We start from the raw sequence: 56787 nt of genomic DNA, 5'->3' as shown, positions 1-56787 counted from the left end.
GCTGTCGAAACCACGGCGGTTACGCCACGGCCCGTGCCATCCCCAGGCGTTGAGCGACACGTCTATCAGACCGGGAGAGAGCTGCTGTCGGGTTTCGGCATCAAAACCCAGGGCTTCCAGAGCATCCACCCGGTAGCCATGCACCAGCACATCGGCATCGGCGAGCAGGGCCTTGAACCGCTCTCTGCCTTCGGCAGATCTGAGGTCGAGCCTCGCGCATTTTTTCCCGAGAGTAACTTCCTCAACCAGCGTCGGCTCTTCCCATTCAGGGGGATCAAGGCGCAGCACCTGCGCCCCAAGACCGGCCAAAAATCGGGTGGCAACCGGGCCAGCAATAATACGAGTGAGATCCAGCACGCGGAGGCCTGCCAGCGGGCGGGCTGGTGGCAATGCTAATGCAGGGCGAGGGGCTTCGGCATGGCGTTGCTGCCAGAACAATGGCTCTGCCGCAACGGTTTTCCCATGAGGATGCTTCAGCCATTCGTCGTGGCTTAACATCGCTGCCGCGCATCCACCTGCGGCAACGATCGCCGCTTCAAGCTCAGTTTTTCCCCACGCGGTAACTCGCTGGGCGAGCGCAGATTTATCCTTGCTCACACCCAGGATGCTTTCCATTGCCTGGCGATGATGCGGCGCGTTGGTATGCAGGCGGATCCAGCCGTCCCGAGTGGCATAATCCCCGGCAAATTCATCCCACAGCGCGGCAGGAGCGCGGTTCACGGGGAAATGGCTGCTTGAAAACCAGTATGAGGCCAGCCGCTGGTCTATATAAAGCGGCGCATCCGGGCGAGCAAGCAGCGCTCTCAGGGCACAACCCGCCGTCGCCAGGCTGGCGGTGGCGAATTCGGTCACAGGAAAACGGGAACTGAGCTCACCTTTACCCGTCACGGCCACTGACGACTGAGCGATTTCCAGCCCCAGATCCCGGACCATTGATCCGAAGAGGAGGGAAAACGAAGATTTAACCATACAGAGCTCCAGTAAATTTTTCCTGACATATGTAAAAACCGAAGAATTATGGCGGAAAAACCATAAATCACATTAATTAGTTTAATAAATGTGTTAGCTTATTACATTCTATTAATGAAATACTTTTTAGCGCCAGGAGAGACGCCAGATATAATGCTGGAACGTAACTTTTTTAGCTGGCGACGGGAAGCGCTCGAACTTTTCCTGTCAATTACTGAAGCCAGCGAATTACAAACTTTAGTTCAACAACAAACTCAGCGCCTCGAGTTTGATTATTTTTCGCTGTGTGTTCGGCACCCGGTGCCTTTTACGCGGCCTAAATTATCATTGCAGAGTTCTTATCCGCAAAAATGGCTGGAGTGGTACGTGACTGAAAACTATTTTGCCATTGACCCGGTATTGAAACAGTCTAATTTCATGCGGGGTGAAATAATCTGGAGCGATGCCCTGTTTGCTGAATCTCGTGAGCTTTGGGATGCCGCGCGCGATCACGGTCTGGCGACCGGGCGCACACATTGCGTGATGGCCCCTAATCGTACGGCGGGTTTTCTCTCTGTTTCACGCTCTGGCGTTCGCAAGGAACTTGTGTCGGAAGATGAACTTGGGCTGCGGCTGAGCTACCTTGCCGAGCTGAGTATGGCGACGTTAAATCGGCTGGACGATCCGTCGGTCGAGATGATTGACATGAAGCTCAGCAAGCGCGAAAGAGAGATTCTTCAGTGGACCGGCGAAGGGAAAACGTCGGCAGAAATTGCGATTATCCTGTCCATTTCTGAGAACACGGTGAACTTCCATCAGAAGAATATGCAGAAGAAATTCAACGCGCCAAACAAGACGCAGATAGCCTGCTATGCGGCGGCGATGGGGATTATCTGAACCTGGAGGGCAAGTGTTGCGTCAGGTGCTGACGGCTGGCGAACCCGGATTCTGCCAGCCGCCCCGGCTTATTGACGGTAAGCCTGTTTAATTTGCTTAACGGTATTGCTGAATACTTCAGCCTGAGTTGGGTCTTCCAGTTGAGCGATCTGCTTTTCCATTTTCAGGATAACGCGGCCCGCATCGGCCTGGCCCATAGCCTGCAGCATCAGGGTTAACAGCGTCTTCAGACAGGTGACTTCTTGTGCCAGTTCACGGGTGTTTTCGGCGGTGGAAAAATCTGGAGTGCTCATTTACTTTCCTCAATGCTTAGTTTGTACGCTGCCATTATGCACAGTGATATTCATAAGGCGGCGGAGTATACCATAACATTCATCAGAATTATTCATGTTCGACGAATGAGAATGCATCTGAATGTTTATGGTAATAAACAACCCTTGCTCAGGGTTATTCCCGCAGGAAGCGATGAGAATTAAAAAAAATTGTTTCGCTCTCGTTTAACTAACGTTAAATAAAGAGAGAGAAGAAGGATTTTATTCTTGATGATGGTCGCATTTTGATAATTAGCTGTTTTTTAATCAGAGAATAATCGCCTGAACACGGTGTTTAGAATGTTGAGGTGTGCCGCAGAAACAGATCTGAAAGTAAAGATATATTCTTCTTAAGTGTTAACAGAATGTGCTGACCGCAATTTGGATTTTAATGTTGCCGGAAAAACGTTAATATATGGCCAATTAGCTATCAGCAGCGTTATCCCTTTCTGGAGAATAGCCCTTTGATCAACGTTCTTCTTGTTGATGACCACGAACTGGTGCGCGCAGGGATACGACGCATTCTGGAAGAGATTAAAGGCATCAAAGTCTCGGGTGAAGTGAACTGCGGTGAGGATGCCATCAAATGGTGCCGCAGTAACCCGGTCGATGTCGTGTTAATGGATATGAATATGCCGGGGATAGGTGGCCTGGAAGCCACCCGTAAAATTGCCCGCTACTCTTCAGATATCAAAGTTATCATGTTGACTATCCACACTGAGAACCCGCTGCCTGCCAAAGTCATGCAGGCCGGTGCAGCAGGGTATCTAAGTAAAGGCGCAGCGCCTCAGGACGTGGTAAATGCCATTCGTTCCGTTAATGCGGGCCAGCGTTACATCGCCTCCGACATTGCCCAACAGATGGCCTTAAGCCAGATTGCACCCGAGGCAGAATCCCCCTTTGCCAGTTTGTCTGAGCGTGAATTACAGATTATGCTGATGATCACCAAAGGCCAGAAGGTCAATGAGATCTCTGAGCAGCTTAATCTCAGCCCTAAAACGGTGAACAGTTACCGCTACCGCATGTTTAATAAACTGAATATCAGCGGAGATGTAGAGCTGACGCACCTGGCGATTCGCCACGGGTTATTCAATGCGGAGACGTTAATCAGCAGTGAGTGAACCTTTTGATTCCCGGGCTTTTCTCAAGACGGTAACCAGCCAGCCCGGCGTCTACCGCATGTACGATGCCGGCGGCACGGTTATCTATGTCGGCAAAGCTAAAGACCTGAAGAAACGCCTCTCCAGCTATTTCCGCACGAATCTTGCCAGCCGTAAAACTGAGGCGCTGGTGGCGTTGATCCAGCACATTGATGTCACGGTGACCCACACGGAAACCGAGGCTTTGCTGCTGGAGCACAACTACATCAAGCTCTATCAGCCGCGCTACAACGTGCTGCTGCGAGACGATAAATCCTATCCCTTTATCTTCCTGAGCGCCGACAGCCATCCGCGGCTGGCGATGCACCGCGGCGCGAAGCACGCGAAGGGAGAATACTTTGGCCCGTTTCCTAACGGCTATGCGGTGCGGGAAACGCTGGCGCTGCTGCAAAAAGTCTTTCCGGTTCGCCAGTGTGAAAACAGCGTGTACCGTAACCGCTCGCGGCCTTGCCTTCAGTATCAAATCGGCCGCTGTCTTGGCCCCTGTGTTTCAGGCCTGGTCACAGAAGAAGACTATGCCCGGCAGGTGGACTATGTTCGCCTGTTTTTAGCCGGGAAGGACGACCAGGTGCTGACGCAGCTTATTTCCCGCATGGAAGCGGCGAGCAAAAATCTTGAATTTGAAGAGGCCGCGAGGATCCGCGATCAGATTCAGGCGGTCCGACGTATTACCGAAAAACAGTTTGTCTCCAACACCGGCGACGATCTGGACGTGATTGGTGTCTCCTTTGATGCGGGTATGGCCTGCGTGCACGTCTTGTTCATTCGCCAGGGCAAAGTATTGGGCAGCCGCAGCTACTTCCCGAAAGTCCCGGCAGGCACCGAACTTAGCGAAGTGGTGGAGACGTTTGTCGGGCAGTTCTATCTCCAGGGTAGCCAGATGCGCACGCTGCCGTCTGAAATCCTGCTCGACTTCGCGCTGGCGGACAAATCTCTGCTGGCGGATTCGTTGAGCGAACTGGCCGGGCGTAAAGTGAATGTGCAGACTAAACCTCGCGGCGATCGGGCGCGTTACCTGAAGCTTGCCCGCACCAACGCGGCAACGGCGCTGGTGACAAAACTTTCTCAGCAATCCACCATCCAGCAGCGCCTGAAAGCGCTGGCCGAAGTGCTAAAACTTCCTGAAGTGAAGCGGATGGAGTGTTTTGATATCAGCCATACGATGGGGGAGCAAACCGTCGCTTCCTGCGTGGTGTTCGACAGTAACGGCCCGCTTCGGGCGGAATACCGCCGCTACAATATTACCGGTATTACGCCGGGGGACGACTACGCCGCCATGAATCAGGTGCTGCGCCGCCGCTACGGTAAAGCAATAGAAGAGAGCAAAATCCCGGACGTGATCCTGATCGACGGCGGGAAGGGGCAGTTGGGGCAGGCGAAGGCGGTGTTTGCCGAGCTGAACGTGCCCTGGGATAAACACCATCCTTTGTTGTTGGGCGTGGCCAAAGGCAGCGACCGCAAAACCGGGCTGGAAACATTATTCTTTGAGCCCGAAGGTGAGGGGTTCTCCTTACCGCCGGATTCTCCGGCGCTGCACGTGATCCAACACATTCGCGATGATTCACACGATCATGCGATCTCCGGCCACCGTAAAAAACGAGCGAAGGTGAAAAGCACCAGTTCGCTGGAGACGATTGAAGGCATCGGGCCAAAGCGCCGTCAGATGCTGCTGAAGTATATGGGCGGATTGCAACCGTTAATCAACGCCTCCATCGAGGAGATAGCAAAAGTGCCGGGCATCTCGCAGGCATTGGCAGAAAAGATCTACTACTCGTTGAAACATTAAGGGCTCTGTAGCAACATAGAGACAATTTCCACTTATGACAGATAGTTAACTGGCACTATGCGATTCAATATCCCAACACTGCTCACGCTGTTTCGTGTCATCCTTATCCCGTTCTTTGTGCTGGCGTTTTATCTGCCGTTCAACTGGGCACCTTTCCTTTGCGCTTTCATTTTTTGGCTGGCGGCCATCACCGATTGGTTTGACGGTTTTCTCGCGCGTCGCTGGAACCAAAGCACCCGCTTCGGCGCATTCCTCGATCCCGTTGCCGATAAGGTGATGGTGGTGGTGGCGCTGGTGCTGGTGGTAGAGCATTATCACGCCTGGTGGGTGACCTTGCCTGCGGCCACGATGATCGCCCGCGAGATCATTATTTCCGCGCTGCGTGAATGGATGGCGGAGATTGGTAAGCGCAGCCGTGTGGCGGTTTCCTGGATCGGTAAAACCAAAACAATGGCGCAAATGTTGGCGCTGATTGGCATGCTTTGGCGGCCAAACATGTGGATTGAGTACACCGGTATCGCGCTTTTCTTCGTTGCGGCGGTGCTAACGTTCTGGTCAATGTTCCAATATTTGGCCGCGGCACGCGGTGATTTGCTCGAACCGTGATCTATCCGGCGCAAAATTCAGCAAACGATTCGTGGTGTTAGAAAATTTCATTGACTCATTGCGTCAGGTAAGTAGAATGCAACGCATCGAAAGGCAGCAAGGTTTGCCGGAAGATAATAAAATCAAGTGATTAGCTTAATAGCCACCAACAGTCACTTGTACAAAAAGCGGGAATAGCTCAGTTGGTAGAGCACGACCTTGCCAAGGTCGGGGTCGCGAGTTCGAGTCTCGTTTCCCGCTCCAAATTCAGGTAATAGACTTTCTGTTGCCGCCTGCAAAGGCAAAAGATTTTGGCGCGTTAGCAAAGCGGTTATGTAGCGGATTGCAAATCCGTCTAGTCCGGTTCGACTCCGGAACGCGCCTCCAATTTCTTCCCGAGCCCGGATGGTGAAATCGGTAGACACAAGGGATTTAAAATCCCTCGGCTTATGGCTGTGCGGGTTCAAGTCCCGCTCCGGGTACCATGGGAATAAAAAGAATAAAATCAATGATAAGCAGTGTCGTGTAAACCACCTTCGGGTGGTTTTTTATTGCCTGCGATTTGCCATTCTGAAAATTATCCTGCCTGTTCCGCTAAAAGCATGCCATGCTAAACCCTTCCCTGGCATTCCATCTGGTAACGATGAACATTTTCTCCCGACACCCATTTGATGTCGCTTTCCAGGGCCGCGCGCTCAAGGCTGACAGCATTTTCGCCAGTAAAGGCCACGTCCTGATGATCCACGGAGGTTCAAAAGACCGCGAGGCGAGCCTTCGGTACCGGCACTTAATGGCTGAGCTGGGTTTTGGCAGCACGGCTTTTGATTGTATCGGGCATGGGGAAACTGGCGGCGATCTCTCTCAATCTTCTTTAATCAGCCGCACAGACCAGGCCCTTGCGGTTGCCGAACATTTAGGTTCTCAACTGACCGGCTGCATGGGCGTCAGCATGGGGGCGTACAACGCTTTGCAACTGAGCCAATCCGTGTCTCTGCGTTCCCTTATCCTGATGGTGCCGGGCGTGTATCACCCTTCGGCTTACCGGATTAACTTCGGGCCTGAATTTTCCGCCATTATCCGCCAGCCGCGAAGCTGGGCCGACAGTGACGCCTGGAAGGCCGTGACTGAGTTTGGCGGTAATATTCTGGTCATCGCCGCGGCTGAAGATCGGGTGATCCCGGCGGAGATCCCGCCCCGGCTTTATGATTCGACGTCGGGGCAGGGCAAACATGCTTTGTTGACCGTGCCGGGCGCCGACCACAACAGCGTCTGGCAGGCGCTGCAGCACACGCCCTCGCTCTACGACAAAACCTGTCAATTATTGGTGGAATGCCTGACGAAAGCGGAATGAAAATGACTCGTCGCGCGTAGAACGGGTACACTACGCCAAATTTTATTCAAAACGCGAGACGAGGAAGCCAAAAATGACCCAGGGCCCGCTGAACGAAGACGAAATTATCTGGCTGGATGACATTCTGCTGAAGTACGGCACCGCACATTCGGTGATTGATGTAGCCGAGCTGGATGGGCTGCTCACGGCGCTGCTGTCAGGTCCAACTGTGACCGAACCTGCTACCGTGCTGAGGGCGGTATGGGGCGGCGATGTCGAGCCGGAATGGGAAAGCAAAGAAGAGCTGACGCGCTTTAGCGTACTGGTGTTCCAGCATATGAACGACATTGCCGAACGCCTGGCGGAGTATCCGGGGCAGTTTGAGCCTCTGTTTGGTACCAGCGAAGTGGATAACCGCGAAATCACCATCGTGGAAGAGTGGTGCTACGGCTACATGCGCGGTGTGTCACTGGAAAGCTGGCCTGCGCTGCCGGCAGAACTTCAGCCAGAGCTGGAGGCGATTGCCCTGCATGGGCTGGAAGAGAATGAAGCGAAGTTTGAAAGCCTGACGCCGGAAGCATTTCTGGCGAGCATTGAGGCGATTAAACCTGCGGCACTGGCGTTATACGGATACTGGCACAGCCAGCGAAACGGCGGGGCGCTGCACTAAAATGAAAATAGCAGGCCGCAATGGCCTGCTACTTAACGGCAATTAAGCCTGAGCGTCCAGCGTGGCCAGCTCTTTATCGACAAAGTAAAGGCCTTCGCCGCTTTTGCCCACCAGGCTGAGTTTATCCAGCACGGATTTAAACAGTTTCTCTTCTTCATGCTGCTCGGCAACATACCACTGCAGGAAATTAAAGGTTGGATAATCCTGAGAGGTCATTGCGGAATGGACCAGAGCATTAATCTGACGCGTAATTAACTGCTCGTGCTCGTAGGTCGCTTTAAATAATTCGTCCAGTGAAGCGTATTCTAAATACGGGGACTGAATGGCGTTAATACGCGGCATGCTCCCGGTATCACTTAAATATGCAAACAGACGCTGCATGTGCTCCATCTCTTCCTGAGCGTGGCGGCGCAGGAACGCGGCAGCCCCTTCGAAGCTGTGATAGCTGCACCAGGCGCTCATCTGCTTGTAAAGCAGGGAGGAGTAGAGTTCAAGGTTCATCTGCTCGTTCAGTTTTTCAATCATTTCCGTCTTCAGCATCACAGGCTCCATATTTTTTGAGGGGCGTTAATATGGCGCTACTTTAATTATTAATTTTCCATAATGCAAAGAAATTGTTAATTATATTAGTGTAATGAGAATGGTTGTTACTATTATTTTATTTGTGACAAAATGAATTAATAATGAGAATTAATCCTGTTCCGCTTCGCTATTTTATTGCCAAATAACGTGTCATGAATTAGTCATATTTAGCCTCGCAAAATGGTAACCATGCTAAGAGTAAGCCTATGTTGTCATTGGAAAATCTTATGGCTAAATATTCTTATGCCCGCCATTTACCTGACGCGGGAGCTGTGGCTAAATACGTTTCTTTCAAAATTAGACTGCACATGAATATTCTTCATTTTCTTCTCGCACTTTTTGTCATCATGGGACTGGCGTGGCTGGTGAGCTTCGATCGTAAAACCATCCGCATCCGCTATTTGTTACAACTTGTCGTCATTGAAGGCCTGCTGGCGTTCTTCTTCCTGCACTCCGACAGCGGCTTGTGGGTGATTAACGGCGTGTCCGGTTTCTTTGGCCACCTTCTGACCTTCGCCGGGCAGGGTAGCGACTTCGTCTTTGGCGGCATGAGCAAAGCGGGCCTGGCCTTTATCTTCCTCGGCGTGCTGTGCCCGATTATCTTTATCTCGGCGCTGATCGGGATCCTGCAGCACTTCCGCATTCTGCCTATTATTATTCGCATTGTCGGTACGCTGCTTTCTAAAGTGAACGGCATGGGCAAGCTGGAATCATTCAACGCCGTGAGCTCGCTGATTCTGGGACAGTCCGAAAACTTCATCGCCTACAAAGGCGTACTGGGCGATCTTAGCTCTCGCCGCCTGTTCACCATGGCCGCAACGGCGATGTCCACGGTTTCGCTGTCCATCGTCGGGGCCTACATGACGATGCTGGAGCCGAAGTATGTGGTTGCGGCGCTGATCCTGAATATGTTCAGCACGTTCATTATCCTGTCGATCATTAACCCGACCCGCCCGGGCGCTGAGCCAGAAATCAAGCTTGAGAAGCTGCACGAATCCCAAAGCTTCTTTGAAATGCTGGGGGAATACATCCTCGCAGGTTTCAAAGTGGCGATGATTATTCTGGCGATGCTGATTGGTTTTATCGCGCTTATCAGCGCCATTAATGCGCTGTTCGCGACCGTCTTCGGTCTGAGCTTCCAGCAAATTCTGGGCTACGTTTTCTATCCGTTTGCCTGGCTGGTGGGTATTCCTCAGGCGGATGCGCTGAAAGCGGCCGGCATTATGGCGACCAAGCTGGTGGCGAACGAATTTGTGGCGATGATTGAGCTGCAGAAGATCATGGCGACGCTGTCGCCGCGCGGGCTGGGGATCCTGTCGGTCTTCCTGGTGTCCTTCGCTAACTTTGCTTCCATCGGGATTGTGGCCGGGGCTATTAAAGGGCTGAACGAAAAGCAGGGGAACGTGGTGTCTCGCTTTGGCCTGCGCCTGGTGTACGGCGCGACGCTGGTCAGCCTGCTGTCCGCGGCGTTTGCCGGGCTGGTTCTGTAAAAATAAAAACGGCGGGTTTCCCCGCCGTTTCTTTAACGCAAAATCATCAGAACGCGGCGCAGACCGGCTGGTCAACGCGCATCACGGATTCCTGCGCAAAGCGAGTTTTATAGATAGAGCGCAGTTCGTCTACCTTTTTGCTGCTCTCCGCATCGCTGCCGCGAATCAGCATGATCGCCTTGCTCGGTTCGTGGGTCACTTCACCCTTAGCATTCAGCCACTGGCCTTTGGCGTCATATTCGGTCAGCCCTTCGCGGAAGCGCGGGGTCACGTCTTTATCCACGAAGCTGCGCCATTCATTGGCGGTAATTTCCGCGCCGGATGGGCGGCTGATGCCGAAATAGAGCGTGGTTTGCGTCATCTGATCGCCTGCCTGGCACTGTTTAGCCGGGGCGGTAACCGCCGATGTGGTTTTCGCTGGCGTGACGCAGCCCGTCAGAGCCAGAGCTAATGCCCCGGCCAGTGTTGCTTTATAAAATACCATTATCCACCTGTCTTGCTGTCATCATCATTATTAAAATTAAATGCGGAATGATTCCGCCGCGATATAAAATTACAATTCCGCACTTTTCGCAAGTCGCCGAGCATCAATAGGGCAATAATAATCCCGCAGATGCCGCTGCCGGGCAGCACCCACTGCGCCGGGAAGTATCCGGCAATCGTTCCCGTGACCAGCGGGACGACTAACGTAATGCCGAGCTGCAGTCGCCAGGTTGCCGCCATAGCGGCGCCAACCTGCGGGCCAGGGAAACTGTCCATCACGTTGAGCGTGGCGACCAGATAGAACCAGTTACTGAACAAATGAGCGATAACGATCAGCGGCACCGCCAGCCACAAAGTGCCCGAGTAACCCACGGCGAAATAACACAAAGTAAAAAGCAGCAGCGCCAGCATTAGCGGGAAGCTTTTACCCGCCCGGTTGCGCACCTGTTTTTCGCTGAGCAGGAGCGGGGCGAGCAGTTGCCCAGCGCTACGGGCAAACAGCAGCACCAGGCCATTGGCCGCGTTATCACCCGGCAACGCAGGAGCCAGCGCCGGGAGCAAAGCCATCACGGGGGCGCCGACCAGCGCAAGGCTGGGCAACAGCAACAGGCTGCGCTTTTGCTCCGGGGTAACGTTCTGCCAGCTAAACTCCTCGCTTTCGTCTGGGGCGCTGTCTTCTTTTGCCTTCATAACAAAGGCCGCCGAGGCGTACCAGAGCAGCCCTATGGCAACGATGAAACTGATTGCATCCAGCAGCAGCATCAGCCAGAGGCTGACGTGGCCATATAATAATGTCCCAAGCCCCACGCCGAAGATAACGTTGGCGGCAAACACCAGCGTTTCAACGCCTGCGGCGGCGGGCATTAGCGCTTTAGATAAACCTTGTTTGAAAAGCTGACTTAAGGCCGGCACCGTCAGGCCGGTGCTAAAAGCGGCGGCGGCCTGGCTTAACAACAGCAAGCCTGGGTGTTCATTCCACAGCGCAAGGCACGGCAGAAGCAGCCCTGTAAGACCGAAAACTTCGCCGAGAAGCAGCACAGAAAACGCCGGCCAGCGCCTTAATAACCACACGCCAGCAAAGCTGGCAGGTAAGCCGGGCGCAAGTGAGAGGACGTAAGCAAGAGAAAGCCAGGCGGGGGTAGCGTGACTGTTTAACAGCTGACTGAAGACCAGAACGTAAGTCAGGCCGTTACCCACAGAAGAAAACAGCAGCGCCAGTCCGAGCAGCGTGAACCAGCGGTGCTGGCGCAGGGCGCGTAGCAATAGAAGAAGCATGTTAAGTTCCTGATGAAAAAATAGAGTCAAGCCGCCGTGGGAAAACGGCAGCGCGAGATATTTATCGTCAGGAACGGGTTACATTGGCGTCAGGCTTCTCTTTGTACAGTTGTCTCTAAAAATAGGGGAGTACTGGTAAATTACCAGTTGCTGGTGACGCCCGCATACTGTGGGCCGGTCACGCCGCGGCACTGGTATTCCAGCACCACCTGGGTGTTCAGGCAAAGGGTGCCGCTGTAGGTGGTACAGGTCTTGATATCGCTGCCGTAAGGGAGTGCGCTGGCATAGCCCCATTGCTGGCACTGACGCGATGCCGTGGACTGGGCGAGGAATTTATCCACTTTGGCCGTTTGCAGCGGCGGCAGGCTATAGGCGAGGCGAACAACACCGGCAGGCTCATTGGCATTGAGCGGAACAGGTGTTTTGCTTACGGTGCATCCGCTCAGTAACAGGGCGGTAACGGCCAGATAAATGCGCTTCATCGTTGATTCATACCTCATACTTAACCGCCTTCATGGTAGCACGCGTGGCGGGCAGAAAAGCCTGTTCGATTAGGCGGGCCGTAAATTCCATAAATTTCGAATTTTAAATAACCCTTAATTCAAATTACGAAATAAAAACTTTTTACCTAACGTAAATTCCCCACAAAATACGCGGCGATTTTTTGATCAAAAACGCGTCAAGTTTTGCTGAACCGTGCCGACAATAGCGCTACGGCGCGATTTAATTTCACTTATGCAGGTATACGAGGGAATAAATCAGGACGCGCGTCGCTAAAGCCGCACAGGAAGTGCATTTTATTTTTTACCGGGGAACCAAAAAATGAACATTGTTCGCAATATTAAAATTCGCGCGATGGTGGTGCTGATACAAATCTTTTCCACGCTGGCATGGATCTGCGTGGCGGGCGCGACGCTATGGCTATTACATAACCTCAAGCAACAGCTTGCGCTGAGCCCGGATCAGCTCACGTGGATTAACACGGCCCAACGGATGCTGATTATCTCCATTGCTATCAGCATTGCGATCGTCATTTTTACAGAACGCTACCTGTGGTTTTGCCTGGTAAAGCCGGTTAATACGATCCGCCACCACATGCACGTCCTGGCGCAGGGAGAACTGGCTGCCACGCTGCCGGATTTGGGGCGCAACTGTATTGGCCTGATGGTGCCGCCGATTCAAAAAATGCAGGAAAACTGGCAAAGGGCGGTGAGCCGCATCCGGGACAGCGCCGAGGCTATTCGCACCAACGCCACCGAAGTGTCCGGGGTTAACACTGACCTGTCATCCCGTTCGGAGCAACAGGCCGCCGCGCTGGAGCAGACCAGCGCCAGCATGGCGCAGCTGAACAGCACGGTGAAGCTGAACGCCGACAATGCAAATCACGCCAGCCACCTCGCGCAGAATGCCACCAACACTGCGGTAAACGGCGGGGATTCGGTGAAGCAGGTAGTGAAGACCATGGATGTGATTGCCAGCAGCGCGAACAAAATTGTCGATATCACCACGGTGATTAACAGCATTGCGTTCCAGACCAACATTCTGGCGCTAAATGCCGCGGTGGAGGCGGCAAGAGCGGGAGAGCAGGGCAAAGGCTTTGCGGTCGTCGCCAGCGAGGTACGTAATCTGGCCAGCAGAAGCGCCGGGGCCGCAAAAGAGATTGAAACCCTGCTCAACGATTCGGTCAGTAATATTCACACCGGGTCGCAGCAGGTGCGTAAAGCGGGGGAGGCAATGGATGAGATCCTCCGCGCCGTGAAGCAGGTGAATGACATCATGGGGGAGATTGCCAGCGCGTCCCTCGAGCAAAGTCAGGGCATCGGACAGGTCGGGATCGCCGTTCGGGAAATGGACAGCGTGACGCAGCAGAACGTGAATCTGGTCCAGAAGTCGGTGCTCTCTTCCGTTGAACTGGAGAAACAGGCGCACCACCTGCATGACGCGGTGGCAATGTTCCGGCTTAACGCAGTCTGAGAACCACGCATGTGACAAAGCAGCCTCCGGGCTGCTTTTTTTACGTCTTAAACAGGCGCGGAAACAAAAATATGTGACGCAGATGGGGGAAATAATATTCCCCGCAGGCATTGGCGTCAGGCACCGTGCGGATAGTTAAAAATCGGCTAAGCTTATGCTTTTTAGGAACATTTACAAGCGATCGCGAGTGTCGCACTATGCGGGCTCTTATTGAGCAAGGAGTTTCTGAAGCAATGCGTAAACCTCTGGTATTGTCGGCGCTGGTCGCCGCGCTGGCCCTGGCCTTAAGCGGCTGTGATGACGCTAAAAAAGAGACCGCGGCGGCCCCCGCCCCGGCAAAAGAAGCGCAGCAGGGCGGCAGCCTGATAATCGGCATCACCTCCGGCGATCCGCTGGCCATGAACCCGCTGTACGCCAGCGATCGGACTACGTTAACCATCATACAGGCGCTTTACTCGCCGCTGTACAGCTACAACGGCGACAAGATCGAATGGGGCCTGGCGGAAAGCCTGACGCCGTCAGCCGACAACCTCACCTGGACGCTGAAACTCAAGCCTGACCTGAAATGGCAGGATGGGCAGCCGATTACCGCCGATGACGTGGTGTTCACCTTTAATAAACTGCTGGATGAAAAGCAGCATAGCTTCTTCCGCAGCATGTTTGTTTATGGCAACCAGCCCCTGAGCGTGAGCAAAGTGGATCCGCTCACGGTTAAATTTACGCTGCCTCAGGTCAGCGCCGCCTTTGCCGGTACGCTGGTGCAAATCTTCCCGATCCCACAGCATATCTTCGGCAGCGAAGCAGGCGATCTGGAAAAGAGCACCCGCAATGATGCGCCCGTCGGCTCCGGTCCGTTCAAGTTCAAAGAGTACCGGGCGGGTCAGTACTACGCCCTGACGCGGTTTGATGATTACTGGAACGGTAAACCGAAACTCGACTCGGTCACCTACCGCTTTGCAAAGGACGCTAACTCTGCCAACCTCGCGCTGCAGAACGGTGAGATCAATCTCAAGATGGTCGATCCGCAGGATGTTTCGCGCCTGAAAGCCACCGGCAAGTTTGATTTTGTTATTTACCCGGAAGGCCGCCTGGCCTACATGACTTTCAACCAGAACGTTGACAGCATGAAGAGCAAAGATCTTCGTCAGGCCATCGCCTACGCGCTGAATAAAGATGACCTTGTGCAAACGGCGTTCACCTCTCTCGATTACGCCAAACCTGCGGCTTCTATTCTGACCCCGGATACCCTCTACCAGACCAGCGATGTGGAACCGTACAAGTTCGATCTCGATAAAGCCAAAGCGTTGTTCAAAGCGTCCGGGCAGCCGGAGGGCGTGAAGCTGCGCCTGGCCTACATCAACAGCAATAAAACCCAGGAAAGCATGGGGCTGTACATTCAGCAGCAGCTGAAGGCGATAGGCATCAACGTTGAACTGCTGCCGCTGGATGCGAACGCGATGTCCCAGCGCAGTCAGGACATGAAAAACACGACCTATGAACTAAGCCTGGGCGGTTACATCATGGGCGCTGAGCCGGACGGCTATAAGTCGCTGTATATGAGCAACGAAGCCTATAACTACGCGCACTATAAAAACCCGGCGTTTGATGCGCTGTGGGAGCAGGGCGCAACGGAAACGGATGCGGCGAAGCGCGCGGCTATCTACAAGCAGATCCAGCAAACCGTCGCCAGCGATATGGCCTGGTACCCGATTGCCTACACCAACGCGGTTGTGGCGGTGGACAAACGTTTTGGCGGCACGCAAGAAGCCGAGCCTAAGCCCGTGTATATGTTCCAGGATCTGTCGAAAATTTATCAACAATAACAATGAGTGATCCTCCGCCCGGCCGGTTTGTGCCGGGCGGGCGGAGGAAGGCGAAACTATGAATAACCTTCTTTTCCGGCGCTTACTGCAGCTGCTCCCGATGCTGCTTTTTATCTCGCTGGTCTCTTTTTTACTGGTGAAGCTGGCCCCCGGCGATCCTGTGCAGGCGTATATCACCCCGCGCATGAGCCCGGAGGATATCGAACGCATCCGCCAGAGCATGGGGCTGGATAAGCCGCTGCCAGTGCAGTACCTGCTGTGGCTGAAAAATCTGCTGCAGGGCGATCTCGGCTACTCCCTGATTTACCACCGTCCGGTGCTGACGATGATCGGTGAGCGTATCCCGGCCACGCTTGGCCTGATGGGCGCGTCCTTGTTGTTAGCTATCCTGCTGGCGATCCCGCTGGGGCTACTGGCGGGGGCGTACAAACACCGCTGGCTCGACCATGTTCTGAACCTGTTCGCTTACGTCGGGATCTCGGTGCCGATCTTCTGGTTTGGCATCCTGCTGATTACCGTGTTTTCGGTGCAGCTGAACTGGCTGCCGAGCATGGGGATGCGAACCATCGGCGCGGAGGACTCCTGGCTCGATGTGATTCGTCACGGCATTCTGCCCTGCATCGCGCTGACGTTTTACAACCTCTCCAGCTATGTGCGCTACATCCGCTCGAACACCATTAGCCAGCTGTCCGCCGACTATGTGCAAACCCAGCTGGCCTACGGGGCAACCCGGCGTACTGTTCTGTTCCGGCATGTGCTGAAGAACGTGCTGCTGCCGGTGATCACGCTGTTTGGCCTCTCTTTTGGCGAGCTGGTGGTGGGCGCCTACGTGACGGAAAGCGTCTTTTCCTGGCCGGGTATGGGGCTGCTGGGGATCCAGGCCATCACCTCCCTCGACTACCCGCTGATCATGGCCATTATTCTGCTCTCAGCGTTGATGCTGATTGTGGGGAATCTGCTGGCCGATCTTCTGTATCGGGTGGCGGACCCGCGCATTAAGGCGCTGAGGTAACCATGAGCAGAAGATGGAATCAGGTTAAACAGGGCCTGAAACGCAGCCGCCCCGCGCAGCTTTCTCTGGCGGTACTGGTGATTTTTGCGCTGGCTTCATTATCGGCTTTTTTAAGTCCGTGGGACCCTAATCAAATGTCGCTTCAGGGAAGGATGCTGCCGCCGGATGTCAGCCACTGGTTTGGCACGGATGAATATGGCCGGGACTACTTCACCCGCGCACTTTATGGCGGGCAAATCTCCCTGATGGTCGGGTTTTTAGCCATGCTGTTTTCCACGCTGATGGGCACGCTGGTGGGCACCGTCAGCGGCTACTTTGGCGGCAAAATTGATAACTTGCTGATGAGACTGGTGGACATTTTAATGGCGATCCCGGCTTTTTTCCTGCTGCTGGTGCTCAATGCTTACCTGAAGCCCGGCATCGCTAACATCATTCTGATTATCAGCGCGCTGACCTGGATGAATATGTCGCGACTGGTGCGGGCAGAAACGTTGACGCTGAAAGAACGGGAATACGTGATTTATGCCCGAGCCTCCGGGGAGCATCCGTTGAGGATTATCGCCCGGCACATTATTCCGAATATTTTGCCGACGATTATTGTGGCAGCCACTTTGAATATCGCCTCGGCGATTTTAATGGAGTCAACATTGAGTTTTCTTGGTCTCGGCGTGCAGCAGCCGGATGCCTCCTGGGGCAGCATGCTGAATAACGCTCAGTCCTACATCGGCGAAGCCTCCTGGCTTGCCATGTTCCCGGGAGTGCTGATCCTGCTGACGGTGCTGAGTTTTAACGTGCTCGGCGATGTGTTCCGTACCGCTTTCGAGCCGGGGGCAAATCGCGATGCGTAATTTGCTGGAAATTGAAAACCTGAAAACCTCTTTCTTTACCCGAGAGGGTGAAGTACAGGCGGTACGCGGCGTCACCTTCAGCGTGCAGCGGGGGGAAGTGGTGGGTATTGTGGGCGAGTCCGGCTGCGGCAAAAGCGTTACCTGTAAATCGGTGATCAATTTGCTGGGCAGCCATGGCAAGGTGGTGGGAGGCCATATCCGTTTTCAGGGAGAAGACCTGGCGCGTAAAACGGCGGAGCAAATGCGCCACCTGCGCGGCAGCGAAATCGCGATGATTTTCCAGGATCCGATGACGGCGTTAAATCCGGTGCTGAGCATCGGGCGACAAATGAGCGAGATCCTTATTCGCCACCAGAGTTTGAGTAAGAAGGCAGCGAAAGAGAAGGCCATAGCGATGCTAGGGCAGGTGGGCATCAGCCAGCCGGAAAAACGCTATGACCAGTATCCACACGAGTTTAGCGGCGGAATGCGCCAGCGGGTGATGATCGCGATCGCGCTGTCGTGCCATCCGTCATTGCTGATTGCCGACGAGCCGACGACCGCGCTGGACGTGACCATTCAGGCGCAAATTCTGCGCCTGCTGAAACACCTTCAGCAGCAGACGGACACCGCTATCTTACTGATCACTCACGACCTGGGCGTGGTGGCGCAAGTCTGTTCCCGGGTGGTGGTGATGTACGGCGGGCTGGTGATGGAGCAGGGCAGCGTTGAGGCGATTTTTTATCGGCCCGCCCATCCCTACACGCGTGGTTTGCTGGCTTCGTTGCCTCGCCCTGACGGCAGCGAAGCGCGCTTGTCCCCGATTGAGGGTAGCCCGCCGGGTCTGCTCAATCCGCCGCCCGGCTGTCCTTTCGCCGCTCGTTGCCCGCAGCGCATGGCCATTTGCGACACGGCAGTACCCAAACACACGCTCGCCGACGGCCATGAAGTCAACTGCTGGCTGTGGAAAAAAGAGGCCGCTCATGCCTGACATCACTCCTTTGATTCGCGTGCGTAATCTGCACAAACATTTCACCGCTAATCGGGGCTGGTTCGGGCCGGGGACCACGGTAAAAGCCGTGGATGGCGTGAGCTTCGATGTTTTTCCGGGGGAAACTTATGGCCTGGTGGGGGAGTCCGGCTGCGGGAAGTCGACGCTAGGGCGAAGCTTATTGCGGCTGTTCGAGGTGACCGACGGCGAAATTGAGTTCGACGGGCAAAATATTGCGGCGCTTAACGAACGTCAGCTAAAGCCTATCCGCCGCCGGATGCAGGCCGTTTTCCAGGATCCCTATTCGTCGCTAAACCCCGGCATGACGGTGGCGCAGCTGATCGCTGAGCCAATGCGTATTCACGGTTATGATGCGGCACGGCGGAAAGCCCGCACTCTGGAGCTGCTCGGGCAGGTGGGATTAAATCAGGAGCACCTGGACCGCTTTCCCCATGAGTTCAGCGGCGGCCAGCGGCAGCGAATCAGCATTGCCCGGGCGCTGGCGGTGAATCCCGAATTTATTCTTTGCGATGAGCCGCTGTCGGCCCTCGATGTCTCTGTGCAGGCACAGGTGGTGAATATTTTGCAGGATCTGCAGCAGACATTTGGGCTGACGTATTTGTTTATCGCCCACGATTTGTCTATGGTTCGCCACATTTCTGACCGCATTGGGGTGATGTATCTTGGTTCTCTGGTGGAGGAGGCGCCTGCGGAAACGCTGTATGGCCAGCCCGCTCATCCCTACACTCGCGCGCTGCTCGCGTCTATTCCCATTGCCGACCCGCATGTTCAGATGCTGGAACAGGGTGGACTAAAAGGCGAAATCGGCGGTGATACAGGGGAAAGCGTTGGCTGCAAGTTTGCCAGCCGCTGCCCGCGAGCAATGGGCCAATGTCACCAGCAACCTCCCCGAATGCAGGAGATCTCGCCGGGTCACCGCGTGGCCTGCTGGCAGTTCGAAAAATGAGTCGGGAGGGGCATTTTTGCGCCCGCTTCACCGCTCTTCCAGCGAATGGGCTGTTGCCTCGTGCAGAGGCGCGCAGGTAGACTGTCGCGCAAATAAAACAGGAGATTAAAATGGCCGAACAACTCTCTGCCGATCAGGAACTGGTTTCCGACGTCGTGGCGTGCCAGTTAGTGATTAAACAAATTCTCGACGTGATTGATGTGATTGCGCCCGTTGAAGTCCGCGACAAGATGGCGGAACAGCTGAAAACCATCGATTTTACTACCCATCCTGCGGCCGTTGATCCGGTCACGCGCCGGGCGATTCAAAAAGCCATCGCACTGATTGAGCTGAAATTTACGCAGCAAAAAGAAGCGCACTGAAGTTTTTATCCGCTGCCAGAAAGCAAAAGCACCGCCCAGTTGCGGTGCTTTTTATCTGAGTCGGGGCTGCTCAGTGATAGTCTCGTTCGACAAAACTGAGTACGCGCCTGTCGGTCTGGCTCATGCACAGGCCTGCCTTGTTGGCATCCCGCACCTCTTCGAGAATCGTTTTCAGCCGCTCTCCCTCCCGATCCTGTTCTAAGCCTAGCGCCATTAAAAAACTGACGACTCTACCGGCATTGACGGCTTTAGCTTCTTCCTTAAGCGCGGTCAGCGTTTCATGCCGGAGATGGTAATCATCCAGCGTTTGTTGAAAAAGCTCTTCCAGCGTCAGGCAGTGGCAGTCAGGCGGGGACATAGTGCCGACGCTGGGCATACCGCCGGACTGCTTCATAAAATTGAAGACCCGCATCATGTGGGTCACATTGTTTTGTGCCTGGCTACGTAAAAAATTCGCACTTCCCGTCAGGCTGTGTTTGGCGCACCAGGCGCTCAGGTGCAGACACAGATGGGAGGCATAGAATTCACGATTAATTTGCGCATTAAGTTTCTGGATCATGCTGGCAGTGGGCATATAAATATCCTTATTTCATGAGCACTTTTATGAAGAGGTGAAATAAACATACGCCGCTATCACGGATGAGAAAAGTCCTAATTCAGGCTATTTTTATTTTTTTTGATTTTCTTTAAGATAAAAAGATCATGAAGTTATCCATCTTTTGATTTTTCGTAACATACTGTATTTCATATAAAATATATTTATCGGTTTTTTCTTTTTATCCCTGTTTTGCTTTATATCAGAAATGAGGTTTGTTCAGTCCGTGAATTGTTTTTAATGTGTATCATTTTTGATTTTTGGGGTGGTTTTAATGTTGTCTGTTTGTATGTGTTGAGGTCATGTTTGCGGTTTCTGTCCCCTGGGTGGGAATGTTGTCATCTGGGTTTAAAACAAAATTTGCGCTCGCAGAGTTCGAGAGGCGTTCTGTGAGCCAGGCCGCTGTTGTGCAAGAAAAACACTTCGGTATAAAAAATAATCAAATCCAGGAGGGGAAATGCAGCAGGATCCGCTGATACGGCTAATGAATTGATTTTTTTACCTGACGCCGCCAAAGATGGCGCTGTTGGCAATAATGTACGGTTAACAGCCATCTGCATCCTTCCGTTGAGGCATCTCCAGCCAGAAACCACGCAGCCGCAGATCCGGCGCAATCCAAAAATCCTGCCGCGCGCATGAGCGTCTTCCTTGTTAATGAAGGCAGTCGCTAAAATGCAGGATAAAAAGTTAATTTTTCAGAAAAAAGCGTGATTAGTCGCTATGGAATAATCAAAACGGTGGTTGAGTTGAGGCCGAAAAAGCGGAGCTGGCTCCGCTTTCTGTCGGGGGAGGCGATTAAAGCGGGACCAGCAGTACATCAACCTGGCTTGACGCCACCACGGCCTTGGCTGAGCACATAACCTTGCCAAAGAAACTCTGATTGTGATTACCGCAAAGCACCAAATCAACGTCCTGTTTTTCACAAATATCCAGAATGTGCTCGCTTAGTTCCCCTGTGGAAATAATTACCTTTTCAACAGGATATTGCGCTTTCTCTTTCAGCTCAGCGAGAAAAAGATGGGTTTCTTCCAGCATCAGATCGCGGAGGTTTTCCAGCATTGGGGCGGCAAGCTGGTTATACAGTTCGGGATCGGACGCGAGCGTGACCAGCGTAATTTTGCCGTTGACGGGTTTGACGATGGAGACGGCCTTTTGCACCAGACGATGGCTTTCAGGCGTGATAGCAACGGCAACCAGCACATGACGATAGCTCATATAACCCCTCCACATTTAGTGTGAATTGTTAACATTTTCTTACACCACTTGTGACTCAGGCGCAACGCGTACAGGGGTACGAAATGTGAAGCCACTCATAGAAATTGTTTAGTTATTCTTATGAAACGAATTTGCAACATTGTTTCGTAGACGAAATGTGAAAATTTTCCATCAGACGAACGGATTAATTTGAGAACCTGGATCGAGTGATAACTTTCGGTAGCTGACGCTTTTGAAATCATAACGCTCGATTAAAATGCCGTTATAATTTCACTTAAGTCTATGAATAACAGCAGATTACTCTTAACGGCTTTCATAAAGTGTGATCGCTCAGGCATTCCTGGCCGCCAGTATCAGATAAAAAGCAATGACAACTCATGGAGTTGTGATCTTTCAGTGTCACTATTCGTCTGCCGGCTTCGGTAAAATTCTTAATCAGATGAAAAAGTAAGCAAATGAAAAGCGATTCTGATGCTTTTCACTCCGAAGGATGATGTATTTATGTGATCTGCGTCACATAAATTCCAAAATCGCAGGTGGCCGCATTGTATGTGCCAGGGGCTGCGAGTAGAGTTTGCCCGAATTAGGAAAAATCTTAGTTTTTTGTAATAAAATGATGAACGACAACAGGCGTTCGGGCTCTGTCAGGGAAATGGCTTCTACGTGGGATGCGGAGGGGCTGAGTCAGGGCTGAAGATTTATCCGTGCATTTTGGCCGTAACGATTGTTTTAATTTAACCGGGGCAACCCGGCGACATCGCGGGGTGCGGTAACAACCCCCTAATAGTTCAGAAAACAGTAATGGCGCGACAGATGCGCTTCGGCTTCTTACAACCGTAAGTTTCTGGAGAATTTACTCGCGCTGACACGTTACTGTCATCCGACATATTTAGGCTGGGCCGCATACAATAATAGTTGGTTATTCGGGATGGAAAAAATGCATACTTCCGAGTTGCTAAAACATATTTACGACATCAATTTGTCGTACTTATTGCTTGCACAGCGTCTTATTAGTCAGGACAAAGCTTCGGCTATGTTTCGCTTAGGTATCGCTGAAGATATGGCAAATACGTTAGGGGAACTCACGTTGCCCCAGATGGTGAAATTGGCAGAAACTAACCAATTAGTTTGTCAGTTCCGTTTTAGCGAAAGTCAGGCAATTACTCGCTTAACACAAGACTCCCGTATGGATGATTTACAGCAAATTCATACCGGTATTTTGTTATCGACCCGTTTATTGAGTGAGGTGTCGTCGCCTGCCGAGGCACCTAAGAAAAAAAGGGCATAACAAATGAGCGAGAAAAGTATTGTCCAGGAAGCTCGCGACATTCAGCTCGCTATGGAGCTGATAACACTGGGTGCCCGATTGCAAATGCTGGAAAGCGAAACGCAGTTGAGCCGTGGTCGCCTGATCAAACTCTACAAAGAACTCCGTGGAAGTCCTCCTCCAAAAGGGATGCTGCCTTTCTCTACTGATTGGTTTATGACCTGGGAGCAAAATATTCATGCTTCCATGTTCTGTAATGCCTGGCAGTTTTTACTTCGTAGTGGGCTCTGCACCGGCGTTGATGCGGTGATTAAGGCCTATCGGCTCTACCTTGAACAATGTCCTTCCCAGTCAGACGGCCCGCTATTGGCGCTGACTCGCGCCTGGACGCTGGTGCGTTTTGTTGAGAGCGGCATGCTCCAGCTGAGCCAGTGCAACTGCTGTGGGGGCAATTTTATTACCCACGCACATCAGCCGGTCGGCAGCTTTGCCTGCAGTCTGTGCCAGCCGCCATCGAGGGCGGTAAAAAGACGTAAACTTTCCCAGAATGCTGCCGATATTATTCCACAACTGCTGGATGACCAGGTGGAACAGGCTGTGTAACAGATTCTGTGTTTGCGTATTCCAGCAGCGGTGAGTGATTACCGCTGCTTTTTTTATGCCCAAACACGACGCTGCACCTGCCTCCTGGGCATCCTCGCTACACTCAACGGCGTAAGGATGATCTCGTGCTGATTTTAATAGGTTACCTGGTTGTTTTAGGGACAGTGTTCGGCGGTTACATGTTGACCGGCGGCCACCTTGGCGCACTTTATCAACCTGCTGAATTTGTGATCATTGGTGGGGCGGGTATTGGGGCGTTCATTGTAGGGAATAACGGCAAGGCGATTAAGGGCACCTTAAAAGCGCTGCCGCTGCTCTTACGACGCTCAAAATATACCAAAAGCATGTATATGGATTTGATGGCATTGCTTTATCGTCTGATGGCTAAGTCGCGTCAGCAGGGTATGTTTTCACTCGAAAGAGACATCGAAAACCCTAAAGAAAGCGAAATCTTTGCCAGCTATCCGCGTATTTTAGCGGACACCATGATGCTTGATTTTATTGTCGATTATTTGCGTTTAATCATCAGCGGAAATATGAATACATTCGAAATTGAAGCGCTGATGGATGAAGAAATCGAGACCCATGAAAGCGAAGCGGAAATACCGGCCAACAGCCTTGCGTTAATGGGGGATTCATTACCAGCCTTCGGTATCGTTGCTGCGGTAATGGGGGTTGTGCACGCTCTGGCATCCGCCGACCGTCCCGCTGCGGAATTAGGCGCATTAATTGCGCACGCTATGGTGGGTACTTTCCTCGGTATTTTACTGGCCTATGGTTTTATTTCCCCATTAGCGAGCGTGCTGCGCCAAAAAAGTGCTGAAACCACCAAAATGATGCAGTGCGTGAAGGTCACTTTACTCTCCAGCCTCAACGGTTATGCCCCGCCAATCGCGGTGGAATTTGGCCGTAAAACGCTTTACTCCAGCGAGCGCCCATCGTTCATTGAACTGGAAGAGCACGTCAGAGCGGTACGTTCCCCGAACGCGCAGCGCGCGACGGAAGAAGAAGTATGAAGAATCAGGCCCATCCCATCGTTGTCGTAAAGCGCCGCAAGCACAAGGGACACGGCGGGGCGGCCCACGGCTCCTGGAAAATTGCCTACGCGGACTTCATGACCGCGATGATGGCTTTCTTCCTGGTCATGTGGCTGATTTCCATCTCCAGCCCGAAAGAGCTGGCGCAAATTGCTGACTACTTCCGCACCCCGCTGGCGCAGGCCATTACCGGGGGCCAGCGTATCGCCGACAGCGAAAGTCCTATTCCGGGCGGGGGCGATGACGTCACCCAGCAGCAGGGCGAAGTGAAAAAACAGCCCAACATTGAAGAGCTGCGCAAGCGCATGGAAGCCAACCGCCTGAAGCGCATCAAAGGGGATCTGGACCAGCTTATTGAGTCAGACCCGAAGCTGCGTGCGCTACGCCCACACCTGCAAATCGACCTGGTTCAGGAAGGGTTGCGTATTCAGATTATCGACAGCCAGAACCGCCCGATGTTTAAAAACGGCAGTGCGGAAGTGGAGCCTTACATGCGCGACATCCTGCGCAAAATCGCCCCGGTGCTGAACGGGATTCCTAACAAGATCAGTCTGTCCGGCCATACCGATGACCTGCCTTATGCCAACGGCGAGCGCGGCTACAGCAACTGGGAGCTTTCCGCCGACCGCGCGAATGCTTCCCGCCGTGAGCTGGTCGCCGGCGGCCTCGACGACGGCAAAGTGCTGCGCGTCATCGGGATGTCCTCGCAGATGAGCCTCTCCAAACGTGGAGGCGGGGACGCCATTAACCGTCGCATCAGTTTGCTGGTGCTTAATAAACAGACCGAAGACGCCATCATGCATGAGAACTCCGAGAGCGAGAACCAGCCTCTCAGCGTTCTGCAGCAGGATCCTACGGCGGCTCCGGCGAATAACACAGTTGCGCCACAACCAGGCACGAGGTGATAGCGTGAGCATGGATATTAGCGATTTTTACCAGACATTTTTTGACGAAGCCGACGAGCTGTTGGCCGATATGGAGCAGCATCTCCTGGATTTGGTGCCTGAGGCGCCGGATTCTGAACAGTTGAACGCTATTTTCCGTGCGGCCCACTCCATCAAGGGCGGGGCCGGTACGTTTGGCTTCTCCATCCTGCAGGAAACGACCCACCTGATGGAGAACCTGCTCGACGAAGCGCGGCGCGGTGAGATGCAGCTCAACATCGATATCATCAACCTGTTTTTGGAAACCAAGGATATTATGCAGGAACAGCTGGACGCCTATAAAAATTCTGAAGAGCCGGATGCCGCAAGCTTCGACTACATCTGCAAAGCGCTGCGTCAGCTGGCCCTGGAAGCCAAAGGCGAGGCACCATCGGCGCCGGCCAAACTCTCCGTGGTAGAAACCGAACAGCCTGAGTCCGCGCCTGCCGACAACGGCGGCAGGCTGCGCGTGGTGATTGACGGCCTGAAAGAAGCTGAACGTGACCTGATGCTCGAAGAGCTGGGGAACCTGGGCACCCTGAGCGAGGTGGTCAAAGACGCTGCTTCCGTAACGGCCACGCTGGAAACCAGCGTCAGTGAAGACGATATTACGGCCGTACTTTGCTTCGTGATTGAGCCTGAGCAAATCAGCTTTGTGCCGGTTACCGCAGCCAGCGCGCCAGCGGTGGCAGAAACCACTTCGGTGGCGGTGCCTGAGGCACCTGCTCAAACGGCTGTCGCCGTGCAAAAAGCGGGCCTGCCTGAGCCGCTGACCCCTGCGACAGGGCGCGTTGAGCGCGATAAACCTGCCGCTCGCGCATCTGAATCGACCAGTATCCGCGTGGCGGTAGAGAAAGTTGACCAACTGATTAACCTGGTTGGCGAACTGGTGATCACCCAGTCCATGCTGGCCCAGCGTTCCAACGAGCTCGACCCGGTCAACCACGGGGATTTGATCACCAGCATGGGGCAGCTGCAGCGTAACGCGCGCGACCTCCAGGAATCGGTGATGTCTATCCGCATGATGCCGATGGAATACGTCTTCAGCCGCTTCCCGCGTCTGGTCCGCGATCTGGCCGGGAAGCTTAACAAGCAGGTGGAACTGACGCTGATGGGCAGCTCCACCGAGCTGGATAAGAGCCTCATTGAACGCATTATCGACCCGCTAACGCACCTGGTACGCAACAGCCTTGATCACGGTATCGAGTCGCCGGAAAAACGCCGGGCGGCAGGGAAGTCCGAAGTCGGGAACCTGATCCTGTCTGCGGAACATCAGGGCGGCAATATCTGTATCGAAGTGACCGACGACGGGGCAGGGCTCAACCGCGAGCGTATTCTGGCGAAGGCGATTTCCCAGGGGATGCCGGTCAGTGAAAGCATGACCGACGACGAAGTCGGGATGCTGATCTTCGCGCCGGGCTTCTCCACCGCCGAGCAAGTCACCGACGTGTCTGGCCGTGGCGTGGGCATGGACGTGGTGAAACGTAACATCCAGGAGATGGGCGGCCACGTCGAAATCCAGTCGAAAGCCGGAGCAGGGACGACCATTCGCATTCTGCTGCCGCTGACGCTCGCTATCCTCGATGGCATGTCGGTTAAAGTGAGCGACGAAGTCTTTATCCTGCCGCTGAACGCGGTGATGGAATCCCTGCAGCCGCAGGAAGAAGATCTTCACCCGCTGGCGGGCGGCGAACGCGTGCTGGAAGTGCGTGGGGAATATCTGCCGCTGGTTGAGCTGTGGAAAGTCTTTGACGTTCAGGGCGCAAAAACCGAAGCCACGCAGGGCATCGTTGTGATCCTGCAAAGTGCCGGACGCCGCTACGCACTGCTGGTCGACCAGCTGATTGGCCAGCATCAGGTGGTGGTGAAAAACCTGGAAAGCAACTACCGCAAGGTGCCGGGTATTTCTGCAGCCACCATTTTGGGTGACGGCAGCGTGGCGCTGATCGTCGATGTTTCTGCGCTGCAGGGGCTAAACCGTGAACAACGTCTGGCGCTAACCGTCGCCTGATTAACCGCTTAAAAGAATAGGTACGCAAATGACTGCACTAACGAATGTGACAAAACTGACCGGGGAAAACGTAGGCCAGGAGTTTCTGGTGTTCACCCTCGGCGCTGAAGAGTACGGCATTGATATCCTGAAGGTGCAGGAGATCCGCGGTTACGATCAGGTGACGCGCATCGCGAACACGCCTGCTTTTATTAAAGGCGTCACCAACCTGCGCGGCGTGATCGTGCCGATTATCGACCTGCGCCTGAAGTTCGAACAGGATGGCGTGGAATATAACGACAATACCGTGGTTATCGTGCTGAACCTGGAAAAACGCGTGGTCGGGATTGTGGTTGACGGTGTGTCCGACGTGCTGTCGCTGACGGCGGATCAGATTCGTCCTGCGCCAGAGTTCGCTGTCACTCTGTCAACTGAATACCTGACGGGCCTGGGCGCGCTGGGTGAACGTATGCTGATTCTGGTGAACATTGAGAAGCTGCTGAACAGCGAAGAGATGGAGCTGCTGGATTCTGCGGTCGCTTAATCCGGTTTGCTAAAAATAAGAAGGGCTACCCTAGGGTAGCCCTTTTATTGTTTTACACAGAGGGAAAAAGCGTGGATTTTCCCTCTGTGTGGTTATCAGCCGAAAATCACACAGTGATTTTCCAGCATATTTATTGGTGGAATCTGGTATTGCTTCGTTTGCCAGACATCGCCGGCTTGCGATAAGGGCTACCCGAGGGTAGCCCTTTTTTTATGCCTTAACTTCTTCCACCGGCACGGTGCCGGTTTCTTCCAGCATGCCTTCGTTCTTGGACAGCATCGCGGTTGCCACGCCGTTGCCCAGCACGTTGATCGCCGAGCGGCCCATATCCAGGAAGTGGTCAATCCCCATCAACAGCAGGATGCCCGCTACCGGAATATTGAAGCTTGGAATTGTTGCCGCCAGCACAACCAGCGCGGAGCGCGGCACGCCGGCAATCCCTTTGGACGCCAGCATCAGCGTCAGCATCAGCACGGCAATCTCAGAGAAGGAGAGATGCACGTTATAAGCCTGGGCAATAAACATGGACGCAAAGGAGCAGTAGACCATCGACCCTACCAGGTTAAAGGAGTAACCGATCGGCAGCACAAACGAAGCGATGTTGCGGGAACAGCCAAAGCGGGTCAGTTGGTCCAGCGTTTTCGGATAGGCCGCTTCAGAGCTGCTGGTGGTAAAGGCCACCAGAACGGGATCTTTCAGCATCGCCAGCAGGCGGAACACATCGCGCTTCAGCACCATGTAACCCACGCTAATCAGCACGATGCAGGTGAGCACGATAGCCACATAGTAGCCGCCGATAAACGAAGCGTAGTTAAGCAGAATGCCCAGACCCTGGGTGGCAATCACCGAAGAGATGGCGGCGAAGATAGCCAGCGGCGCGACATACATCACGTAGCCGGTCACTTTCAGCATGATGTGGGAGACAACGTCCAGGGCGCTCACCAACGGGGCGTTAAATTTCTCGCCCAAAGACGCGCCGGCAATACCAAAGAACATCGAGAACACCACAATCTGCAGGATCTCGTTGTCCGACATCGCCCCGGCAATGCTGGTTGGGATGGTATGGGAAATAAAGGCTTTCAGCGTCATTCCGCTGACGGCCAGGCCGGTCTGCACGGCTTCGGCTGGCACTTCCAGGTTCATGCCCGCACCCGGATGCTCCAGGGTGACAATAAACAGGCCGACCAGAATAGACAGCACGGAAGAAGAGACAAACCAGACCATTGCCTTACCGCCTACGCGGCCAATGGTGGAGGTTTCGCCGAGCTTCATGATACCGACCGTCAGCGTGCTGAAGACCAACGGCGCAATCACCATCTTGATCAGGCGCAGGAAGATATCGGTAAACAGCGTGATGTTATCGGCGTAGCCTTTGATGACGTCGGCGGCGGCGTATTCGTGGATGGCCGCACCGGTGAAGATCCCCGCTATCATGAACAAAATGATGAATAGCGTGAGTTTGTTTGAACTTGCCACTGACTTAGTAACCCCGTAGTTGACTGTAGTTAATGTGTGTTTTTTTGTAACTTACTGACCCTTATATAATTATTGTTTCCGGGCCGTAAATGCGCGGAGCATAAATTGAATCAAACTGCGCCGATATACAACTCTTTTTTATAAATTCTGTTAATTGTTAATTAAGCAGCACTTAATCATTATTTGTGATGACTGTCACAAAATGACGGATATATTCTTTTCGCTATGCAGTGATGTAAGGTGTTTTGCATTTAACGCATTGTTTTTATTGACAATAATATGTCAATTGTCCTTCTGAATGAATTTTTTGACGTGGTCTGGTTATTTCCCATTCTCTAAACTAAATTTCAACTAAGTGATGGCGTAACGTACTGATTTTTTTCTTACCGACAGGCCCATAAAGGTTGCGGCCAGAAACCGTTTTGCTTGCTTGATAAATGAACGATTGGGGTTATTTGTGGGCAAAATGATTTTTTATGCAGCATGCACAATATCTGATGGGCAGCCATTTGGCTTCATGACGAATTATATAAAAGACAAGTTATGGCGTCCGCCTTCTTTATTAAAGCGGAATATAGACTAGCGTTAAATCATCCCGTGCCGCTTCGTTGTGTATTCACGAAGTATGATTGAGTCATTTGAATGAGGGTAAGGATATGAATTCAGCCACTGCAGCACGCTTAATTCTCTCTTGTACTGCGTTTGCGGTTATTCCATCGGCTAATGCGGCGGTGGCAAACGGTACATTTCAGGTCCTCATTACGATTACAAAGTCCTGTACAGTAACGGCGGGGGCAGCCTCGAATATTAACCTCGGGTCGGTTGCCGCCAGCGCAGTAAACACCTCGCAAAGTAATACATTCACCGTGAACTGCTCCAAGGCAACGCCCTATTTTATCGGGCTTGCGCCTTCTGCAGCCAACGGTGGCACCACCACCGGTTCGGGAGCCATGTCGTCCGTGCTTAACTTCGCCACCAACACCGACAAAGTCCCTTATCAGCTGAACCAAACCTCGGCCACCGGACCAGTTTGGGGTAACACCGCCACCACAACGACGGTGGGTAACGGCGTGGCGGGCCTGGGCACCGGGCTGGCTATCTCGTATACGGTTTATGCCACTGCGGCGAGTGCCAACTACACGCCAGACAGCTATGCGGATACTGTGACCGTCAACGTTAACTACTGATTTCAGGGCAACGGATGAAAATGAAATTAGGCGGACGCCCGGCCTGCGCATGCCTGTTGCTGGCGCTGGCCGTGGGACAAAATGCGCTAGCCGGTGGCCTGCAGATATCGCCGGTTAACCTGACGTTGAGCGCCGCACAAAATGCGGACGGTATCTGGTTAAGTAATGAAGGGACTGCGCCGCTCAACGCGCAGGTACGGGTTTTCAACTGGCAGCAAAGCGGCAATGCCGACAGGCTGTCAACCTCTCAGGGGCTGGTCATTAGCCCTCCTATCGTGACGCTGCCCGCCGGGGAGCGCCAGCTTGTCCGCGTGATCCGCACGACGCCTGCCACCAATCAGGTGGAACAGGCCTATCGCTTGTTTATTGATGAGTTGCCGCCTGCCAAAGTGCAGAAAAATACTATTCAGTATGTTATGCGCTATTCCGTCCCGGTGTTTTTGCAGCCTGTGGGGCAGGCTGAAAACACCGCAAAACTGAAATGGGCATTGGTGCAAACCGATGGCAAAACATTTGTCGACGTGAGTAATCAGGGAAACAGCCACGCCCAGCTTTCTGCCATGACATTTATTCAGGCTAATGGCGCGCGAAAAACGATTACGCCAGGTCTGTTAGGTTATGTTCTTCCCGGTTCAACTATGCGGTGGATAATATCTTCGTCTGCCAGTGATGCTTATCACAGTGGAAAGGTTGAAGTCACTATCAATGGTCAAAAAACAGAACAAAATCTATGACTGGCCATATTCTTTGGTAAATATTGTATTGCTTAATGGTTTATTTTTCTCAGGCATGACAGCAGCACAAAATACTAATAATGACTTACCTCAGAATGCGGCCAGCAATGATACAGCTCAGCCTGTAGGCGTGGATTTATATCTGGACACGACGGTGAACGGGAATGCCGTGGGTCTGGTTCATCTTGGCTACGCGCAGGGAAAACTCTACGGCGACGCGATGGCCCTGCGTCAGTTGGGATTTCACCTGCCGGAAAAAGCACAGCCGCCGTATTACCTGAATGACATTGCCCAGGTCAAAGTTGACTATAACGTGCAGCAACAAACCCTGGCGTTGACCGCGCCGCTGAGCCTGTTAGATCTGAAAACCACCCAGCTCAATCAGTCCGATATGTCCTCGCCGAAGGCCGACAATGCCCTTGGGGCGTTGCTGAATTACGACCTCTACGGCGACAGCGGCAAGAACAGCAATTTCAACACATTCAGTGAGTTCCGGGCGTTTAATTCGGCAGGCGTCCTGAGCTCGACCCAGCTTACCCGCTACAGCACGGAACAGAATAGCAATCAGTCTTTTAGCCGCTTGGACACCAGCTGGCGCTCCTCTTTTCCCGATAAAATGCTGGCGGTTACACTCGGTGACACGCTCACCAGTTCTCTTTCATGGTCCCGCCAGACCCGCATTGCCGGGGTGAAAATCGGGACGGATTTTGGCCTCAACCCTTATATGCCCACGACCCCGCTGCCGGCGTTTCTGGGGTCGGCCACGCTGCCCTCCAGCGTTGAGCTGTATGTCAACGGGGTTAAATATTATAACGGCGAGGTTCCGGCGGGCAGTTTCCAGTTGAATACGCTGCCAAACATCACCGGCGCAGGGAATGCTCAGGTGATGATGACCGATGCCCTGGGCAGAACCAGCGTGCAGAACTTCTCTTTTTATAACGATCAGCTCCTGCTGAGGGAAGGGCTCACGGACTGGTCCCTTGAGCTGGGCGTGGTCAGAAAAAACTACGGCTATTCCTCCTTCGACTACGCCAGCGAACCCGCGCTCAGCGGCACCTGGCGGCGGGGCTTCAGCAACAGCCTGACCGCAGGGGGCCATATGGAGGCCAGCGACAGCCTGGTCAACGGGGGCGTCAGCAGCGACTGGATCCCCTGGAGCCAGTCCGGGACTATCTCAACCGCGCTGGCGGCAAGCTCGGATGCCGGGGAGAATGGCTATTTGTATGGACTCGGCTATCGCTGGTCCGGCGGGCGCTTCAGCTTTAGCTCTAGCGCCACGGCCACCTCCGGCGACTATCACGATGTTGCCACACGCTATGGTGCCCCGCCGCCAGCCTTCAGCGGCAGCGCGGTGGTGGGGTATAACTTTGGCGTGGGGGGGAATCTCAGTCTGAGTTACCTGCAGTTTCGCTACCCTGACCAAAGCGCTATTCGCTACGCCAACGCCAGCTGGTTTAAACCCATCACGGAAAACATCTCCTTAAGCGCCAGCTTTAACCAGAATATTGATGATACCCGCGACCGCAGCGTGTACCTGATGCTGACCGTCAGTACCAGCAATAGCCTGACGGCCGGAGCGACGGTGCAGCGCACCGGGGACAAGATGGGTTACCAGCTCAATGCCAGCCAGAATCCACCGTCCGAGGGCGGGGTCGGCTGGAACGTGGCCGCCAGCCAGCAAAGTTCACAGCAAACCGGGCAGGGTGAAGTGGGTTACCTGGGGCGCTATGGCCGCGTATATACCGGCTTCCGCAGCATTCCAGACAATAATTACGGCTATGCGGGGGCGACGGGGTCGCTGGTGATGATGGGCGGCGGCGTGTTTGCCGCCCGGGAGATCAACAACGGGTTTGCCGTGGTTTCTACGGACGGTATTCCCGATGTACCGGTCAAGCTGCAGCATAACCTGGTGGGCAACAGCGACAGCAGCGGACGGCTACTGGTGACGCCGCTCAACAGCTACCAGAACAACCTGATCAGTATCGATCCGATGAACCTGCCGGCCAACATGCGGATCCGCAGCGTCAGCCTGAACGCTACCCCAGCCGACCGCTCCGGGACGCTGGTGCATTTTGATATCAAGCCGGTTCGCGCCGCCCAGATAAGCCTGGTTGACGCTAAAGGCAAAGCCATCGCCGAAGGCAGCCCGGTCAGATTAATGTCAGGCACCGGACAGGACTCGATTGTCGGGTTTGATGGCATGACCTATTTCGATGCGCTTGAGCTGCACAATCAGCTCCGGGTGACAACAGAGAACGGTATTTGTGTGGCTGCGTTCGACTATCCAGAGAATCAGAAAAGCGTGCCGACTATTGGCCCGGTTGTGTGCCGATAGCGTACGCGTGGACTTTTGAGACAGGAGTGACCCGCATGAGATTAAAACAATTACTGCTGCTAGCGGTGCTCTTGCTGTCCCCCGGGATTAGCCATGCGGTTGTATGCTCGGTTAGCAACGTGCAAACCGTTAACTTTGGCACCATCAACCCGCTGGCGACAGGCACGCCCAACACTTCAATGACCTTCGATTACAGCTGTTCCAAACAACTGGGCGATCTGCTGGCCGGGGTGACACTCTGCTTTAATATTGACGGGGCCGGCGTTGGGAATCACAAAATGTCTTTTGCCGGGCCGCCTGCCAGTACGCTGTCCTATGAGCTTTATCAGGGAACGTTAAGCGGGGGGGCGTGGGGGAGCCAGTTTCAGTCGGGAACGACCTACCCGATGGTGCCGCTCAATTTACTTAACCTGACGCCCGTCACCGGCAGCCTGACGGTCTACGCCCAAATGACGCTGCCGCAAATATCCGCCGCGCAAGGCGGGTATCAGGATACTTACACCAGCGGCATGACCACCGTCACAATGAATACCGGCCTGCTGGCACCCCCCTCCAGCTGTGGCACCAGCGTGGTCGCAAACTTCCCCTTCAACGTGGTGGCGACCGTGGGCAAGCAGTGCAACGTCAGCTACGCCAATAACGTTAGCTTCGGGCCGGTGGCGGCTATGCAAAGCAATGTGGCGTCGAACAACACCATCGGCATTGCCTGCACTACCGGCACGGTTTACACCGTGGGCCTGACGCCATCGAACGGCAACACGGGCGGCACCGGGGTGCTGTCAGGCACGGGAAGTAATACCGATCAGGTGCCTTATCAGCTAAGACAAACCACCGGAACATCCGGGGCGGTGTGGGGCAACACGTCGCTGAACATGCCGTCCAGCACCGGTAACGGGGGAGCGCAGCAATACCAGGTCTATGTCACTATTCCGAGCAGCAATTACACGCCAGACAACTATGCCGACACGGTGACCATTACCGTAACCTATTGATCGTTCCTCTTGCTGACAGATAGCCGGTTGCCATGGCGCAACCGGTTAATTTCCCTGTGACTTAACGTAAAGTTCCCGCTGACGGTGCCGATAACCTCGGGAACAAGTCGTTAAAAGGGCGTCCTATGTTAAAGCGTATTCGCGTTGTCACCATGCTGATGATGGTGCTGGTGGTGTTCGCGCTGCTGCAAATCATTTCCGGTGGAATGTTCTTTAATTCGTTAAAAAACAACAATGATAACTTCAAAGTCTCCCGCGAACTGCGGGTGCAGCAGGCCGAATTAAATCAGGCATGGATCCTGATGTTGCACACGCGCATTAACCTTAGCCGCTCTGCCGCGCGCATGATGATGGATCCGGCCAATAGCCAGAGCGCAGCCAAAACCGATCTGCTGAACAATGCGAAGAAATCCCTCGCCAGCGCCGAGCAGCACTACAACAACTTTAAACAGGTTGCGCCTATTTCAGCCGAAATGAACACCGTGGTGAAAGATATCGACGGTGATTACCAGACCTACCATCAGGCGCTGGCGGAGCTGATTGGCTACCTGGAAAGCGGCAACATGGATGCCTATTTCGGTCAGTCGACCCAGGGTATGCAGAATGCGCTGGAAAAAGCCTACGACGGCTACCTGGCGCTGAACGATCGCATGTACGAAGCCTCGTACGTCGACAGCCGCGACGGCTACACCTTCGCCATCTGGCAGCTTGGCATTTTAGCCCTGGCGCTGGCCGCGGTCATTCTGCTGGTCTGGGTCGGGATGCGTCAGATACTGCTTAAGCCGCTGAACGTGGTGATCGGGCATATCCGCGAGATTGCGGCCGGTAACCTGACGGAAAAAATTAACGTTGAAGGGAAAAACGAGCTGACCCAGCTAGCCTCCAGCGTGCAGCACATGCAGCAGGAACTGATTACCACCGTCAGCAGCGTGCGCGAAGGGTCGGATGCCATTTACAGCGGCACCACCGAAATTGCCGCAGGCAATAACGATCTTTCATCCCGCACCGAGCAACAGGCGGCGTCCCTTGAAGAAACCGCCGCCAGCATGGAGCAGCTCACCGCCACCGTGAAGCAGAACGCCGAAAACGCACGTCAGGCCTCTCAGCTGGCGCTGAATGCGTCCGAAACCGCGCAGCGCGGCGGCAAGGTTGTCGATGGCGTGGTGAAAACCATGCATGACATCGCGGGTTCCTCCAGGAAAATTGCCGACATCATTAGCGTGATTGACGGGATTGCCTTCCAGACCAACATCCTGGCGCTGAATGCGGCGGTAGAAGCCGCGCGTGCGGGTGAACAAGGACGCGGCTTCGCGGTTGTCGCCGGGGAAGTACGTAACTTAGCCAGCCGCAGCGCCCAGGCGGCAAAAGAAATTAAATTGCTGATTGAAGATTCCGTTTCGCGCGTGGACACGGGATCCGTGCTGGTGGAAAGCGCAGGGGAAACCATGAGCGACATCGTGAACGCGGTGACGCGGGTCACGGACATCATGGGGGAAATCGCCTCCGCCTCTGACGAGCAAAGCCGGGGTATTGACCAGGTCGCCCTGGCCGTGTCTGAGATGGACAGAGTGACACAGCAGAACGCCTCGCTGGTGGAAGAGTCTGCTGCCGCGGCCGCCGCGCTGGAGGAGCAGGCCAGCCGCCTGACTCAGTCTGTCGCGACGTTCCGTTTGCAAGGGAATGCGGGTAGTAAAAAACCTGCAGCGGCTGCGCCGGTAGCGCAAAGCCCTGTGGTTCATGCCCCGCGTACTCCGGCCCGGGCCGGGGATGACGATAACTGGGAAACTTTCTGATCAGATGAATACCGGCCTGCTGGCCGGCAGAGGGAAGCTTTGATGTTAAACCGTATCCGGATCTCGACCACGCTTTTCCTGATTTTGATTGTCTGCGGCGTTTTGCAGATTGGCAGTAATGGCTTGTCTTTTTGGGCTTTTCGTGACGATTTCCAGAACCTGAAAAGGGTCGAGGTTAGCAATCAGCAGCGCGATGCGTTAACCCAAAGCCGGGCCGCGTTACTGCAGGCCAGCAATGCCTTAAACCGGGCGGGTACGCTGACCGCACTCAGCTATCCACCGGACGATATCAAACGCCTGATGGCGGATACCCGCAGCAGCCTGAAGCAGGCGGATATGCTGTTTAACCAGTTCCTCGAGATCCCGCCGAAAGAGGGCGAGGCTGAGACAATGCTGGCCTCGACGAAAGAGAGCTATACGGCGTTCAGAGACGATCTCCAGTATCAGGCAACGTGGCTTGAGAACAACCAGCTTTCCGACTTTATGACCGCGCCGGTACAGAAGTCGCAGGGCGTTTTTGATGCGAACTTCAATGCCTGGCAGCAGAGCATTAATCAGATTGTGCAAACCGCGAGCGGCGACAGCCAGAAAAACTACCATATCTCCGCGGTGATTTTCACCGTGGTGACGATCATCGCCGTGATGCTGTTGCTCGGCTCCCTGGCCTGGTCGCGCAAGATGATTGTGCAGCCGCTGGCGATTGTCCGTAGCCACTTTGACAGCATTGCCGCCGGGGACCTGGCGAAGCCAATTTCGGTCTTCGGGCGCAATGAGATCTCGGAGATATTCGCCAGCCTGAAAAATATGCAGACGGCGTTAAAAGAGACGGTCAGCCAGGTGCGTAGCGGCACCCGCTCCATGCACGCCGGTATCGGTGAGATTGCCGCAGGCAACAGCGACCTGTCGGCTCGAACCGAGCAGCAGGCGGCTTCCCTGGCAGAAACGGCGGCCAGCATGGAGCAGCTCACGGCTACAGTCGGGCAGAACGCCGATAACGCTCGCCAGGCGGCACAGCTTTCCCGCAGCGCGGCTGATACCGCGAAGCAGGGCGGGCAGCAGGCAGCAAACGTGGCAAACACCATGCGCGACATCGCGGGCAGTTCGCAGAAAATTAGCGACATTACCAGCGTGATCGACGGCATTGCCTTCCAGACCAATATCCTCGCGCTGAACGCGGCGGTAGAAGCGGCGCGTGCCGGGGAGCAGGGGCGTGGTTTTGCGGTGGTTGCCGGGGAAGTTCGTAACCTGGCCAGCCGCAGCGCACAGGCGGCCAAAGAGATCAAAGTATTAATTGAAGAGTCCGTTGACCGCGTGCAGCAGGGATCGAAGCTGGTCGATACGGCGGCGACAACGATGGCTGAAATTGTCCGTTCGGTCACCCAGGTGAACGACATTATGGGCGAAATTGCCTCGGCGTCAGATGAGCAGCGCCGTGGGATTGAGCAAGTCGCTCAGGCGGTCAGCCAGATGGATCAGGTCACGCAGCAAAACGCCGCGCTGGTTGAAGAAGCCGCCAGCGCCACCGATGCGCTGGCGGGGCAGGCTGAATATCTTTCCGGCGTGGTGGCGGTATTTCACCTGAGCGGTGCCGACGCTGAGCCCGCAGCCAGTGAATTCGCCGCGACCGGAGAATGGGTAACATCTTGAAGGGAATAAAGAAGGCGCTATGACATCATCGACGCCCACCGGGCAACAGTCATTAATGCTACAGATGACACAGCGTCTGCCGCTGTCCGACGCGCATTTTCGTCGGATATGCCAGTTGATCTATCAGCGCGCGGGTATCGTGCTGGCCGACCATAAACGGGACATGGTTTATAACCGTCTGGTTCGCCGCCTGCGTCTGCTGGGTCTGGATGATTTTGGCCGCTACTTAGGCATGCTGGAAGCCAACTCCAGCAGCGCCGAATGGCAGGCGTTTATCAACTCGCTGACCACTAACCTGACCGCTTTTTTTCGCGAAGGACACCATTTCCCTATCCTTGCGGAGCACGCCCGCAAACGCAGCGGGGACTATAAAGTCTGGAGCGCGGCGGCTTCGACCGGCGAAGAGCCCTATTCCATCGCCATTACCCTGGCGGATGTGCTGGGGGGCGGCGCGGGACGCTGGAAGGTTTTTGCCAGCGATATCGACACCCAGGTGCTGGAGAAAGCCCAGAGCGGCGTTTATCGCCAGGAAGAGCTGAAAACGCTTTCGCCGGTACAGATGCAGCGCTATTTCATGCGCGGCACGGGGCCGCATGAGGGGCTGGTCCGGGTGCGCAGTGAACTGTCGAATCATATTGATTTTGCGCCGATCAACCTGCTGGACAAGCAGGCACCGGTACCGGGGCCATTTGACGCCATTTTTTGCCGCAATGTGATGATTTATTTTGATAAACCTACACAGCAGGCGATTTTGCAGCGCTTTGTTCCGCTGCTGAAACCCGGCGGGCTGCTGTTTGCCGGGCATTCGGAGAACTTCAGTAACCTCAGCCGTGACTTCTGGCTGCGTGGTCAGACGGTCTATGGCCTGAGTAAGGAAAGAACATGACGAAAATACGTGTCTTATCGGTCGATGACTCTGCGCTGATGCGGCAGATAATGACGGAAATTATCAACAGTCATAGCGATATGGAAATGGTTGCTACCGCCCCGGACCCACTGGTGGCGCGCGATCTGATTAAAAAGTTCAATCCGGATGTGTTAACGCTGGATGTCGAAATGCCGCGAATGGACGGCCTCGACTTCCTGGAGAAGCTGATGCGCCTGCGGCCCATGCCGGTGGTGATGGTGTCTTCGCTGACCGGCAAAGGGTCGGAAGTGACGCTGCGCGCGCTGGAGCTGGGGGCTATCGACTTCGTGACCAAGCCGCAGTTGGGCATTCGCGAAGGGATGCTGGCCTACAGCGAAATGATTGCTGAAAAGGTGAGAACCGCCGCCAGGGCTAAGATTGCCGCACATGCGCCAGCCGCCGTGCCTGCGACGCTGAAGGCCGGGCCGCTGCTTAGCTCGGAAAAATTGATTGCCATTGGGGCTTCAACCGGCGGCACCGAAGCGATTCGCCATGTGCTGCAGCCGCTGCCGCTTTCCAGCCCGGCGCTGTTGATTACCCAGCATATGCCGCCGGGTTTCACCCGTTCGTTCGCCGAGCGGCTGAACAAGCTGTGCCAGATCAGCGTTAAAGAGGCCGAAGACGGTGAGCGCGTGCTGCCGGGCCATGCCTATATCGCCCCGGGTGATAAGCACATGGAGCTGGCGCGCAGCGGCGCAAACTATCAAATCAAATTACATGACGGCCCACCCGTGAACCGGCATCGCCCGGCCGTGGATGTGCTGTTCCATTCGGTGGCGAAACACGCGGGGCGTAACGCCGTGGGCGTGATCCTCACCGGGATGGGTAATGACGGTGCCGCCGGGATGCTGGCGATGCACCAGGCAGGGGCGTGGACCATCGCCCAAAACGAAGCAAGTTGTGTGGTGTTCGGCATGCCGCGTGAGGCCATCAATTCCGGTGGCGTCAGCGAAGTGGTCGATTTAAGCCAGGTTAGCCAGCAGATGCTGGCGAAAATTAGTGCCGGACAGGCAATACGTATTTAACTGAAGGAGCCCGGATTTTATGGCGGACAAAGAACTCAAGTTTCTGGTCGTAGACGACTTTTCAACCATGCGCCGCATCGTGCGTAACCTGCTTAAAGAGCTGGGTTTTAATAACGTTGAAGAAGCGGAAGACGGCGTAGACGCGCTGAACAAACTGCAGGCCGGTGGTTTCGGCTTTGTGATTTCCGACTGGAACATGCCGAACATGGACGGTCTGGAGCTGCTGAAAACCATTCGTGCCGACGGCGCGATGTCAGCGATGCCGGTGCTGATGGTTACGGCAGAAGCCAAAAAAGAAAACATCATTGCAGCCGCACAGGCCGGGGCAAGCGGCTACGTCGTTAAGCCATTCACTGCGGCAACACTGGAAGAGAAACTGGGCAAAATTTTCGAAAAGCTCGGCATGTAAGGAGGCGCAAATGCACTCATCAACAAACCCGGCAACAGAGATACACGAGCATTCACCAACCGATATCATTGCACGTATCGGCAGCCTGACCCGCATGCTGCGCGACAGCCTGCGTGAGCTGGGGCTCGACCAGGCCATTGCTGAAGCGGCTGAAGCTATTCCTGATGCCCGCGACCGTCTGGACTATGTCGTGCAGATGACCGCGCAGGCCGCCGAGCGCGCCCTGAACTGCGTGGAGCTGTCTCAGCCTCACCAGAACCAGCTGGAAAGCGAAGCGAAAGCGCTGAGCGGCCGCTGGGATGCATGGTTTGAAAATCCGATCGAGCTGAAAGATGCGCGCGAACTGGTGACTGACACCCGCAGCTACCTGTCAGGCGTCCCGGAGCACACCAGCTTCACCAACGCCCAACTGCTGGAAATCATGATGGCGCAGGATTTCCAGGACCTTACCGGCCAGGTTATCAAGCGCATGATGGACGTTATCCAGGAGATCGAGCGCCAGCTGTTGATGGTGCTGCTGGAAAACATGCCGGAGCCGGACGCTCGCGCCAAGCGCGTGAACGAAGGCTTGCTGAACGGCCCGCAGCTTGATGCCTCCGCCGCCGGCGTGGTGGCAAGTCAGGATCAGGTTGATGATTTGCTGGACAGCTTAGGCTTTTAAAATAGCGGCGGCCGCTCTCGCGTGCGTGGGGGAGGCCGCCCGTTAACGTCAAAATAAACGTACAAAAACGTTTGTAATTCCTCTATTAGCCCAACCGTGCTCTGGCATGCTGTCCTTGAAAATGCGGCCACGAGATTGTTGCGGTGTCTGAAGATAGCGATCAGGAAAAAACAGAAGCCCCCACGGCCCACCGACTTGAAAAGGCGCGTGAAGAGGGGCAGATCCCGCGTTCCCGTGAACTGACTTCCCTGCTGATGTTATTGGTAGGGCTGTGCATTATCTGGATGGGCGGGGCGTCGCTGGGCAAGATGCTCGGCGCCATGCTGTCTGATGGCCTGCACTTCGACCACAAAATCATCAACGACCCCAGCCTGATTGTGAATCAGATCAGCCATTTGATTAAGCTTGCCGTGATGGCGCTGCTGCCGCTGATCTCCGGCCTGGTTATTGTCGCGATAGCCGCGCCGATGCTGCTGGGGGGCGTGAACTTTAGCGCCAAGTCGATCAAGTTTAATCTCGGCAAGCTCAACCCTATTGCCGGCATTAAGCGGATGTTTTCTATGCAGACGGCAGCGGAGTTACTCAAGGCGCTGCTGAAAGCGGTGCTGGTGGGCTGCGTGGCTGCCTGGTATTTGTGGCACAACTGGCCGGCGATGATGCGCCTGATGAGTGAGTCCCCGGTTACTGCCCTTGCCAGCGCGCTCAACATGGTGGCGCTTTGCGCCCTGCTGGTGATTCTGGGCCTTATCCCGATGGTGGGATTTGACGTCTTTTTCCAGATTTACAGCCACATTAAAAAGTTACGCATGACTCGCCAGGATATTCGTGACGAGTACAAACAGAATGAGGGCGACCCGCACATTAAAGGGCGTATTCGCCAGCAGCAAAGAGCGATTGCGCGCCGCCGCATGATGGCCGATGTGCCAAAAGCTGACGTTATCGTGACTAACCCGACCCACTATGCGGTGGCTCTGCAGTACGACGAAAACAAAATGAGCGCCCCTAAAGTCCTGGCGAAAGGTGCCGGACTGATCGCTCAGCGCATTAAAGAAATTGGCAATGAAAACCGCATCCCGATGCTGGAAGCCCCCCCGCTGGCGCGTGCGCTGTACCGACATGCGGAAATTGGGCAGCAGATCCCCGGCCAGCTTTATTCTGCCGTGGCGGAAGTGCTGGCCTGGGTCTGGCAGCTGCGCCGCTGGCGCGTGGCGGGCGGCTTAATTCCGAAGAAACCTGAAAATCTGCCGGTGCCTGAGGCGCTGGACTTTGCAAACGAGAAGGACTCCGATGGCTAATCTGGCTGCGATGTTGCGCCTGCCGGGCAACATGAAATCTGGGCAATGGCAAATTCTTGCGGGACCGGTACTGATCCTGCTGATTCTGTCGATGATGGTGCTGCCGCTGCCGCCGTTTGTCCTCGACCTGCTGTTTACCTTTAACATCGCGCTGTCGATCATGGTGCTGCTGGTGGCGATGTTCACCCAGCGCACGCTGGACTTCGCGGCGTTTCCGACCATTCTGCTGTTTACCACTTTGCTGCGCCTCGCGCTAAACGTGGCCTCTACCCGTATCATCCTGCTGGAAGGGCATACCGGTGCGGCGGCAGCGGGTAAAGTGGTTGAAGCCTTCGGCCACTTCCTGGTGGGCGGCAACTTCGCCATCGGTATCGTGGTGTTTATCATCCTCGTTATCATCAACTTTATGGTTATCACCAAGGGGGCGGGACGTATCGCCGAAGTCGGGGCACGTTTTGTGCTGGACGGGATGCCGGGGAAACAGATGGCTATCGATGCCGATCTGAACGCCGGGATCATTGGTGAAGAGGAAGCGAAAAAACGCCGTTCTGAAGTGACCCAGGAAGCTGACTTTTACGGTTCAATGGACGGGGCGAGTAAGTTCGTGCGCGGCGACGCCGTGGCCGGGCTTATCATCATGGTGATTAACGTGGTGGGCGGCCTGATGGTCGGGGTTATCCAGCACGATATGGCGATGGGGGCGGCGGCACAGAGCTATACGCTGTTGACCATCGGTGACGGCCTGGTCGCCCAGATCCCGGCGCTGGTGATTTCCACCGCTGCGGGCGTGATTGTTACCCGCGTGGCGACCGATCAGGATGTCGGTGAACAGATGGTGACCCAGCTGTTCAACAACCCGCGCGTGATGCTGTTGGCCGCTGGCGTGCTGGGGCTGCTCGGGATGGTGCCGGGTATGCCGAACTTTGTGTTCCTGCTGTTTACCGCCGCACTGCTGGGCCTGGCCTGGTGGATGCGTGGCCGCCAGATGGCCGAGCCGGAAGCACCTCAGCCGGTGAAGATGCCGGAAAATAATCAGGCCGTGGAAGCGACCTGGAATGACGTGCAGCTGGAAGATCCGCTGGGCATGGAAGTGGGTTATCGTCTGATTCCGATGGTGGATTTCCAGCAGGACGGCGAGCTGCTGGGCCGTATTCGCAGTATTCGTAAAAAATTCGCCCAGGAGATGGGATTCCTGCCGCCGGTGGTGCATATTCGCGACAATATGGATCTGCCGCCCGCGCGCTACCGTATTTTGATGAAGGGTGTAGAAATTGGCAGCGGGGATGCCTACCCAGGCCGCTGGCTGGCGATTAACCCCGGCACCGCTGCAGGGACGTTACCGGGCGAGGCGACCATTGATCCGGCCTTTGGCCTGGCCGCCATCTGGATTGAGAGCGCGCTGAAAGAGCAGGCGCAAATTCAGGGCTTCACCGTGGTTGAAGCGAGTACCGTGGTGGCAACGCACCTGAACCACCTTATCGGACAGTTTGCGCCAGAGCTGTTTGGCCGCCAGGAAGCGCAGCAGCTGCTTGACCGCGTGACGCAGGAAATGCCTAAGCTGACGGAAGATCTTATCCCGGCGGTGGTGACGCTGACCACGCTGCATAAAGTGCTGCAAAACCTGCTTGAAGAGAAAGTGCCGATCCGCGATATGCGAACCATTCTGGAAACGCTGGCGGAGCATGCGCCTATTCAGAGCGATCCGCATGAGCTCACCGCCGTGGTTCGCGTGGCGCTGGGCAGGGCTATCACCCAGCAATGGTTCCCTGGCACCGGTGAAGTGCAGGTTATCGGCCTGGATGCGTCTCTTGAGCGTCTGCTGCTGCAGGCGCTGCAGGGCGGGGGCGGCCTTGAGCCGGGGCTGGCGGATCGCCTGCTGGAACAGACTCAGGATGCGTTGCAGCGCCAGGAAATGCTGGGTGCACCACCGGTGCTGTTGGTGAACCATGCCCTGCGTCCGCTGCTGGCGCGTTTCTTACGCAGAACGCTGCCGCAGCTGGTTGTGCTCTCGAGCCTGGAGCTGTCCGACAACCGCAATATCCGCATGACGGCAACTATCGGAGCGAAATAAAGAATGAAAGCGTTACTTTTGATGCTGCTGGTGCCGTTTGGTGCCCTGGCGTTAGGTGAGGGCTCCTGGCAGGACAGCGGGATTGGCGTGACTCTCAGTAACCGGGGCGTAACGGCCTCGTCCCGGCCGTTGAAACCGATGCAGCCCGTCAGCGGCAGAATGACGCTGATTGCCTGGACCTATGTGCTGGATGGCCCGACGCCTGCGGGGCTGACCGTCAAACTTTGTTCGCCGACGAATTGCACCCCGCTTGAGGGTGCAAACGGCACCACGCGCGGGCTGACCAACACCGATGCAAATCAGCCGTTGCGCTTTGTCTGGGAAGTACCGGGCGGCGGTTCTATGTACCCGCCGCTGCGGGTGCGCAGTAATCAGGTCATCGTTAACTACGTGCAGTAAGTCTCTCTCTTACCGGCCAGCGGGATTCATCCGCTGGCCGACCTCTCGTTTTCCGCGTTAAACCCTTTTGTTTTATCAATCAGTGACTCATGCCCGGGGTCCCTTTGTATTTTTGCCATTTTCCGTTTGCCGGTGGCAGAAACGCAGAGGTATCACTGGCGCGATGCTTTTACCTTTAACCGTGTATTTACTCCCGGAGCGAGGAGCAGTCATCAGGGAGTCTCCGAAAAACCATAAGGGCTGACGGCGATGAGAACACGGAAGATTGGATTCACGAATTACCTGGCCTATGGCTCAGGCGACTTTTTAGGGGCAGGGACCACGGCGCTTACGGCGGCATGGTTGCTTTATTTTTACACCACGTTTTGCGGGCTCTCTCCCATTGAGGCCACCTTTATTTTTGCCGCGGCCAGGGTGCTGGATGCGCTGGTCAGCCCATTGATGGGCTTTCTTACCGATAACTTCGGTTCCACCCGGCTCGGCAAGCGATTCGGACGAAGGAAGTTCTTTATCCTGCTCGGCATTCCCTGCGTATTCAGCTATTCGTTGATGTGGGTAGGCAACATGGATTTCTGGTACTACCTGGTCACTTATCTGATCTTTGATGTCGTCTACACCATGATTCTGGTGCCGTATGAAACGCTGGTGCCGGAAATGACCGATGACTTTAAACAGAAAACCAAGTTTTCGGGCGCGCGGATTTCTATGGCGCAAATGTCGGCGATACTTGCCTCTTTCCTGCCGGGCATACTGTTGACCCAGTTTGGTAAAGACAGCGCCATCTCCTTCTTCTATGCAAGCCTGGTGTTTTCCGTACTGTGCGCGCTGATGCTGACGTTTGTCTGGTGTTTTACCTGGGAGCGCCCACGCGAGACGTGGACGGAAGCCGCGCTTCGGGCGGAAGCGGAGAAGCAGCAGCTAAGCCTCGGGCAAAGCCTCAACCGCCTGTTTGTTGAGCTGGGATCTACGCTGCGGATAAAGATTTTTCGCCAGCATCTGGGCATGTATCTTGGCGGCTATATTGCGCAGGATGTCTTTAATGCGGTCTTCACTTACTACGTCGTTTTCGTACTGATGCAGGAGGTCTCTTTTGCCTCGAATCTGCTCGGCACCATGGCGATTTTTCAGTTTATCGCGGTTATCGCGATGATCCCGCTGTGCATCCGCTTTGGGCCCGCACCGTCTTACCGCATGGTTGTGGTGCTGTTTGGCATCAGCTCTCTTGCCTACGCGCTGCTTTACTATGCGGGGCTTAGCGATGTGTATGCACTGCTGCTGTTGGTTTCAGCCGTCGCCGGACTGGGGCGAGGAGGCATCAACTATGTTCCCTGGAATACCTACACCTACATTGCCGATGTGGATGAGGTGATAACCGGCCAGCGCCGCGAGGGGATTTTTGCCGGGATCATGACCCTGACGCGTAAAGCTTCGCAGGCAGGTGCGGTGATGCTGGTGGGCATCGTGATGCAAATGTCTGGCTTTGTCAGCGGGCAAAAAACGCAGCCTGAGGAGGTTAGCCACACCATTCTGATCATCCTGAGCGTGGGCACGCTGCTGGTGCTGACCTGTGGGTTCCTTGTCTCCCTGCGTTTCAGGCTCAACCTACAAACCCACAGTACGCTGCGTGAAGAGACGGCCAAAATGCGTGAGTCTGGCAGCGCAATTCCACAGGCCAGCTCTCCGGAAGCTCGAGCGACTGTAGAAATGCTGGCGGGGATGCCGTTCGAAGCCCTTTGGGGCAATAACAACATTGGCTACCTCAACCGCAATAAGCCGCCTGCGTCAACGCTTCAGACCGATGCATCACCGAATTCAACATACCATGGAGGTTAATATCATGAAGGTTTGGCCCGTTAAGCACAGCCCGTTGTTACGTCAGCCTGAGCGTTTTATTGCCAGGGACGAACTGAAAGCGCTGATAGAGAAGGTGACCGATAATCTGGTCAATATTCAGGATGCAAGCGGTGAGTTTTTGCTGCGGCTGGATGATGGCAGGACGATCGATACCAAGGGCTGGGCCGGCTGGGAATGGACGCACGGGATCGGACTGTACGGGATCTGGCAGTATTACCGCCAGACGGGAGATACCTCGATGCGGGATATCATCGACGACTGGTTTACCGCGCGTTTTGCCGAAGGGGCGACCACCAAAAACGTCAACACAATGGCACCGTTTCTGACGCTGGCGTATCGCTATGAAGAAAGTCTGAATCCAGCGCATCTGCCCTGGCTTGAAAGCTGGGCCGAATGGGCAATGCATGAGATGCCGCGCACGGATTTTGGCGGGATGCAGCACATCACCCTGGCGGAGGAGAACCATCGGCAGATGTGGGATGACACGCTGATGATGACGGTGCTCCCGCTGGCGAAAATCGGCAAGCTGCTTGGGCGCAAAGCGTATGTGGAGGAGGCGACCTACCAGTTTTTACTGCACGTTCAGAACCTGATGGACAGGGAGAGCGGGCTGTGGTTTCACGGCTGGAGCTACGACGGCTGCCACAACTTCGCTCACGCACGTTGGGCACGGGGTAACAGCTGGTTGACTATTGTTATCCCGGACTTCCTTGAGCTGCTTGATTTGCCTGAAACCAGCGCGGTACGCCGTTATCTGCTGCAGGTGCTAAACCGGCAGATAGAGGCGCTGGCGAAATGCCAGCATGAAACGGGCCTCTGGCATACCTTACTTGATGACCCCGATTCTTACCTGGAAGCCTCGGCGACGGCCGGTTTTGCCTACGGCATTCTCAAGGCGGCGCGAAAGCGCTACATCAGCGCAGACTATGCGGCAGTCGGAGAAAAGGCGATGCGCGGTATTGTGGCTAATATCTCGCCGGAAGGGGAGCTGCTGCAAACGTCGTTTGGCACCGGCATGGGCAGTAATCTTGAGTTTTACCGCCAGATACCGCTGACTTCTATGCCGTACGGCCAGGCGATGGCCATTCTGTGTATGACGGAATATATGCGCGGCTATTACTGAGTCGCTTAAAAAAAGAAAACCCGGCACGGTGGCCGGGTTTTTGTTTGTATAGCTGAAGAATTACATACGTTCTACGGTGTTGATACCCAGCGTATCCAGACCCAGCTTCAGCGTTTTCGCGGTGAGCAACGCCAGCTTCAGGCGGCTGTTGCGGGTCGCTTCATCGGCGGCGCTGAGAATCGGGCAGTGCTCGTAGAAGCCGGAGAACAGGCCGGCAACATCGTACAGATAGGCACACATCACATGCGGCGTACCGTCGCGGGCAACCACATTCAGCGTCTCTTCAAACTGCAGCAGGCGGGCGGCCAGCTGAGCTTCACGGTCTTCGGTAATAACAACCTTCGCTTTCAGCAGTTCGGCTTCGTCGAGGTCGGCCTTACGGAACACGGACAGGACGCGGGTGTAGGCATACTGCATGTACGGCGCGGTGTTCCCCTCGAAGGCGAGCATGTTGTCCCAGTCGAAGATGTAGTCGGTGGTACGGCTCTTGGACAGGTCGGCGTACTTCACCGCACCAATACCTACCGCTTTCGCCAGATTTTCCAGTTCGTCTGCAGGCATATCCGGGTTCTTCGCCGCAACCAGACCGCGGGCGCGTTCCATTGCCTCATCGAGCAGGTCGGTCAGCTTCACGGTGCCGCCGGAGCGGGTTTTGAACGGCTTGCCGTCTTTGCCCAGCATCATGCCGAACATCTGGTGCTCCAGGGTGACGGACTCCGGCACGTAGCCAGCTTTACGCACGATGGTCCATGCCTGCATCAGGTGCTGGTGCTGGCGAGAGTCGATGAAGTAGAGCACGCGGTCGGCGTGCAGGGTTTCGTAGCGGTATTTGGCACAGGCGATGTCGGTGGTGGTGTAGAGGTAACCGCCATCTTTCTTCTGGATGATCACGCCCATCGGGTCGCCGTCTTTGTTCTTGAACTCGTCCAGGAACACCACGGTGGCGCCTTCGCTCTCTACCGCCAGACCTTTCTCTTTCAGATCCGCCACAATGCCAGGCAGCATTGGGTTGTAGAGGCTTTCGCCCATCACGTCATCGCGGGTCAGCGTCACGTTGAGGCGTTCGTAGGTTTTCTGGTTCTGCGTCATGGTGATGTCGACCAGCTTGCGCCACATCTCACGGCAGTATTCATCGCCGCCCTGCAGCTTTACCACGTAACCACGGGCGCGCTCGGCAAAAACTTCGTCTTCGTCATAGTGTTTTTTGGCCGCGCGGTAAAACTCTTCCAGGTCGGCCAGCGCCATTTCGCCCGCGTTTTCCTGCTGCTGTTTTTCCAGGAACGCGATGAGCATGCCGAACTGAGTGCCCCAGTCGCCAACGTGGTTGGCACGGATGACCTTGTGGCCAAGGAACTCCAGGGTGCGCACGGCCGCGTCACCGATGATGGTGGAGCGAATGTGGCCCACGTGCATTTCTTTGGCAACGTTTGGCGCAGAGTAGTCGACGACGATAGTTTGCGGTTCAGACACGCTCACGCCAACGCGATCGGACGCCACGGCCTCATCAATGTTTTTCGCCAGAAATGCCGGGTCGAGGAAAATGTTGATAAAGCCAGGGCCGGCAATCTCAACTTTGCTGGCGATCCCGGTCAGATCGAGGTTAGCGATGACCTTCTCTGCAACCTGTCGCGGCGGCATGCCCAGCGTTTTAGCAACGGACATCACGCCATTGGCCTGATAGTCGCCGAACTGGACTTTTGCTGACTGACGAACCTGCGGTTCGCAGTCCGCTGACGCACCTGCAGCAATCAGCGCCTGGCTGACTTTTTCTGAGAGAAGAGACTGAATATTCACCGGGATACCTTACAATTTGTACTGGGCCGCCACGTCAAGGGCCGCCTAAAAATGAGGAAAGAAACAGGGCGTGAGTATAACGTTATTTACGCTCCGACGTCAGCAAAAGCCTCGCTAGCGGGCGGTGCAATTATTATTAACGGCGCAATGAATAACCATTCATCGGCATTTGGCCCTGGCGGGGAGTTGGCGGCCTGCCAGGAACAGGGTAGATTACGCGGTTTCTAAAAAAGAGGATGGCGGCATGGCACACTGGCAGACGGTAGATGAACTGCATGATATTTCGGCAGATCTGCCGAGATTTACAAAAGCGTTAACAGAACTTGCCACCCGACTTGGGCTGGAGATTGCGCCCCTGGATGCCGATCACATTTCTTTGCGCTGCCACCAGAACGTGACCGCCGAACGCTGGCGTACAGGGCTGGAAAAATGCGGCACGTTGCTGAGTGAAAATATTATCAATGGCCGTCCGATCTGCTTATTCAAGCTCGATGAGCCGGTGTGCGTCGAGCACTGGCGGTTTACGGTTGTGGAACTGCCCTGGCCCGGGGAAAAACGTTACCCGCACGAAGGCTGGGAGCACATTGAGATTGTGCTGCCGGGCGAGCCAGAAACGCTTAACGTGCGGGCGCTGGACTTGTTGTCTGACGCCGGGCTGCGTGAAACGGGAATTTCGGTGAAAACCAGCGCCCCGAAAGGCGAACGCGAAAGATTGCCCAACCCAACGCTTGCGGTCACCGACGGTAAAGTGACCATCAAATTCCATCCCTGGAGCATTGAGCAGATCGTCGCCAGCGAACAGGGTGACTGATTAGCGCCGCTGCACCGCAGTTTGCAGGCGGCTAAGGGCTTCGGCAAGGACAGCGGCCGTACAGCCAAAGTTGATGCGGATAAACTGTTGCTCGCCAAAATCGATGCCGGGAGAAAAGCCCAGCCCGGCGTTGAAAAAGAATGCCGCCGGATTCTCTACGCCTAATCCGCTGGCATCAACCCAGCCGAGATAAGTGGCTTCCGGCGATATCATCGTTAAACCCGGCGTGGCATTCACGGCCTGGGTCAGCCGATCCCGGTTTGCGCGCAGATAAACCAGCAGCGCCTGCAGCCACGCCTCGCCGTCTCGCCATGAAGCTTCCGCCGCCGTCAGGGCAAGAATATCCACTTCCGGCACAATGCCCGCCCGCGCGGCTTTGAATTTGCGCCGCAGGTCAGGGTTGGGAATAACGGCCACCGAGGCGCCAAGCCCGGCAATATTAAAGGTTTTGGACGGGGATAGTAGCGTCACTGAACGCTGCGCTGCATCTTCACTTAAAGTCGCGAAGGGGATGTGCGTTACGCCGGGCTCAAGCAATAAGTCGCAGTGGATTTCGTCGGAACAGACAATTAACTCGTGCCGCTGCGCAAAGGCCAGATGCTGCTCTAGTTCGCGACGGCGGTAAGCCGTGCCGCCAGGGTTCTGCGGGTTACACAGCATCAGCAGTTTTTCATTGCCGGTCATGCCGGCCGTTAATGCCTCAAGCTCAAGAGTCCAGCGCTTTTCTGTGAGCCTGAGCGGTGCGTTAATCTGCGTACGCCGGGCAAGTTCGGATGCTTTACGAAACGGCGGGTATATCGGCGTCGGGGCTATCGTCGATTCAGAGGCGGTGGTAAAGGCTCGAACGCAGAGATTCAGGCCGGAAACAACGCCAGGCAAAAAGACCAGCCATTCGGGTTTGATGCGCCACTGATAGCGGCTGGCGAGTCTTTCGGTCAGGACATCTATCAGTTCATGCGGGCGTTTGCCGTAGCCAAATACGCCGTGTCGGACGCGTGCCTGAAGTGCCTCAAGGATGCAGGGCGGGGAGCGAAAATCCATGTCAGCAACCCACATGGGCAGCACGTTTTCAGCAAATTTATTCCACTTCGAACTGTCGCTGTGACGCCTGTCGATCCATTCATCAAAATTGAATGCCATAGTACGCTACCTTTTTGTGGACCTCATTTAAGATTATCATTCAGTGACGGGGACACAACCGGCGAACTGCAGGTTTTATCAGGAGTAATCAATGGCTTTACTTGAAATATGCTGTTATGGAATAGATTGTGCTGTTACTGCAGAACAGGCCGGCGCGGACAGAATTGAACTCTGCTCGGCGCCTAAAGAAGGTGGGCTGACGCCGTCCGCTGGCGTGCTGCGCCAGGTTAGGCAGAAGGTATCGATCCCGGTGCACCCGATTATTCGCCCGCGCGGCGGTGATTTTTGCTACACCGACGGCGAATTTGCCACCATGCTTGAAGATATTGCGTTTGTGCGTGAACTCGGTTTCCCCGGGCTTGTTATCGGGATGCTTGATGTAGACGGCAATATTGATTTACCGCGAATGGAGCAGGTCATGCAGGCCGCTGAGGGCATGGCCGTGACGTTCCACCGGGCTTTTGATATGTGCCAGCATCCGCTGCAGGCGTTTGAGCAACTAGCGGCGTTAGGGGTAGCAAGAATCCTGACTTCAGGGCAGCAGCAAACGGCCGAAACGGGAATCTCACTTCTTCGGGAACTAAAACAGCATTCCCGTGCTCCAATTATTATGGCTGGCGCAGGCGTACGTCTGAGCAACCTCGATAAGTTTGTTGCCAACGGTATTGAGGAGCTTCACAGCTCGGCAGGGCACTCGGTGCCTTCTCCAATGCGCTATCGCAAAGCGGGCGTGTCGATGAGTGCCGATGCACAAGCCGATGAGTTTAATCGCTACTGCGTGGATGCAGACGTAGTAGCGGCCATGAAAAACGCGCTGGTGGACGCAAACCCGCCGCGCTGAAAGATTTCTACCGCGCATCATGTCGCCCAATATGATGCTTGCTCGTACCAGGCCCCGGCGGATTGCTGGGGCTTTTTTTATATATATCAATACATTCCAGCGTTTTGGGGTGCTATTGGGGTGCTGGACTAGGCAAATAAAAAGCCCTAATAAGTTATGAAAATCTAAAAAGGGCTCTTTTTTTGCTGGTGGTTGTGTTCAGTTAGCTTTCATCTTCTCAAACAATTCTTGCCCCTTTTTCCTCTGCTGGTCGATGTAATCGGCCAGGTCTTGAATATGGATCATGCGCGGAGCTTTCTGGCTATCGGCGGCGCGGAACGTCGCGATCGGCAGTTCACAAAGCGCGGCTCTTTTTTCTGCTGTGGACAGCTTCATCCCGAAATATTTCTCAGTCACATCAGCAAGCGGGATCGTCGGCGTACCGTATTCGGCTAATAACAAAAAAACAGTATTCATTGAGTTTCTCCACTGTAATCAGGCTAACAGGATTATTATTGAGCGCTAGCGAGCAACAGTTGCTGCCAGATAACAGATACGTATTTGACTTGGTGCCGGGCATCACTCAGGGCGTTATGCTGATCGCCTTCAAAAGGGATTTCATAGCGAGGATTAATGCCAATGGCCTTGCCCAGTTCGACGATTGTTCTCACGTCTCGATCGTTCCAAAACTCCCAGAAAGCAGGGATGCCGGTACGCCTGTAAGAGCGCCGCAGCAGGACATTGTCGTATGTAGCGCCATTCCCCCACAGCTGAACGCTGGCAGGGCCATTTGCGGCGTTTTCGCAGATAAATTCGTTGAGCTGTAGCAGCGCATCATCCAGCGGTATGGCATCATCCACCAGAATTGCAGAGCGGGCTTCCGCGGACTGTTTCAGCCACCAAAGAATTGTATCTGCGTCCGGCTGGCCGCCGAACCCCATGGAAGAACCAAGGCTGATGACCTTGTAAAACTCACTTCCCATCCCGCCGGTTTCAGGATTGAAAAACACTGCGCCAATGGAAACGATCGGAGCATCAGGGTTGGAGCCAAAACATTCCAGGTCAACCATTAGATGAGTGAATAGCTGCGTTTCGGTGCTCTCATTACGATGAACGGTATCGTTATTCAGGGCATTTGTTTCCTGATTAACCGCAATATGGCTTTCAGTTGAGTGAATTGCTTTTTCGCCAGGCTGAATTTCAGAATCAGTTTTGGTTTCATGGTTGTTAGCTTCTTCCACCGGCACATTGTTTGTATTCTCCGCAGCAGTATCCTTAGAAGGGGAATTAAACAGAGCTGTAGCATCGAAAACACCGGCTCCGACTTTTACCAGTTGGGCTGGAGGCTGGTTGCTTTCTGCATGCTGCTGATCAACATTCTCACCGCTTTCTCCCACTGCTGCGGGGGCCTTGAAATAGTGCTGAATAGCGTTCCAGCGCTCTTCGCTATTTGGGTTTCCGTCATCTGGCATGAATTTAATCTCAAGCAGATTTTTAACTACATAACTTGTAAGCGCCGGGATGGAATGAAGCACTTCAGTCGGAGCGTTACGGACCAGGGCAAAAATTGCGCCTCGGGAAAAATCCAGAATGCCTGGCTATTTGCGAAGAACGGCACTCCATGTTTTCCATGGTTCTTCTTTATTGGTGATGATTTCCTTCGCCCGACGAACAACGCCTGCCGGGAATTCGTAGATATTAAAATCCATGGGGAGGGTGGCCGCTGCGATTTCAATATCAAGAACATCCAGGGAAGGGGCCAGATCCGGGTTGCGGTCAGTTTTTATCTGTCCACCTGCATTGGTTCCGGCATCAGTCCTGATCATGTTCTCCGGTTCGCTTTTAACGGAATGGACGGCAGCAGGCTGTGGCGCAGACTTTGTCTTCCATTTTTCAATGACGTCAGCCCGGTGGTTACCGCGGCCGTCTGAATTATCATTCATGGCTTCGATCCATTCTTTTGAGAACGCCAGAACGTGAGACAACTCAGGAGTCTTTCCATCCAGTGGCCAGATAAGCTTGATAGCCTCGAGGAGGGTATGGCGTATATGGTTGTGGCACTGTTTTAGAGGCTCAACGGAATTAACCGCCAGAATGACATTCTGGAGATAGTTATTGTCCATATCCATTTGGGCCTTGATTGCGGCCGCTCGCTCTTCTGGCGTTGCTGTAAACATGCCTCCGATCCAGAAATGAGCGAGTTCGACGCTGAGACCCATTTTGTAACTTTCAATAGCGTCGCTTAGCTCTTCCGTTTCTTCGTCGTCAACTGCAGCCGTTTGAATCAACTGCCAGGTTCTGCCGTCTTCCGCCAGCTCGTAACGCTTGCACCAATCGAAATTGACAGTGCCTTCCTCCGGAAGATCATCGAAAACAGGGAAATCAGTCCTGACTGGTTTGTTGTAATCGTGGCCGCGGCCGGTTTCTATACCGGCATCTTCCAGGGCCACATCAAGCATCAGGTTTGCGCGGGCTTCGGTTTTTGCTGTCTGCCAGTGGATGGCATCATGCTTGCCTGATTTTTGAGTTGCTTTGATTAAATTAAAGAATTCCATATCGGGGCCTCTTTTTTGGATGTAAGATACCCGCAGCCAGTGATTGCCGCTTTTGGGTAGTGGTCATTGGTCAAAACTCGATTCCGGAAAGCTTTGGTCGGCTGACCGGGTACTTAACCCGCCTTGCGCGGGTTTTGTGCTTTATGGGGCTGCTGATTGACTCTTTGCCAGCTCAGACAGCAACACACCATCCAGAGCGGTCAGAACGGGTTTAAAGGTATCGTTATTGGGGATCTTGCTGACTGCCCGGATGACTTCTGAAACTGAAATATCACCAGCGCGGGGCGCATAACCGCCGCCTGGGCCTCGTTGAGAAACAACTAGCTTTCCGACGCGCAGCTTATTGAGAATCTGCTCGAGGTAAGAGGTGGAAAGATTCGCCTCTTTGCTAAGCGTGGTCAGTGCTACGAACGAGCCGTTTGAAATGCGCTGTAGTGCCGCCATTGCGTGAACGGATGCCATCACGCGCTTCATGCCAAATTCCATAATCACATTCCTCGGCCAGTGCAGGCCATTGGTCAAAACTCGGTGTTTAACGAACTGCAGGCTGTTGGTCGGCAGCCGGGTTGCCCTTCTGGGCCAGGATGTAACAGAGTTTACGAAGCATCACTTCAAAAACATTCAGGCGAGTAGCCTGATGTGCTGCTGGTTTACGTGCGAAATCAATCATGCTTTTCCCCTTACCAAACCTCTGGCCAGCCTCTTATGACGGCGGCCACGCCAATCTCCGATGATTTATCTTCAGGATTCAATCTGCGATGTTGCCCATCAGCGATCCTGTCTGCGTCCTTCCAGTCCTCCGCCATAACGCGATAAGTGCGATAACCACCATCGCCGCTGATGACTACGGTGAATTGTTTCTTAGCCATGAATCCTCTCTCTTTGCCCTTATCGCCAGGCTGGCGGAACGGTACTGCCTGCTGCGCATTTCAATGTGTCATCTCATCCGGTGATTCGTATGCCGCCGGCAGCTACTTCGTGGGCTTCCTGCCTGGATGACTGTGTATTTGATGGGATAATTATAGACACATCTTGTGTCTGATAGTCAATACACAAAATGTGTTTGTTTTAGATAAAAGAAAACCAGCAGGAAGCTGGTTTGCTAGGAGAGGGGTTAGGAGGCTGGTTTAAAGCGGCCTTTGAGATACTTTTCAACGTACTCATCAATCTCTTTCAAACGAACCTCGAAGAGATCAATCATCTTATCTTGTTCTGACTCAGGCAGTTGCGAGAAAAGTTTTAGAATTTTCCTTTGCTTATCAGGTAGCTCTTGCCCGCGATTCTCCTCATCGCCAAACAAGATGTAGCTTGGTGTTGTATCTAACACTCTTGCCAAAATAACCGCGTCATCAACCCCGATGTTTCTCACACCCAGTTCGTAATTACCGACACGTGAAGCAGTAGCCCACCCGCACAGCTTGGAAAGTTGCGCCTGGCTTAAGTTCTTGCTGTCGCGAAGAGTCTTGAGTCTCTCGCCGATGATTTCGGACATAGTTTTCATAATGAAATTTTACCACGCTTTGTGGCATATGTTTGATCACGTTTTGAGGTTGACTATGGACACGTTTCGTGTCTAAATTGATCTATCAATTACTAGGGAGAACACCTGTGAATAACATTTCTTCGGAACGCCAAAAGTTGGGGATATCGCAAACACAGCTTGCGGAGGCTCTCGGCTGGGGACGTTCCCGTCTATCAAATTATGAAGCAAACCTGCGCGAGCCGGGCCTCTCTGAATGTAGAGCAATTGTCGATACGCTCAACTCCCTTGGAGCAAGTTGCACACTTGATACGGTTTTCCCTCTTGAAGCATCAACTCAAAGCGAGGACTGACATGCAATTCACAACCTACAAACATCCTAACCAACAACCCCGGTTTTCGTTGAAAACTCAAAATCAGAATGTTGGTCATCGCCGTGACGGCATTAAGCATCGTGCTCTCCGTGACGCAGTGCATGAGTGGGAACTCACTTTGCCGGGCCAGGCGCAGGAAAAGATTGCTCTGACCTGCTCCCCATTGATTAATACACCGCGATGTTAGTAATGTCTTCATAAGCCACATGAGGACATTCCCATGAAGAAGCGTTTTTCCGACGAACAGATCATCAGTAT

58 protein-coding genes and 3 tRNA genes (1 of these 61 only partly in view) are annotated in these 56787 nt (G+C 54.4%); 41 read left to right on the top strand and 20 right to left on the bottom strand.

The features are described from left to right. Positions 1-969: the 5' portion of a CoA transferase gene (locus tag WFN87_RS00305; protein ID WP_336983384.1), read on the bottom strand. Its footprint begins 393 nt before the window's first position; only the first 969 of its 1362 coding nucleotides appear in the window; it begins with the start codon at positions 967-969; its stop codon lies beyond the left edge, outside the window. Between the two features lie 153 nt (positions 970-1122). Between WFN87_RS00305 and sdiA the strand changes: the two genes are divergently transcribed. Beyond that, a complete protein-coding gene (gene sdiA / locus WFN87_RS00300) occupies positions 1123-1845 on the top strand; it encodes a transcriptional regulator SdiA (protein WP_008453832.1) in 723 nt (240 codons plus the stop codon). Between the two features lie 68 nt (positions 1846-1913). Here the strand turns inward: sdiA and WFN87_RS00295 are convergent, their stop codons facing one another. Further along, positions 1914-2138, bottom strand: coding sequence for a DUF2594 family protein (locus WFN87_RS00295; protein ID WP_008453834.1), 225 nt, complete (start codon positions 2136-2138; stop codon positions 1914-1916). 482 nt (positions 2139-2620) lie between these two features. Here WFN87_RS00295 and uvrY point away from each other — a divergent pair, with 482 nt between their 5' ends. The 8 genes from uvrY (at position 2621) to WFN87_RS00255 (ending at position 7687) form a co-directional block, all read left to right on the top strand. Beyond that, the gene (gene uvrY, locus WFN87_RS00290) at positions 2621-3277 is read left to right on the top strand and encodes a UvrY/SirA/GacA family response regulator transcription factor (RefSeq protein ID WP_336983383.1); all 657 of its coding nucleotides are present in this window, start codon (positions 2621-2623) and stop codon (positions 3275-3277) included. Continuing rightward, positions 3270-5102 (top strand): excinuclease ABC subunit UvrC, encoded by a 1833-nt coding sequence (uvrC, locus tag WFN87_RS00285; protein WP_336983382.1) that lies wholly within the window; start codon positions 3270-3272, stop codon positions 5100-5102. Before uvrY ends, uvrC begins: the two co-directional genes overlap by 8 nt. A gap of 57 nt (positions 5103-5159) precedes the next feature. Next, positions 5160-5708 carry a CDP-diacylglycerol--glycerol-3-phosphate 3-phosphatidyltransferase gene (gene pgsA, locus WFN87_RS00280; protein WP_008453839.1) on the top strand — a complete coding sequence of 183 codons (549 nt, stop codon included), beginning with the start codon at positions 5160-5162 and terminating at the stop codon, positions 5706-5708. Positions 5709-5875: 167 nt separating this feature from the next. Then, positions 5876-5951, top strand: a tRNA-Gly gene (locus WFN87_RS00275). Positions 5952-6000: 49 nt separating this feature from the next. After that, positions 6001-6074: transfer RNA gene (locus WFN87_RS00270), tRNA-Cys, on the top strand. A gap of 12 nt (positions 6075-6086) precedes the next feature. Further along, positions 6087-6172: transfer RNA gene (locus WFN87_RS00265), tRNA-Leu, on the top strand. A gap of 122 nt (positions 6173-6294) precedes the next feature. Next, entirely contained in the window at positions 6295-7038 is a 744-nt protein-coding gene (locus WFN87_RS00260; RefSeq protein WP_336983381.1) for an alpha/beta hydrolase, read from the top strand. Positions 7039-7111: 73 nt separating this feature from the next. Next, on the top strand, positions 7112-7687 hold the full coding sequence (locus WFN87_RS00255; protein ID WP_008453841.1) for a UPF0149 family protein: 576 nt from the start codon (positions 7112-7114) through the stop codon (positions 7685-7687). Between the two features lie 42 nt (positions 7688-7729). On the opposite strand, the gene ftnA is transcribed toward WFN87_RS00255, so the two are convergent. After that, a complete protein-coding gene (gene ftnA, locus WFN87_RS00250; protein WP_336983380.1) occupies positions 7730-8227 on the bottom strand; it encodes a non-heme ferritin in 498 nt (165 codons plus the stop codon). Between the two features lie 350 nt (positions 8228-8577). Here ftnA and WFN87_RS00245 point away from each other — a divergent pair, with 350 nt between their 5' ends. After that, entirely contained in the window at positions 8578-9759 is a 1182-nt protein-coding gene (locus WFN87_RS00245) for a NupC/NupG family nucleoside CNT transporter (RefSeq protein WP_008453845.1), read from the top strand. Positions 9760-9805: 46 nt separating this feature from the next. Here the strand turns inward: WFN87_RS00245 and WFN87_RS00240 are convergent, their stop codons facing one another. The 3 genes from WFN87_RS00240 to yecR all read right to left on the bottom strand — a co-directional run bounded on the left by WFN87_RS00240 (position 9806) and on the right by yecR (position 12017). Continuing rightward, on the bottom strand, positions 9806-10243 hold the full coding sequence (locus WFN87_RS00240) for a DUF3574 domain-containing protein (protein WP_166991550.1): 438 nt from the start codon (positions 10241-10243) through the stop codon (positions 9806-9808). Beyond that, entirely contained in the window at positions 10243-11517 is a 1275-nt protein-coding gene (locus tag WFN87_RS00235) for a hypothetical protein (protein WP_336983379.1), read from the bottom strand. The genes WFN87_RS00240 and WFN87_RS00235 overlap by 1 nt, the downstream gene beginning before the upstream one ends. A 140-nt stretch (positions 11518-11657) precedes the next feature. Next, entirely contained in the window at positions 11658-12017 is a 360-nt protein-coding gene (gene yecR, locus WFN87_RS00230) for a YecR family lipoprotein (protein ID WP_034807343.1), read from the bottom strand. A 322-nt stretch (positions 12018-12339) separates the two neighbouring features. Between yecR and WFN87_RS00225 the strand changes: the two genes are divergently transcribed. The 7 genes from WFN87_RS00225 to WFN87_RS00195 all read left to right on the top strand — a co-directional run bounded on the left by WFN87_RS00225 (position 12340) and on the right by WFN87_RS00195 (position 19473). Beyond that, the gene (locus WFN87_RS00225) at positions 12340-13491 is read left to right on the top strand and encodes a methyl-accepting chemotaxis protein (protein WP_008453853.1); all 1152 of its coding nucleotides are present in this window, start codon (positions 12340-12342) and stop codon (positions 13489-13491) included. A 233-nt stretch (positions 13492-13724) separates the two neighbouring features. Further along, positions 13725-15314, top strand: coding sequence for an ABC transporter substrate-binding protein (locus WFN87_RS00220; protein ID WP_336983378.1), 1590 nt, complete (start codon positions 13725-13727; stop codon positions 15312-15314). A 58-nt stretch (positions 15315-15372) separates the two neighbouring features. Continuing rightward, positions 15373-16326: an ABC transporter permease subunit gene (locus WFN87_RS00215; protein WP_166991564.1), complete on the top strand. Its 954-nt coding sequence runs from the start codon at positions 15373-15375 to the stop codon at positions 16324-16326. A 2-nt stretch (positions 16327-16328) separates the two neighbouring features. Then, entirely contained in the window at positions 16329-17174 is an 846-nt protein-coding gene (locus tag WFN87_RS00210) for an ABC transporter permease (RefSeq protein WP_336983377.1), read from the top strand. Further along, on the top strand, positions 17167-18144 hold the full coding sequence (locus WFN87_RS00205) for an ABC transporter ATP-binding protein (RefSeq protein WP_336983376.1): 978 nt from the start codon (positions 17167-17169) through the stop codon (positions 18142-18144). Before WFN87_RS00210 ends, WFN87_RS00205 begins: the two co-directional genes overlap by 8 nt. Further along, the gene (locus WFN87_RS00200) at positions 18137-19111 is read left to right on the top strand and encodes an ABC transporter ATP-binding protein (RefSeq protein ID WP_336983375.1); all 975 of its coding nucleotides are present in this window, start codon (positions 18137-18139) and stop codon (positions 19109-19111) included. Before WFN87_RS00205 ends, WFN87_RS00200 begins: the two co-directional genes overlap by 8 nt. 110 nt (positions 19112-19221) lie before the next feature. Beyond that, complete coding sequence (locus WFN87_RS00195; protein ID WP_008453864.1) at positions 19222-19473, top strand: DUF2766 family protein; 252 nt, start codon at positions 19222-19224, stop codon at positions 19471-19473. Between the two features lie 70 nt (positions 19474-19543). On the opposite strand, the gene WFN87_RS00190 is transcribed toward WFN87_RS00195, so the two are convergent. The 3 genes from WFN87_RS00190 to uspC form a co-directional block, all read right to left on the bottom strand. Continuing rightward, positions 19544-20047 carry a non-heme ferritin-like protein gene (locus WFN87_RS00190; RefSeq protein ID WP_008453865.1) on the bottom strand — a complete coding sequence of 168 codons (504 nt, stop codon included), beginning with the start codon at positions 20045-20047 and terminating at the stop codon, positions 19544-19546. A 359-nt stretch (positions 20048-20406) separates the two neighbouring features. Next, positions 20407-20622 (bottom strand): hypothetical protein, encoded by a 216-nt coding sequence (locus WFN87_RS00185; RefSeq protein ID WP_336983374.1) that lies wholly within the window; start codon positions 20620-20622, stop codon positions 20407-20409. A gap of 241 nt (positions 20623-20863) precedes the next feature. After that, a complete protein-coding gene (gene uspC, locus WFN87_RS00180; protein ID WP_008453866.1) occupies positions 20864-21283 on the bottom strand; it encodes a universal stress protein UspC in 420 nt (139 codons plus the stop codon). Positions 21284-22220: 937 nt separating this feature from the next. On the opposite strand from uspC, the gene flhD reads away from it, so the two are divergent. The 6 genes from flhD to cheW all read left to right on the top strand — a co-directional run bounded on the left by flhD (position 22221) and on the right by cheW (position 27647). Beyond that, on the top strand, positions 22221-22571 hold the full coding sequence (gene flhD / locus WFN87_RS00175) for a flagellar transcriptional regulator FlhD (protein WP_336983373.1): 351 nt from the start codon (positions 22221-22223) through the stop codon (positions 22569-22571). A gap of 3 nt (positions 22572-22574) precedes the next feature. After that, on the top strand, positions 22575-23153 hold the full coding sequence (gene flhC / locus WFN87_RS00170; protein WP_039294634.1) for a flagellar transcriptional regulator FlhC: 579 nt from the start codon (positions 22575-22577) through the stop codon (positions 23151-23153). A gap of 125 nt (positions 23154-23278) precedes the next feature. Beyond that, positions 23279-24169 (top strand): flagellar motor stator protein MotA, encoded by an 891-nt coding sequence (gene motA / locus WFN87_RS00165; protein WP_336983372.1) that lies wholly within the window; start codon positions 23279-23281, stop codon positions 24167-24169. After that, the gene (motB, locus tag WFN87_RS00160) at positions 24166-25095 is read left to right on the top strand and encodes a flagellar motor protein MotB (RefSeq protein ID WP_008453876.1); all 930 of its coding nucleotides are present in this window, start codon (positions 24166-24168) and stop codon (positions 25093-25095) included. The genes motA and motB overlap by 4 nt, the downstream gene beginning before the upstream one ends. Positions 25096-25105: 10 nt before the next feature. Beyond that, on the top strand, positions 25106-27124 hold the full coding sequence (gene cheA, locus WFN87_RS00155; RefSeq protein ID WP_336983406.1) for a chemotaxis protein CheA: 2019 nt from the start codon (positions 25106-25108) through the stop codon (positions 27122-27124). A 28-nt stretch (positions 27125-27152) separates the two neighbouring features. Further along, positions 27153-27647 (top strand): chemotaxis protein CheW, encoded by a 495-nt coding sequence (cheW, locus tag WFN87_RS00150; protein WP_008453882.1) that lies wholly within the window; start codon positions 27153-27155, stop codon positions 27645-27647. Positions 27648-27857: 210 nt separating this feature from the next. Here cheW and WFN87_RS00145 read toward each other — a convergent pair whose 3' ends face one another. Continuing rightward, entirely contained in the window at positions 27858-29123 is a 1266-nt protein-coding gene (locus tag WFN87_RS00145; RefSeq protein ID WP_008453884.1) for a dicarboxylate/amino acid:cation symporter, read from the bottom strand. A 656-nt stretch (positions 29124-29779) separates the two neighbouring features. On the opposite strand from WFN87_RS00145, the gene WFN87_RS00140 reads away from it, so the two are divergent. The 15 genes from WFN87_RS00140 to bglB all read left to right on the top strand — a co-directional run bounded on the left by WFN87_RS00140 (position 29780) and on the right by bglB (position 47555). Next, on the top strand, positions 29780-30310 hold the full coding sequence (locus WFN87_RS00140; protein WP_008453886.1) for a Csu type fimbrial protein: 531 nt from the start codon (positions 29780-29782) through the stop codon (positions 30308-30310). A gap of 14 nt (positions 30311-30324) precedes the next feature. Then, on the top strand, positions 30325-31044 hold the full coding sequence (locus tag WFN87_RS00135; protein WP_008453888.1) for a fimbrial biogenesis chaperone: 720 nt from the start codon (positions 30325-30327) through the stop codon (positions 31042-31044). 55 nt (positions 31045-31099) lie between these two features. Beyond that, positions 31100-33379 carry a fimbria/pilus outer membrane usher protein gene (locus tag WFN87_RS00130; protein ID WP_034807454.1) on the top strand — a complete coding sequence of 760 codons (2280 nt, stop codon included), beginning with the start codon at positions 31100-31102 and terminating at the stop codon, positions 33377-33379. Positions 33380-33414: 35 nt separating this feature from the next. Further along, a complete protein-coding gene (locus WFN87_RS00125) occupies positions 33415-34371 on the top strand; it encodes a Csu type fimbrial protein (protein ID WP_336983371.1) in 957 nt (318 codons plus the stop codon). Between the two features lie 125 nt (positions 34372-34496). Further along, entirely contained in the window at positions 34497-36164 is a 1668-nt protein-coding gene (gene tar / locus WFN87_RS00120; RefSeq protein WP_166872977.1) for a methyl-accepting chemotaxis protein II, read from the top strand. 42 nt (positions 36165-36206) lie between these two features. Then, positions 36207-37811 (top strand): methyl-accepting chemotaxis protein, encoded by a 1605-nt coding sequence (locus tag WFN87_RS00115; RefSeq protein WP_336983370.1) that lies wholly within the window; start codon positions 36207-36209, stop codon positions 37809-37811. Between the two features lie 19 nt (positions 37812-37830). Continuing rightward, positions 37831-38697, top strand: coding sequence for a protein-glutamate O-methyltransferase CheR (gene cheR, locus WFN87_RS00110; RefSeq protein ID WP_008453898.1), 867 nt, complete (start codon positions 37831-37833; stop codon positions 38695-38697). Continuing rightward, on the top strand, positions 38694-39743 hold the full coding sequence (locus tag WFN87_RS00105; RefSeq protein ID WP_039294605.1) for a protein-glutamate methylesterase/protein-glutamine glutaminase: 1050 nt from the start codon (positions 38694-38696) through the stop codon (positions 39741-39743). The genes cheR and WFN87_RS00105 overlap by 4 nt, the downstream gene beginning before the upstream one ends. Before the next feature lie 19 nt (positions 39744-39762). Then, positions 39763-40152: a chemotaxis response regulator CheY gene (gene cheY, locus WFN87_RS00100; RefSeq protein WP_008453900.1), complete on the top strand. Its 390-nt coding sequence runs from the start codon at positions 39763-39765 to the stop codon at positions 40150-40152. A 10-nt stretch (positions 40153-40162) separates the two neighbouring features. Continuing rightward, a complete protein-coding gene (gene cheZ, locus WFN87_RS00095) occupies positions 40163-40813 on the top strand; it encodes a protein phosphatase CheZ (protein ID WP_008453901.1) in 651 nt (216 codons plus the stop codon). A gap of 143 nt (positions 40814-40956) precedes the next feature. Further along, positions 40957-42108, top strand: coding sequence for a flagellar biosynthesis protein FlhB (flhB, locus tag WFN87_RS00090; protein WP_008453902.1), 1152 nt, complete (start codon positions 40957-40959; stop codon positions 42106-42108). Further along, the gene (gene flhA / locus WFN87_RS00085) at positions 42101-44179 is read left to right on the top strand and encodes a flagellar biosynthesis protein FlhA (RefSeq protein WP_008453903.1); all 2079 of its coding nucleotides are present in this window, start codon (positions 42101-42103) and stop codon (positions 44177-44179) included. Before flhB ends, flhA begins: the two co-directional genes overlap by 8 nt. Positions 44180-44182: 3 nt before the next feature. After that, positions 44183-44578, top strand: a complete 396-nt coding sequence (flhE, locus tag WFN87_RS00080) for a flagellar protein FlhE (protein ID WP_166991587.1) — start codon at positions 44183-44185, stop codon at positions 44576-44578. Between the two features lie 249 nt (positions 44579-44827). After that, positions 44828-46411: an MFS transporter gene (locus tag WFN87_RS00075; RefSeq protein WP_166991591.1), complete on the top strand. Its 1584-nt coding sequence runs from the start codon at positions 44828-44830 to the stop codon at positions 46409-46411. Positions 46412-46415: 4 nt separating this feature from the next. Further along, entirely contained in the window at positions 46416-47555 is a 1140-nt protein-coding gene (gene bglB / locus WFN87_RS00070; protein ID WP_336983369.1) for a beta-galactosidase BglB, read from the top strand. A gap of 60 nt (positions 47556-47615) precedes the next feature. Here the strand turns inward: bglB and argS are convergent, their stop codons facing one another. Then, positions 47616-49349 carry an arginine--tRNA ligase gene (argS, locus tag WFN87_RS00065; protein ID WP_336983368.1) on the bottom strand — a complete coding sequence of 578 codons (1734 nt, stop codon included), beginning with the start codon at positions 49347-49349 and terminating at the stop codon, positions 47616-47618. Between the two features lie 244 nt (positions 49350-49593). Between argS and WFN87_RS00060 the strand changes: the two genes are divergently transcribed. Continuing rightward, on the top strand, positions 49594-50160 hold the full coding sequence (locus WFN87_RS00060; RefSeq protein ID WP_336983367.1) for a VOC family protein: 567 nt from the start codon (positions 49594-49596) through the stop codon (positions 50158-50160). Here WFN87_RS00060 and WFN87_RS00055 read toward each other — a convergent pair whose 3' ends face one another. Further along, entirely contained in the window at positions 50161-51300 is a 1140-nt protein-coding gene (locus WFN87_RS00055) for a MalY/PatB family protein (RefSeq protein ID WP_336983366.1), read from the bottom strand. Between the two features lie 91 nt (positions 51301-51391). Here WFN87_RS00055 and cutC point away from each other — a divergent pair, with 91 nt between their 5' ends. Next, positions 51392-52141 (top strand): copper homeostasis protein CutC, encoded by a 750-nt coding sequence (cutC, locus tag WFN87_RS00050; protein ID WP_336818059.1) that lies wholly within the window; start codon positions 51392-51394, stop codon positions 52139-52141. Between the two features lie 198 nt (positions 52142-52339). Here cutC and WFN87_RS00045 read toward each other — a convergent pair whose 3' ends face one another. The 7 genes from WFN87_RS00045 to WFN87_RS00015 form a co-directional block, all read right to left on the bottom strand. Next, complete coding sequence (locus WFN87_RS00045) at positions 52340-52597, bottom strand: pyocin activator PrtN family protein (protein ID WP_336983365.1); 258 nt, start codon at positions 52595-52597, stop codon at positions 52340-52342. Positions 52598-52632: 35 nt separating this feature from the next. Beyond that, positions 52633-53592 (bottom strand): 3'-5' exonuclease, encoded by a 960-nt coding sequence (locus WFN87_RS00040; RefSeq protein WP_336983364.1) that lies wholly within the window; start codon positions 53590-53592, stop codon positions 52633-52635. A gap of 126 nt (positions 53593-53718) precedes the next feature. After that, a complete protein-coding gene (locus WFN87_RS00035) occupies positions 53719-54675 on the bottom strand; it encodes a RecE family exodeoxyribonuclease (RefSeq protein ID WP_336983363.1) in 957 nt (318 codons plus the stop codon). A 141-nt stretch (positions 54676-54816) separates the two neighbouring features. Beyond that, a complete protein-coding gene (locus WFN87_RS00030) occupies positions 54817-55161 on the bottom strand; it encodes an RrF2 family transcriptional regulator (RefSeq protein ID WP_336983362.1) in 345 nt (114 codons plus the stop codon). Between the two features lie 46 nt (positions 55162-55207). Next, positions 55208-55345 (bottom strand): hypothetical protein, encoded by a 138-nt coding sequence (locus WFN87_RS00025; RefSeq protein WP_164716872.1) that lies wholly within the window; start codon positions 55343-55345, stop codon positions 55208-55210. 10 nt (positions 55346-55355) lie between these two features. Continuing rightward, positions 55356-55544 (bottom strand): hypothetical protein, encoded by a 189-nt coding sequence (locus WFN87_RS00020; protein ID WP_336983361.1) that lies wholly within the window; start codon positions 55542-55544, stop codon positions 55356-55358. A 245-nt stretch (positions 55545-55789) separates the two neighbouring features. Next, entirely contained in the window at positions 55790-56176 is a 387-nt protein-coding gene (locus tag WFN87_RS00015; protein WP_166993839.1) for a helix-turn-helix domain-containing protein, read from the bottom strand. Between the two features lie 68 nt (positions 56177-56244). Between WFN87_RS00015 and WFN87_RS00010 the strand changes: the two genes are divergently transcribed. After that, entirely contained in the window at positions 56245-56508 is a 264-nt protein-coding gene (locus tag WFN87_RS00010) for a helix-turn-helix transcriptional regulator (RefSeq protein WP_336983360.1), read from the top strand. On the opposite strand, the gene WFN87_RS00005 is transcribed toward WFN87_RS00010, so the two are convergent. Beyond that, positions 56435-56787, bottom strand: a 353-nt coding sequence (locus tag WFN87_RS00005; protein WP_336983407.1) for a hypothetical protein, incomplete at its 5' end; no start/stop codon positions are given. The two genes, WFN87_RS00010 and WFN87_RS00005, sit on opposite strands and share 74 nt — an antisense overlap.

It is taken from the genome of Cedecea sp. AS113 (assembly GCF_037152415.1).
Lineage (GTDB): Bacteria > Pseudomonadota > Gammaproteobacteria > Enterobacterales > Enterobacteriaceae > Cedecea.
The sequence above is the reverse complement of the archived record's forward strand: the minus strand, read 5'-3'. Positions and strand labels throughout refer to the sequence as shown.

Coding starts and splice junctions, on each gene's coding strand:
- sdiA (WP_008453832.1), top strand. CDS start 1,123: ATGCTGGAACGTAACTTTTTTAGCTGGCGACGGGAAGCGCTCGAACTT.
- WFN87_RS00295 (WP_008453834.1), bottom strand. CDS start 2,138: ATGAGCACTCCAGATTTTTCCACCGCCGAAAACACCCGTGAACTGGCA.
- pgsA (WP_008453839.1), top strand. CDS start 5,160: ATGCGATTCAATATCCCAACACTGCTCACGCTGTTTCGTGTCATCCTT.
- WFN87_RS00260 (WP_336983381.1), top strand. CDS start 6,295: ATGCTAAACCCTTCCCTGGCATTCCATCTGGTAACGATGAACATTTTC.
- WFN87_RS00255 (WP_008453841.1), top strand. CDS start 7,112: ATGACCCAGGGCCCGCTGAACGAAGACGAAATTATCTGGCTGGATGAC.
- ftnA (WP_336983380.1), bottom strand. CDS start 8,227: ATGCTGAAGACGGAAATGATTGAAAAACTGAACGAGCAGATGAACCTT.
- WFN87_RS00245 (WP_008453845.1), top strand. CDS start 8,578: ATGAATATTCTTCATTTTCTTCTCGCACTTTTTGTCATCATGGGACTG.
- WFN87_RS00240 (WP_166991550.1), bottom strand. CDS start 10,243: ATGGTATTTTATAAAGCAACACTGGCCGGGGCATTAGCTCTGGCTCTG.
- WFN87_RS00235 (WP_336983379.1), bottom strand. CDS start 11,517: ATGCTTCTTCTATTGCTACGCGCCCTGCGCCAGCACCGCTGGTTCACG.
- yecR (WP_034807343.1), bottom strand. CDS start 12,017: ATGAGGTATGAATCAACGATGAAGCGCATTTATCTGGCCGTTACCGCC.
- WFN87_RS00225 (WP_008453853.1), top strand. CDS start 12,340: ATGAACATTGTTCGCAATATTAAAATTCGCGCGATGGTGGTGCTGATA.
- WFN87_RS00220 (WP_336983378.1), top strand. CDS start 13,725: ATGCGTAAACCTCTGGTATTGTCGGCGCTGGTCGCCGCGCTGGCCCTG.
- WFN87_RS00215 (WP_166991564.1), top strand. CDS start 15,373: ATGAATAACCTTCTTTTCCGGCGCTTACTGCAGCTGCTCCCGATGCTG.
- WFN87_RS00210 (WP_336983377.1), top strand. CDS start 16,329: ATGAGCAGAAGATGGAATCAGGTTAAACAGGGCCTGAAACGCAGCCGC.
- WFN87_RS00205 (WP_336983376.1), top strand. CDS start 17,167: ATGCGTAATTTGCTGGAAATTGAAAACCTGAAAACCTCTTTCTTTACC.
- WFN87_RS00200 (WP_336983375.1), top strand. CDS start 18,137: ATGCCTGACATCACTCCTTTGATTCGCGTGCGTAATCTGCACAAACAT.
- WFN87_RS00195 (WP_008453864.1), top strand. CDS start 19,222: ATGGCCGAACAACTCTCTGCCGATCAGGAACTGGTTTCCGACGTCGTG.
- WFN87_RS00190 (WP_008453865.1), bottom strand. CDS start 20,047: ATGCCCACTGCCAGCATGATCCAGAAACTTAATGCGCAAATTAATCGT.
- WFN87_RS00185 (WP_336983374.1), bottom strand. CDS start 20,622: ATGGCTGTTAACCGTACATTATTGCCAACAGCGCCATCTTTGGCGGCG.
- uspC (WP_008453866.1), bottom strand. CDS start 21,283: ATGAGCTATCGTCATGTGCTGGTTGCCGTTGCTATCACGCCTGAAAGC.
- flhD (WP_336983373.1), top strand. CDS start 22,221: ATGCATACTTCCGAGTTGCTAAAACATATTTACGACATCAATTTGTCG.
- flhC (WP_039294634.1), top strand. CDS start 22,575: ATGAGCGAGAAAAGTATTGTCCAGGAAGCTCGCGACATTCAGCTCGCT.
- motB (WP_008453876.1), top strand. CDS start 24,166: ATGAAGAATCAGGCCCATCCCATCGTTGTCGTAAAGCGCCGCAAGCAC.
- cheA (WP_336983406.1), top strand. CDS start 25,106: ATGGATATTAGCGATTTTTACCAGACATTTTTTGACGAAGCCGACGAG.
- cheW (WP_008453882.1), top strand. CDS start 27,153: ATGACTGCACTAACGAATGTGACAAAACTGACCGGGGAAAACGTAGGC.
- WFN87_RS00140 (WP_008453886.1), top strand. CDS start 29,780: ATGAATTCAGCCACTGCAGCACGCTTAATTCTCTCTTGTACTGCGTTT.
- WFN87_RS00135 (WP_008453888.1), top strand. CDS start 30,325: ATGAAAATGAAATTAGGCGGACGCCCGGCCTGCGCATGCCTGTTGCTG.
- WFN87_RS00130 (WP_034807454.1), top strand. CDS start 31,100: ATGACAGCAGCACAAAATACTAATAATGACTTACCTCAGAATGCGGCC.
- WFN87_RS00125 (WP_336983371.1), top strand. CDS start 33,415: ATGAGATTAAAACAATTACTGCTGCTAGCGGTGCTCTTGCTGTCCCCC.
- tar (WP_166872977.1), top strand. CDS start 34,497: ATGTTAAAGCGTATTCGCGTTGTCACCATGCTGATGATGGTGCTGGTG.
- WFN87_RS00115 (WP_336983370.1), top strand. CDS start 36,207: ATGTTAAACCGTATCCGGATCTCGACCACGCTTTTCCTGATTTTGATT.
- cheR (WP_008453898.1), top strand. CDS start 37,831: ATGACATCATCGACGCCCACCGGGCAACAGTCATTAATGCTACAGATG.
- WFN87_RS00105 (WP_039294605.1), top strand. CDS start 38,694: ATGACGAAAATACGTGTCTTATCGGTCGATGACTCTGCGCTGATGCGG.
- cheY (WP_008453900.1), top strand. CDS start 39,763: ATGGCGGACAAAGAACTCAAGTTTCTGGTCGTAGACGACTTTTCAACC.
- cheZ (WP_008453901.1), top strand. CDS start 40,163: ATGCACTCATCAACAAACCCGGCAACAGAGATACACGAGCATTCACCA.
- flhA (WP_008453903.1), top strand. CDS start 42,101: ATGGCTAATCTGGCTGCGATGTTGCGCCTGCCGGGCAACATGAAATCT.
- flhE (WP_166991587.1), top strand. CDS start 44,183: ATGAAAGCGTTACTTTTGATGCTGCTGGTGCCGTTTGGTGCCCTGGCG.
- WFN87_RS00075 (WP_166991591.1), top strand. CDS start 44,828: ATGAGAACACGGAAGATTGGATTCACGAATTACCTGGCCTATGGCTCA.
- bglB (WP_336983369.1), top strand. CDS start 46,416: ATGAAGGTTTGGCCCGTTAAGCACAGCCCGTTGTTACGTCAGCCTGAG.
- WFN87_RS00060 (WP_336983367.1), top strand. CDS start 49,594: ATGGCACACTGGCAGACGGTAGATGAACTGCATGATATTTCGGCAGAT.
- WFN87_RS00055 (WP_336983366.1), bottom strand. CDS start 51,300: ATGGCATTCAATTTTGATGAATGGATCGACAGGCGTCACAGCGACAGT.
- cutC (WP_336818059.1), top strand. CDS start 51,392: ATGGCTTTACTTGAAATATGCTGTTATGGAATAGATTGTGCTGTTACT.
- WFN87_RS00045 (WP_336983365.1), bottom strand. CDS start 52,597: ATGAATACTGTTTTTTTGTTATTAGCCGAATACGGTACGCCGACGATC.
- WFN87_RS00040 (WP_336983364.1), bottom strand. CDS start 53,592: ATGCCAGATGACGGAAACCCAAATAGCGAAGAGCGCTGGAACGCTATT.
- WFN87_RS00035 (WP_336983363.1), bottom strand. CDS start 54,675: ATGGAATTCTTTAATTTAATCAAAGCAACTCAAAAATCAGGCAAGCAT.
- WFN87_RS00030 (WP_336983362.1), bottom strand. CDS start 55,161: ATGGAATTTGGCATGAAGCGCGTGATGGCATCCGTTCACGCAATGGCG.
- WFN87_RS00025 (WP_164716872.1), bottom strand. CDS start 55,345: ATGATTGATTTCGCACGTAAACCAGCAGCACATCAGGCTACTCGCCTG.
- WFN87_RS00020 (WP_336983361.1), bottom strand. CDS start 55,544: ATGGCTAAGAAACAATTCACCGTAGTCATCAGCGGCGATGGTGGTTAT.
- WFN87_RS00015 (WP_166993839.1), bottom strand. CDS start 56,176: ATGAAAACTATGTCCGAAATCATCGGCGAGAGACTCAAGACTCTTCGC.